The following is a 41111-nucleotide window of genomic DNA, read 5'->3' on the forward strand; positions in this document are numbered from 1 at the left end:
TTCTGCGTCCTTAGCTCAGCTGGTTAGAGCATCACCTTGACATGGTGGGGGTCGGTGGTTCGAATCCACTAGGACGCACCAGATTAAAAAAGCCCGCTCATCGAGCGGGCTTTTTGCATTCTGTCCAGCCACGCCCCTTCCCGCCAATCCGTTCAGCACCGACCGGGCAATGGCGCAGAGCCTTGTTCCAATAAAAAGCCCGTGTCATCCGATAAACGACACGGGCCGGATAGACGCCGCCAGATCTTCAGCTCTGCACGGCAATCTCGTACTTCTTTATCTTGCGATAGAGGGTGGCAATCCCAATCCCCAGCGCCTGTGCGGCCAATTTCTTGTTGCCAAGCCGCAGCAGGGTCTCTTCAATCATCTGTTTTTCCATGCTCTCAAGGCCGCTCTCACCCGGGACAGAGTCAGGCAGCTTCTCCTGCATGGCAGCGAGCGGTGCGGCGGCAGGGACATTGAATGCCGCATCCAGGTTGGTCACCGGGATCGACTGGGCCGTCACGCGATGGGGCTCCTGATTGCGGATGATGTTGGGGGGCAGCAGGCTGGCGTCGATCACTTCGCCCGCCTGGCTGACGTTGACCAGATATTCGATGAGGTTGCTGAGCTCACGGACGTTGCCCGGCCAGCGATACCCCTTGAGCAGCGCCATCACCTCGGGTGCCAGACCGGGATAGACGATGCCAATACGGCTGGTGTGCAGGTTGAGGAAGTAGTGGGTCAGCAGCTCCACATCCCCTTCCCGCTCCCGCAGTGGCGGCAGGTTGAGGGGGATGACGTTGATGCGGTAGTAGAGATCCTCACGAAACTTCCCCTCGGCGATGTATTGATCGAGATGCTGGTGAGTGGCGGCGATGATGCGAATATCCACCGGCACCGGTCGGCTGGCCCCGATAGGGGTCACCTCCCGCAGCTCCAGCACCCGCAGCAGCTTGGCCTGCATGGTGAGCGGCATGTCGCCAATCTCGTCAAGGAACAGGGTGCCCTGATGGGCCGCCTGAATCAGGCCCTGCTTGCCGCCGCTGGAGGCGCCGGTAAAGGATCCCTTCACATAGCCAAACAGCTCGCTCTCCAGCAGTTGTTCGGGAATGGCGGCACAGTTGATGGCAATAAAAGGCTTGTCCTGACGGGGACTCAGGCGATGGACGGCGCGGGCCACCACCTCTTTACCGGTGCCGCTCTCGCCGCAGATCAGCACGCTGGAGGGACTCTGGGCGATGCGGTGCAGCAGCCGCTTGAGAGTGCGCATCGGCTTGCTCTCGCCGATGAGCTGATCGATCCGCACATCCGGATCCGGCTCCTGAACCTGACCGGAGTGGGACTGATGAAACGCCATCAGAAACAGCTGTTGGCCCTGCACATGGTGCAACTGGCCGATGATCAGCTCCTGACGTCCTTCGAAGGTGATGATGTGCTGGATATGGCCACTCAGCCCCTGCCGGGAGAAGGTGAGCGGACGGATCCCCACTTCGCGCCCCTGCAGTTGTTCCTGCTGGCAACCCAGATGATGGAGCGCCGCTTCGTTGGCGTAGAGCAGTTGACTCTTGTCATCGAGCAGCAGGCAGCCCTGATCCATGTTGGTCATCAGATTGAGGAACACCTTGTTGACCCCGTCCGACAGCCCGCGCGAATCGAGCAATTTGGCCACAAAGATGGTGGAGATGTGGCGCACATAATCACACACATCCTGCAGATTGTTGTTGAGGCGCGCCTGCTGCTCGTCGCTGAAGGCCACCAGACTGATCACCCCGATACAGCGCTCATCCACCATGATGGGCACCCCAAGGAAGGCGCGCTCACGGCAGCTCTCCTTGCAGGTACAACCGTCACACACCGGATCATCGCTGGTGTGGGTAACGATCTTCTCCCGCTGGTTATCAATCACATAGCGCAGCAGGCGGGAATCCCCCTCCAGCTGACGTCCGAAGAACTTGCCATAGGGCCCGGTGCCAGCCACCCGAACCATATCGGCATCCACAATCTCGACCTCAAGCTGCAGCACACTCGCCAGCATCTTGGCAAAGCGCAAGATGGTAGGCTGGATCTGCATCAACAGACATTGGTTGCTCACGGATCTCATCCATCATTCCTTTTTGTTCTTGTTATCCTCCCCCTAAAGGGAGTCATGCTGGCCAGATACTAAGGGATATCAGGAGCAACTACTTCGGGGGGGATCACGAAAAGGGAAAATGGGCGGTATTCTCAGAACCTTCTGATGTGCGGATAAAAACCAATAAAAACAGAAATATAGAAGATGGCTTCCGGCTTAGCCCGGCAGATGGAGCGCGAGCCAGACCGCCAGCGGGATCACCAGCACAGAGAGGGCATTGCCGCCGAGCACGATGCTGGCCACCTTGTCCGGCTGACAGTGATACTGCTCGCAAAGCATGTAATTCAACACCGCTGGCGGCAGCGAAACTGACAACATCAACAGCGGGATCCACTCCGTCTTGAGGGGCAACAACCAGATCGCCAGCAGCAGCGATAATCCCCCCGCCAGCAGATAGAGCAGGTTGCACTTGAGCGCGAGCCCCAGGTGATCGAGCTCCCCTTCCATCAGGCGAATGCCCAATGCAAAGAGCATCAGAGGTACCGAGATCTGACCGAGCAGCGAGGCCGTAGTGACCACATATTCCGGCAGCGTGATATGCAGGTTGGCCACCAGCAAACCGGCCAGCGCGGCCCACAACACAGGGCTGCGCAGCCACAGCCAGCGGGAGGTATTGGCCGAGAGGATAAACATGCCGACCGAGAAGTGCAGCAGGTTGGAGAGCACAAAGAGGATCACGATGGCCCCCAGTTGCTGCTCGCCAAACGCCAGCACCATCAAGGGGATACCGAGATTACCGGTATTGCGGAACATGGCGGGCAAGATCAGCGCCGCCCGCTCAATCCCTTTGAGTTTGAGCAGGGCGAGCAGCAGACCGGGTAGCAGAATAACCAATGCCCCCGCCGCAATCAGCGGCAGATGCTCCGCCAGCGCCAGCGGATACTTGACCAGCGCGGAGAAGACCAGCGCCGGGGTAAACAGCTCGATATTGGCCCGATTGACGTAACCGAGGGCAGCCCCCGGTCGCAATCGCCCATAGAGTGCGCCGAGCCCGACGACCCCGAACACCGGAATGACGATATTGAGCAGGGCGCTGAGCATGGGCGGCGTCCGTTACAGTTCGCGGGCCGGTTTGCCCATCAGCACCACCGGATCCAGCGTCACTTCCAGTGCGCCGTTGCTGACCCAGAGCTGACCATCGGAAATGGTGCAGGTAAGGTGCATGGTGCGCTCGACCATGGCGGTAAGCGGCAGGGTCTGGCTGTCGGAGAGCTCGATGATGCTGAGGTTGTCGTGCTGGCTCAGCTTGCCCTGGTTCTGCTTCCACCAGACGCTGGTGCCACGGCCACCGTAGAGATAGAGCACTACCTGACGGGCGCGGTTGCAGGCTTTTTTCAGCCGTTTTTCATCGGGCTGGCCCAGCTCGATCCAGAGCTCTATTTCGTCCGAGTAGTTTTTGCACCAGAGTTCGGGCTCGTCATCGGCGCTCAATCCCTTGGTGAACTCCAGTCGCTCGGCGGCGTGCCAGGCAAAAGCCGCCAGCCGGATCATCATCCGCTCATCGGTTTCGGAGGGGTGGCGGGCCAGCGTGAGGGAGAAGTCCTGATACAGATTGCGATCCATATCAGACAAACTGATCTGGGCCTTGAATACGGTTGCCTTGAGAGCCATAGAAAACCTTGAACACCTGGATAAGAGAAAGATGATTGAAAAATACGGGCGCCAGTGTAATCAAAATCGGCGGCGGGTTCGACCATCCTGACCAAACATTTCCCCTTCCCTGCCGGGATAAGTGCTTTAAAAGACACAAAAAACAAATGCCAGTCCGAAGACTGGCATTTGGCGGCATGAGAAGCGACTCACTTCTCGGCGGACTGTACTCCGAACGCGTTCAGCAGCATGCAACAGGTCACTGCCACCGCCACGAATCCGCTCAGAAAGATAAAGGGCATGGCCCCGTATCCCAGTACTGTCCAGATGGTGTGTTCAAGAAGACTCATTGTTGTGTCCTTCATCCGGTGAAAGGTGTGTTCCTTCTGGCGGATATTGGCTCCGCTCTTGATGCCTCCATTTGACCTCAATCAGCGGTTGGGTCCTATGCCACCAAAGTGATAAATGCAGGGTTCATTTGCGCTGGATCAAACTTTTTGGCCAAATATCCATGCAGTTCAAGCAATTACCACCGCCAATCAAGCATAGACACAAAACCGGAAGGATAAAAAAACGCGCCGGATGGCGCGTTTCTTGGACAGCACAGGCAAGGGATCAGTTGTCGCACAGATCGCTTGGCATGTCCTGACGCAGACGGGTCCACAGCTTGCCGGACTCGATACCGTACTGACGCACCGTCATGAACACGGCTTCGTGGTTCTTGGTCTCGGCCAGATTGAGCAGGGTCTTGTAATAGGCATCAGCCGTCTCGCGAGCCTGCTTGTCGGAGAAGTAGTAGCTGCCGACCCGGCTATACAACCCTTTGAAACCGTTCAGGATCAGGGCGTAGATCGGATTGCCGGAAGCAAACGCCAGCTGGTGGTGCAGGCGATAATCGAACTCGGCATAAGCCTGTGCGTTGTTCTCGACTCCATCGGCGCCACGCAGGATCTCGGCAGCCTGCTCCGGATTGTGACGGATCGCCCCGCGAATAAAGATGGTGCAGATGTGGGTACGGGCGGAGAGCAGCTGGGCCACCAGATCCGGCACCTTGTCCTGATCCAGACGGGCCAGTGTCTCCAGAATATTGAGGCCGGAGGTTTCCCAGAAATTGTTCACCTTGGTCGGCTTGCCATGCTGGATGGTCAACCAGCCATCACGGGCCAGTCGCTGCAGCACTTCGCGCAAGGTGGTCCGCGTCACCCCGATCAACTCGGATAATTCACGCTCGGCGGGCAGAATAGATCCGGGAGGAAAGCGATTGTTCCAGATGGACTCGATGATGTATTCCTCGGCAAACCCTGCTGGGCTCTGCGCTTTTATAACCATGAATTGACTCTGTTGTAATGCGTAAAAAGGCTGACGAATGATATCAAAGCCCTGATGGCTGGCAAGCATAAGGTCAGTCCTCTGCTCACATATGGCAAATATAGTGTTAGTAATATGTATTTAATCACCACAGGGGAGCCAGCCAACCCCGACAAGGTGGTTATAAAACAGGCACATGGGCAGAGATCCATCGGCTATCATTTATAATCGTCACGCTTTTTGATTAAAATCACGAGGAATCAGACAGATAAAGGCCAACATCCGGAGGCACAGGTCGAATCATCCTTGACTGCATAGAAGCAGATCCTAACAACAAAGTTGAGACCCATTATCATGCCAATAAGCCTAGGGCAGGCATTCGCCAAGAACTTCTTGGGCAATGCACCACAGTGGTACAAAAGCGCCATTTTGCTATTTCTGGTGATCAACCCGATCGCCTTCCACCTCGATCCTTTCATTGCGGGCTGGTTACTGGTCGTTGAGTTTATCTTCACCCTGGCCATGGCCCTCAAGTGCTACCCCCTGCAACCGGGCGGTCTGCTCGCTATCGAAGCCGTGTTGATCGGCATGACCTCCGCCGATCAGGTCAAGCACGAGCTGGTCGCCAATATCGAAGTGCTGCTGCTGCTGGTATTCATGGTGGCAGGCATCTATTTCATGAAGCAGCTGCTGCTCTATGTCTTCACCAAGCTGCTGATCGGGGTGCGATCCAAGATCCTGCTCTCCCTCTCCTTCTGTCTGGTGTCCGCCTTCCTGTCGGCCTTTCTCGACGCCCTGACCGTGATTGCGGTGGTGATCAGCGTCGCCACCGGCTTTTATGCCATTTATCACAAGGTCTCCTCCGGCAAGGAGTTCGGCCATCCCCACGACCATAGCCATGACGAGGAAGTCGCCGAGCGCAATCGCCAGGATCTCGACGATTTTCGCGCCTTCCTGCGCAGCCTGATGATGCATGCCGCCATCGGTACCGCGTTGGGCGGTGTCTGCACCTTGGTGGGCGAGCCGCAAAACCTCATCATCGGCGAGCAGGCTGGCTGGAACTTCGGCGAATTTGCCATTCGCATGTCCCCCGTGACCATCCCGGTCTTTATCTGCGGTCTGCTGACCTGCGTGTTGGTGGAACAGTTCCGCTGGTTTGGCTATGGTGCCCGCCTGCCGGACACGGTGCGATCCATCATGGAGGAGTACAACCGCTACGAAGAGGCAAAACGCAGCCAGCAAGACAAGGCCAAGCTGATCGTTCAGGCATTGATTGCGGTCTGGCTGATCGTCGGTCTGGCCATGCACCTGGCAGCCGTTGGCCTGATCGGCCTCTCGGTCATCGTGCTGGCCACCTCCCTGACCGGGATCACCGAGGAGCACTCACTGGGCAAGGCCTTCCAGGAGGCGCTCCCCTTCACCGCCCTGCTGGCCGTCTTCTTCAGCGTGGTCGCCGTCATCATCGATCAGCAGCTGTTCAAACCGGTGATCCAGCTGGTACTGGCAGCCAAACCGGAGAATCAGCTGGCCCTCTTCTATCTGGCCAACGGGGTGCTCTCCATGGTCAGTGACAACGTCTTCGTTGGCACCGTCTATATCAACGAGGTGAAGACTGCGCTGATCAATGGCGCCATCGACCGCGCCCAGTTCGATCTGCTGGCGGTGGCCATCAACACCGGTACCAACCTGCCATCGGTCGCCACCCCCAATGGTCAGGCCGCCTTCCTGTTCATGCTCACCTCGGCATTGGCGCCGCTGCTGCGCCTCTCTTATGGCCGCATGGTCTGGATGGCGCTGCCCTATACCATAGTGCTGGGACTGGTCGGCTTCTTCGCCGTGGAGTTGCTGCTCGCCCCGACCACCGAGTGGTTCTATCAGCACGGATGGCTGGTGATGGAGAGTGCGCTGCCGGCAGTGCAGCCAGCGCTTCATTAATCCGTGACTACGGATCCCGGGGGCCCTTCAGGGCCCTTTTCTTTTCTGCCCCGCTCTGCTCTAATTCAGCCACTGTTTTTTCTGAGAGATCAATGAGATGATCGAGTTTCTCCGCCGTATCGCCGCCCATCGGCTGGCCTGGGGTCTGCTGGCAGCATCAGCCCTGTTCCTCGAGTTGTGCGCCCTCTTCTTCCAGCATGTGCTGGGCCTCTCCCCGTGCGTAATGTGCGTTTACGAACGGTTGGCGACCCTGGGTGTGCTGGCCGCCGGTCTGCTCGGCATGGTGGCGCCGGATAAGTGGTATGTTCGCTGGAGCGCCATGTTGCTGTGGGGCTACAGTGCCTTCCGCGGCTTCCAGCTGGCCCTCCAGCATGTGGACTATCAGGTTAACCCCTCCCCGTTCAACGTCTGCAGCCCGTTTGCCGACTTCCCGAGTTGGGCCCCGCTCGATCAGTGGCTCCCCTGGCTCTTTATGCCGGAAGGGGATTGTGCCCAGATCACCTGGCAGTTCTTCGGTTACTCCATGCCCCAGTGGCTGGTCGTCATCTTCGCCGCCTATCTGCTGGTCTTCACCGTGGTGGCCATCGGCAATCTGGTGAAAGGACGCTGCTGCAACTGATCTGCATCTCTGCGTGGAACTAAAAAGGGGGAGCCATTGTGGCTCCCCCTTCTCGTTCTGTCTGACCGTGTTTTGTCTGACCGTTGATTACGCCTTGGCAGCACCCATCTTGGCCTTGACCGCGCCAATCACCATGGGCAACAGCGAGATGCCGATGATGCCGAAGATCAGCAGGGTAAAGTTCTGACGCACCACTGGCAGATTGCCGAAGAAGTGGCCAGCATAGACGAAGGAGAGTACCCACAGCAGACCGCCGACCAGATTGAACGCCAGGAAACGGGGATAGGTCATGGCCCCCATCCCTGCCACGAACGGCGCAAAGGTCCGCACGATGGGCAAGAAGCGGGTGATGATGATGGTCTTGCCGCCATGCTTGGCATAGAAGGCGTGAGTCTTGTCCAGATAGTCGCGACGGAAGATTTTGGAATCGGGATTGCGGAACAGTTGCTCACCGAAGAAGTGGCCGATGGTGTAGTTGACTACATTGCCCAGCACGGCCGCGATGATCAGTACCCCGGCCAGGGTGTGGACGTCCAGCACGCTGCCCACGGTGAGGGCACCGGCGGCAAACAGCAGGGAGTCACCCGGCAGGAACGGCGTCACTACCAGCCCGGTTTCACAGAAGATGATCAGAAACAGGATGGCGTAAACCCAGACGCCATAGTTCTCGAACAGCTCTTTCAAATGCACATCAACGTGCAGGATAAAGTCGATAGCAAAGAGGATCAGATCCATTTTTTCCATATCCATAAAGTGAACGGCGTGGAGTCTACGCCAATGCGATCCGGGTCACAATCTTCGGAACTGCCTCTTTTTTATCCCGCTGCGGCAGAGGTCAAATAAAACCGTTTTACCGCAGCTTGCCACGCGATGCATCAGGAGCAACCCGAAGAAGCGGACCTCCCTATGTATGAGGCGCCGACTCCAGATCGCTGCGCACGGCGGGGGGCAGGCAACGCTCCCAGCCCCACAACAACACCAGCAGCAGGGTCACATCATCGAACCAACCCAGCAAGGGCACCACGTCGGGAACAAGATCCACCGGACTGATGCCATAGAGCAGGATAAGGATCACCAGTCCCTTCGCCCACCAGGGGGTGGCAGGGTGGCGAAAACCCTGATAGAGACGACGCAATCGCTGCCAGATAAGCCAGCGTTTGCGGCTCATGACTCGATCAACTCGCTGCGCAGCCGCTGGATCTGATCCCGCAGTGCCGCCGCCTGTTCGAACTCCAGATCCCGGGCATGCTGGAACATCTGTTCCTCCATCCGTTTGATCTCTTTGGCAATCTCGCTGGCTGAGCGGGCGTGGTACTCCCCTTGCGGCTCGGCGGCCTTGCGACTCCCCTTGCCTGCTTTGCCTGCACTGCGGCTGCCCCCCATGTCCATCACGTCCCCCACCGACTTGTTGAGCCCCTTGGGGGTGATGCCGTGCTTGAGGTTGTGGGCATGTTGCAGGGCGCGGCGCCGCTCGGTCTCCTCGATCGCCACCTTCATCGAGTTGGTGATGGTATCGCCGTAGAGAATGACCTTGCCGTTGAGGTTGCGCGCCGCGCGGCCGATGGTCTGGATCAGCGAGCGGGTCGAGCGCAGGAAGCCCTCTTTATCCGCATCAAGAATCGCCACCAGCGACACCTCCGGCATGTCGAGACCTTCCCGCAACAGGTTGATGCCCACCAGCACATCTAACTTGCCAAGGCGCAGGTCGCGGATGATCTCCACCCGCTCGACCGTATCGATATCGGAGTGCAGGTAGCGCACCTTGACGTCGTGCTCCGCCAGATACTCGGTCAAGTCTTCCGCCATCCGTTTGGTCAGGGTGGTCACCAGCACCCGCTCCTCCACCGCGACCCGCTTGCGGATCTCGGAGAGCAGATCGTCCACCTGGGTGGTCACCGGACGCACCTCGATCTCCGGATCGAGCAGACCGGTGGGGCGCACCACCTGCTGCACCACATCGCCGCCCGACTTCTCCAGCTCGTAAGGGCCGGGGGTCGCCGAGACAAACACCGTCTGCGGCATCAGCGCTTCAAATTCGTCAAACTTGAGCGGCCGGTTGTCCAGCGCCGAGGGGAGCCGGAAGCCGTACTCCACCAGGGTCTCCTTGCGGGAGCGGTCCCCTTTGAACATGGCGCCGATCTGCGGCACCGTGACGTGGGATTCATCGATGATGAGCAGACCATCCCCCGGCAGGTAGTCAAACAGGGTGGGCGGTGGCTCCCCCGGTGCCCGGCCGGAGAGGTAGCGGCTGTAGTTCTCGATGCCGGAGCAGTAGCCCAGCTCCTGCATCATCTCCATGTCGAACTGGGTGCGCTGGCTGATGCGCTGCTCTTCCACGAGCTTGTTGAGGGACAACAGCTGCTCGCGGCGGCTGCGCAGCTCCTCCTTGATATGCTCGATGGCCCCCAGAATAGTCTCGCGCGGGGTGGCGTAGTGGGTCTTGGGGTAGATGGTGTAGCGCACTACCGTCTGCTCGATGGCGCCAGTCAAGGGATCGAACTGGGAGAGCCGCTCCACCTCCTCATCAAACAGCTCCACCCGCAGCGCCAGCTTGTCCGATTCCGCAGGGTAGATGTCGATCACTTCGCCGCGCACCCGAAAGGTGCCGCGCTGGAAGGCCATGTCGTTGCGGGTGTACTGCAGCTCGGCGAGGCGGCGCAGGATATCCCGCTGGTTGATCACATCCCCCAGTTTCAGGTGCAGCATCATGCTGAGATAGGCTTGGGGATCCCCCAGACCATAGATGGCCGACACCGAGGCGACGATCACCACATCACGCCGCTCCAGCAGCGCCTTGGTGGCCGACAATCGCATCTGCTCGATGTGATCGTTGATGGAGGCATCCTTCTCTATATAGGTGTCGGTGGTCGGCACATAGGCTTCGGGCTGGTAGTAGTCGTAGTAGGAGACGAAATACTCCACCGCATTGTCGGGGAAGAACTCCTTCATCTCGCCATAGAGCTGGGCGGCCAGGGTCTTGTTGGGCGCCAGGATCATGGTCGGGCGGTTCAGGGTGGCGATGACATTGGCCATGGTGAAGGTCTTGCCCGAACCGGTCACCCCGAGCAGGGTCTGGTGGGCCAGCCCCGACTCGATGCCATCCAGCAGTTGGGCAATCGCCGTGGGCTGATCCCCGGCGGGTTGAAACTGGCTGGCTAACTTGAACAATTTGCTCATGAACACTCCCGACACAAAACAGCAGAGGAGCAGTGTAACCGAGGGTTTAGCAGTGGTACACCCGCGCCATCACCCACGCGAATGGCTTGACCACCTTTGGCACCTTCTGTATAGTGCTCCTCCTTGCTCGATGTTCCCCCGTAGTTCAGTCGGTAGAACGGCGGACTGTTAATCCGTATGTCACTGGTTCAAGTCCAGTCGGGGGAGCCAATTCCTCACCATCTCGGTGCAAGTTATCCACTTTAGTGCCCTCTCCTGCCAATTTTAATGCACAAGATCCCTCTTGCTGCTGACGCTCCCTTTTGTTACCCGTTCCGGCCCGACAGAGTTTTCTCCTGTCGTTTCTAACTATTTGATTTTTATACAAACATTTTTCTTACGGTATTTTTTGAACAGCACTTGCACCCCAGTAGTGGCGCGGCTTTGCGGGCGATGAACAGGATTCATAAACAGGGTTATCCACAGATTCTGTGGGTAAGTGCAGCAAGCCCTGTCAGGACGCGGGATTGCCCGTGATGGCGCCCGGCGAGGAGCCATTTTGCTGGCAAACCTGATTTTATGCTGTTTTGCCGCGGCCGCTGTAACAGGCCGGCAACAGGCTCTATTGGCACTTTCCTGAGACATCTTTTTGCCAGCCCTTTCCCCGTGAGCAAGCGGATAAAATCAAGCGATATTTGCATGGTTAGCACGGCGGCTCACCTGTGGTTGAATATGCCGAAACTGCGCTCCGACGATCGGCTGGACAGCAGAATCTATAATATTGCCCACGACCGGGCCGCGTCGGTAGCGGGCAGCATTTTTCACTAATTGACATCCGCTGTGGCAGCAAAAACCTCCTGATTTCATCCGCTTGTCTCCCTATCCCGCCACCTGCTCCGCAAATAGCGTCCGATAACGTCCGATTAATCGTCCCGTTGCGCTTCTTTATTGGGGATAGATCCGGCACAATATCGACCCCACATTTTTCCTCGGTTTTTCCGGGCATGACCATAGATTTCGTGACACTGCTACATCAAAGCGACTCCCTGCTGCTGTTCGTGGTATTGGCCTTCGGCCTGCTGCTGGGCAAAGTTCGTCTTGGCAACTTCCAGATTGGCAACACCATCGGCGTGTTGTTCACCGCCCTGCTGTTCGGCCAGATGGGCTTCGAATTTGCAGCCACCACTGAAAATGTCGGCTTTATGCTGTTCATCTTCTGTGTGGGGATCGAAGCGGGCCCGCACTTCTTCAGCGTCTTCCTGCGCGACGGCATCCACTACATCACCCTGACCCTGGTGATCTTGCTGACAGCCCTGCTGCTGACGGTGGGGCTCGCCAAGTTCTTCAATCTGGGGCCGGGCATGGCGGCGGGGATCCTGGCAGGATCCCTCACCTCGACACCGGCGCTGGTGGGTGCCCAGGATGCCCTGCGCAGCGGTCTGCTCAACCTGCCCCATCAAACCGATATGCAGGCGGTGCTCGACAACATGGGTATCGGCTACGCCCTGACCTATCTGGTGGGCCTGGTGGGGCTGATGCTGGTGGTGCGCTACCTCCCCTCGCTGGCTCGCCTCGACCTCAATACCGAGGCGCAAAAAATCGCCCGCGAGCGGGGTCTCTCCGACAGCGAGAGTCGCAAGACCTATCTGCCCATCATCCGCGCCTACCGGGTCGGCCCCGAGCTGGCGGCCTGGATCGGTGGCCGTACCCTGCGCGAAACCGGCATCTATCCCCATACCGGCTGCTATGTGGAGCGGATCCGCCGCAACGGCATTCTGGCAAGCCCGGATGGTGACGCCGTCATTCAGGAAGGGGACGAGATCGCTCTGGTGGGCTATCCCGAGAGCCACGAGAAGCTGGACGTCAACTACCGCAACGGTAAAGAGGTGTTTGACCGCAACCTGCTCGACCTGCAGATCGTCACGGAAGAGATCGTGGTAAAGAACGACTCCGTGGTGGGCCGCCATCTGGTAGAGCTCAACCTCACCGAGAAAGGGTGCTTCCTCAACCGGGTGGTGCGCTCCCAGATCGAGATGCCGTTCGATCGCAACATCATGTTGCAAAAAGGCGACGTGTTGCAGATCAGTGGCGAGAAGCAGCGGGTCAAACTGCTGGCCAACAAGATCGGCTTTATCAGCATCCACAGCCAGACCACGGATCTGGTGGCCTTCACCACCTTCTTCGTACTCGGTCTGCTGATCGGCTCCGTCTCGCTGGTGTTCGGCCAGATCGAATTTGGCCTCGGCAACGCCGTCGGCCTGCTGCTGGCGGGGATCCTGATGGGTTACCTGCGGGCCAACCACCCGACGGTCGGCTATGTGCCACCCGGCGCGCTCAGATTGGCCAAAGATCTTGGTCTGGCGGTCTTTATGGTGAGCACGGGTCTGAAAGCCGGTGGCGGCATCCTCGACCACCTCAGCGAAGTCGGTATGGTGGTGCTCTTCTCCGGCATGCTGGTGACCACCTTGCCGGTGCTGGTGGGCTATCTGTTCGGGGTCTGGGTGCTCAAGATGAACCCCGCCCTGCTGCTCGGTGCCATCACCGGTGCCCGTACCTGCGCTCCGGCGATGGATGTAGTCAACGAGGCCGCCAACAGCTCCATTCCGGCGCTCGGTTACGCCGGTACCTATGCGGTGGCCAACGTGATGCTGACCCTGGCGGGCTCCTTTATCATCGGCTTCTGGTTCTAGTCAGCGGCCATCAAATTACCGCTAACAAAGAAGGGAGCCTGAGGCTCCCTTCTTGCTCTCAGCCTTGCTAGCGGGATGCCGAACACACTCATTGGTGTGACGTCACCTGACAGCAGCCATCTGCGCTGACCTCTGCCACAAACGCACTCCCCCTATCCCACGATAACTGATGCTCTGCTCTGCTCTGCTCTGCTCTGCTCTGCTCTGCTCTGCTCTGCTCTGCTCTGCTCTGCTCTGCTCTGCTCTGCTCTGCTCTGCTCTGCTCTGCTCTGCTCTGCTCTGCTCTGCTCTGCTCTGCTCTGCTCTGCTCTGCTCTGCTCTGCTCTGCAGCATTGATGACAGAGCCCGAAGACAAAAAAAGCGCCCTGAGGCGCTTTTTTCATATCAACCGGATGATCAGGCTTTGAACTTGCTGAACACCAGAGAGGCGTTGGTACCGCCAAAGCCGAAGCTGTTGGACATGACGGTGTTGAGCTCGGCCGCTTCGTACTCGCGTACGATGGGCAGACCCACGGCCTTCTCGTCCAGATTCTCGATGTTGATGCTGGGGGCGATAAAGCCGTGTTCCATCATCAGCAGGGAGTAGACAGCCTCATGCACACCGGCAGCGCCCAGCGCATGGCCAGTCATCGCCTTGGTCGCTGAGATCTTGGGTCCGTTGGTGCCAAACAGAGTCTGGATTGCTTCCAGCTCCTTGGTGTCACCGACCGGAGTGGAGGTACCGTGGGTGTTGATGTAATCAACCTTGCCCACACCCTGCATCGCCATCTTCATGCAACGCACGGCGCCTTCACCGCTCGGCGCAACCATGTCGTAACCATCGGAGGTGGCACCGTAACCGGTCAGCTCGGCATAGATATGAGCACCACGAGCCAGCGCATGCTCCAGCTCTTCGATCACCAGAATGCCGCCACCACCGGAGATAACGAAACCGTCGCGGTCCGCATCATAGGTACGGGACGCTTTTTCCGGCGTGTCGTTGTACTTGGTGGAGAGGGCGCCCATGGCGTCAAACTGGATGGTAGAGGACCAGTCCAGCTCTTCACCGCCGCCAGCGAACACCACATCCTGTTTGCCAAGCTGGATCAGCTCCATGGCGTGACCGATGCAGTGAGCAGAGGTGGCGCAGGCAGAACTGATGGAGTAGTTGACACCCTTGATTTTGAACGGGGTGGCCAGACAGGCAGAAGTGGTGGAGGACATGGTGCGCGGCACCATGTAAGGGCCCACTCGCTTGACCCCTTTCTCGCGAGCGATGTCGCAAGACTCGGAGGTGTTTTTGCCGGAGGCACCGCCTGAACCGACCACCAGGCCGGTACGCTCGTTGGAGACCTGATCTTCCGGCAGCCCGGCATCTTCAATGGCCTGCTGCATGGAGAGATAGGCATACGCCGCCGCATCACCCATGAAACGCATGACTTTACGGTCGATCAGTTCAGACGGATCGAGTTTGATGTTACCCCAGACACGGCTACGCAGGTTGTGCTGTTCGAACTGCTCGGAATAGGTGATGCCGGATTTACCTGCTTTCAGGGAGGCCAGCACTTCTTCCTTGTTGTTGCCGATACTGGAGATGACGCCGATACCGGTGATCACTGCTCTTCTCATTAATTCATCTCGTCTGGAAAAACTGGCGCCAAGTCTACCCGCTTTCGGCTGCCAAACTGGTCTGCTTTCACGTAGAATGCCCGCGATTTTGTGACGCGAGCCGAGGAAAACGTGAGTCAAACATCCTTACATCATGCCCGATTGGATTGGAATGAAGCGGGAACTCCTGTCTCCAGTGACTTCGGGGATGTGTACTTTTCCAATAATAACGGTCTAAGTGAAACCCGCTACGTCTTTTTGCAGCAAAACCGGCTACCTGCGCGATTTTCGCACCACGATAGTGACAGTTTCGTGATAGGTGAAACAGGTTTCGGCACAGGTCTTAACTTTCTGGCGACAATGCAAGCGTTCCTGGAACAGGCGCCCCAATCCGGCAACGGCTCCCGTCTGCACTTCATCAGTTTCGAGAAATATCCCCTGACTCAAGGCGATCTGCGCAAGGCGCTGGCCGCCTGGCCCGAGCTTGGCCACTTGAGCCAGGATCTCATCGCCCAGTGGCCGCTGCCGGTATCCGGCTGTCATCGCCTGCTCTTTGCGGGCGGCCGCATTCGCCTCGACCTCTGGTTTGGCGACATCAAGGATATGCTGCCGCTGGTACCGCACCGGGCAGAGGGCCTGGTCGATGCCTGGTATCTGGATGGTTTTGCCCCGGCCAAGAACCCCGAGATGTGGACGCAAGCGCTGTTTGATGGGCTGGCCCGTCTCGCGCGCGCGAACGCGACCATCTCTACCTTTACCTGCGCCGGATTTGTGCGCCGTGGGCTGATCGCATCCGGTTTTGCGATGAAAAAGACCAAGGGCCACGGCACCAAGTGGGCCATGTTGATCGGTGAGCGCTGTGACAAGGCTCCCGCGCAGACGATCGCCAACCATTATGCGCGTCCGGTAGGCCGGAATGGCGAGATTGTGATCATCGGCGGTGGCGTCGCCTCGGCCATGACCGCACTCTCCCTGGTGGAACGGGGTCGCAAGGTAACCCTGCTGTGCGAAGATGGCGAATCGGCCACCGGCGCCTCAGGTAACCGCCAGGGCGCGCTCTATCCACTGCTTAACGGCGAGCACGATGCGCTGTCGCGCTTCTATTCGCTCGCCTTTGGCTATGCCCGCCAACGGCTGCTGGCACTGGCCGAGCACCATCCCATCGCTTTCGAATTATGCGGTGTGGTACAGCTGGGCTATGACGACAAATCCCGCGCCAAGCTGACCAAGATGAGTCAGGGCCCCTTCCCGCCCGAGCTGATGCAACCCCTTTCCGCCGCAGAGGCAGAAGCGATATCTGGCCTGCCCAGTGGGCATGAAGGGGCCAGCTACCCGCTGGGGGGCTGGCTCTGTCCGGCCGATCTCACTCGCGCAGCGCTGAAAGAGGCGCAAGCCAGCGGCCTGCTGCAGGTGGAGTACCACACCAAAGTGGTCGCCATTGCCGAGCAGACCGATGGCTGGCACATAGAGAGCCAGGATGGCCGCCACTGGCAGACCCCCAATCTGGTGGTCGCCGCCGGTCACCAGTTGCCCGCTCTGCTCCCCTTTGCCGAACTGCCGCTCTATCCGGTGCGCGGTCAGGTGAGCCATGTGCCGACCACGGCCAGCTTGCGTCAGCTCAAGACCGTGCTCTGTTACGATGGCTACCTCACCCCGATGCACAACGAGCAGCACTGCATCGGCGCCAGTTATGGCCGCAACCAGAGCAGTCTCGAGTTTCGTGCCGAGGAGCAAACCCAGAATCAGGCGCGGTTGCAAGCCTGTTTGCCGGAGCAAGCCTGGCCCGCCGAAGTGGATGTGAGCGGCAATGAGGCCCGCGTCGGAGTGCGCTGCGCCAGTCGGGATCACCTGCCGGTAGTGGGGCCAATCGTCAGATTGCAGGGGCTGGCGGATCACTATGCCAATCTGCAGCGTGATCAGCATAATGCCCAACCGCTGCCTCTTCACCCCGGCCTCTATGTGCTGGGGGCGCTCGGCTCACGGGGTCTCTGCTCGGCGCCGCTCTGTGGTGAGCTGCTCGCCAGCGAGATCTGCGGCGATCCCCTGCCGCTGGCCGCCGATCTGCTGGAGGCGCTCCACCCTGCCCGTTACTGGGTACGCAAGCTGCTCAAGGGCAAAGCACTGGCCTGAACCGGACTCTGCAAGCAATCTGCAAACAAATAGAATGGCCGCCCATCGGGCGGCCATTCTATTTATCAAATCGTGCGATATTGAGGAGGGTTGGCAGGATATCGGGCCCTATGCCCTATATAGAATAGCGCTCACTTGGGCCAATGCACCCCGAGCTGTTCGCCGTAGCCGGTCTGACGCTGAAAATCATCGAGTCGCCCCTTGACCTTGCTCAGCTCGCCGCTGCCCGCCGCCCACGCGGCATAGCGCAGCGCCTGACAATCTGCATGGTCGGGTAGCGCCGCAATCGCCCCGCCCACCTGATTGGCCCCTTGCAGCACCATCTCCTTGAAGCGGGACTCGTAGTCAAACATGCTGGAGAGCAGCCGTCCCCAGCGCTGACGGGCAGGATCGTTACTGCTCGCGCTCTCACGCCAGCGGGGCAGCAACACGGTGGCGTTGGTCGTGACCGTTACCCGGTTGAGCTGGCAGCGTCCCGGCAACTGCTCGGTATCCAGCTGCCACTCCATCTGATAACTCGCCTTGCCGAGCACAGGCTTGCCATTTACCTTGGGGGCACTCTGGGCAATCGCACGGGCAAGCTGGTCCGGGCTGGTTGCATGGACCTCATAAAAACGGACATTGATGCGGGACTCTGGCACCACTTGCGGCCGGCTCGGCTGAGCCTGACTCATCAGGGGCAACAGCAACAACCCGACCCCCACTACTCCATAAACCTTGCTGACCATGCCAGACTACCTTCCTTGATTGCACGGGCGGAGTACCAACCTTGGTGAACCCCACCGCCACACAGATGACGGGTATAGCCTATGTGTGACGACGAAGCGGCGCAATACAATGATGGGCCCAGAAATCAGAGCACGCTCACAGGTTGCGTGAGCAGAGTATGGCACAAGGCCAAAACTGTATTTTTATTGAGCATGGCGGCTGATCCGCTGCCAGTCGAGGTGGTAATTTTTCACATTGATGTCATGACCATCTATCTGAATAAAATGATCATTTTTAAGACGGTTGGCAAAAAAGTTCTGATCTGCCCCCTCGTTGAGCCACAGCTCGCAAAGACCCCGTTTTCCCTCTTTGCCATAAAATCGCGGGGTGGCCAGCAGCGCGACCCCATCCACCCGGATGGCGTGACGAGCCAGGCAGTTTGCTTCGGTGGTTTTGGATGCCAGCGCGGCAAAACGGGGTCTGTTCCCCTCGGCGACCACCAGTACGCCGTAAGAGTGGGGTGCCATGAGACGCCGCATGGCGACCGCCTGATGGGGGCCGGTTTGATGAAAACCGTCATTGGTCACCGCAAACACGCAAGTAGGTGAAAATAGCAGCGAAAGCAGGAAAAGACAGCGTTTAACGCCTATAAAATCACCCATCACCATATAAAAGCCTCAAAAGATACCCAAAGCTGGCAAGGGTAGGTAGCCAAACCCGCTGGGTAAAGTGCCTTTACCTTTCTTTAATTCTGTTCACGGGGTTAAACGTTGATTTAGCTCACACAACATCCGGTTTCCGGTCGCCAGTCTACCCCTATCGGAATAGACTCCCTCCACTCTCATCCAATCAGAAGGCAACATATGCTGGAACTCATTATTGGCACCCTGGTCACCCTGGTGGTGGGCCGTGCCATTTTCAAAGGATACTCCGCGACCGGGGTGCTGCTGAGCGGCGGCTTGCTGCTGCTGGTCGTCACCGCCATGATGGGCAAGCCGGTACTGCCGAGCAAAGTCGTCAGCACCGGTTACATTGCGACCGATATCTTCGAATACATCCGCTTCCTGCTCAACGATCGTGGCGGTGGACTGGGGATGCTGATCATGGTGCTGTGTGGCTTCGCCGGCTACATGAGCCATATCGGCGCCAATACCATTCTGGTCAAGCTGGCCAGCAAACCGCTCGGCATCATCAAGTCCCCCTACATCCTGCTGGTGGCCGCCTATCTGGTTGCCTGTGCCATGTCGCTGGCGGTGAGCTCCGCCACTGGCCTCGGCGTGCTGTTGATGGCGACCCTGTTCCCGCTGATGGTCAACATGGGGATCTCCCGTGGTGCGGCAGCCGCCGTGTGCGCCTCGCCTGCCGCCATCATTCTGGCACCGACCTCCGGTGACGTGGTGATGGCCGCCCAGGCCGCCAACATGCCGCTGCTGGATTTTGCCTTCAAGCTGACCCTGCCCATCTCGCTGGTGGCGATCGCCTGTATGGCGGTGACCCACTTCTTCTGGCAGCGCTACCTTGACCAGAAATCCGGCGAGCACAACGAGCCGGTTGCACCGGGCGATCTGGTGACGACGGCGCCTGCCTTTTACGCCATCCTGCCGTTCACCCCCATCATCGGGGTGCTGATATTTGACGGCAAATGGGGCCCGCAGCTGGATATCGTCACCATCATCGTCATGTGCATGGTGCTGGCCAGCCTGCTGGAACTCGTGCGTATCCGCAATGGCAAGGAGCTGCTGGACGGTCTGCAGGTCTGCTGGCGCAATATGGCTGACGCCTTTGCCGGTGTGGTCATGCTGCTGGTCGGTGCCGGTGTCTTTGCTCAGGGTCTGATGACCATCGGCTTTATCGACACCCTGCTGACCCACGCCCAGGATCTCGGCTCGGGCGGCATGATCATGATGCTGTCACTGGTGGTGATCACCACCCTGGCCGCCTTCACCACTGGCTCGGGCAACGCCCCCTTCTACGCCTTCGTGGAGCTGATCCCCAACCTGGCCAGCAGCCTGGGCATCAACCCGGCCTATCTGGTGATCCCGATGCTGCAAGCCTCCAACCTGGGTCGTACCATTTCGCCGGTCTCCGGTGTGGTGGTCGCCTGTGCGGGGATGGGCAAACTCTCGCCGTTCGAGGTAGTCAAGCGTACCTCCCTGCCGGTGGGCGTCGGCCTGCTGGTGGTGATCATCGCCACCCAGATCATGGTGCCCGCCTGATCGCTGACCAGCCCGGCACCCTGCCGGGCTGGTATCCTCCCCCCCCTTTGCAGTAGACTCGGTGCTCATTTTCCCCTAAGGAGGACCGAGATGAGTATTACGGTTCAACTTGCCCATTTCAGTGATTGCCACTCCCACTTCGATGGCGCGCCCATGAGCTTCTCCCCTGTCGGTGAAGGCCAGTGGCGCACCCAGTGCGGCGGTTATGCCCGGATCCTGACCCGATTGACCCAACTGCGTGCCAAAGCCGCAGCAGCCGGCCAGCGTTTTCTGTTTCTGCACGGTGGCGACTCCTTTCAGGGCTCGCTCTATTTCAACCGCTTCAAAGGGCGCGCCAACGCCGACCTGCTCGCCATGCTGGCCCCCGATGCCATGGTGCTCGGCAACCACGAGTTCGATCTGGGCAACGGCCCGCTGGTGGAGTTTTTGCGCCAGCTCGATTTTCCGGTGCTGGCCGCCAATCTGGACAACAGCCAGGAGCCTGCCGACACAACCCTCGGGTTGTGGGATATCCCCCACCTCTACGACGCCCATCAGCCCTGGCATCGCCGGGTGATCGACGGGGTTCCCTTTGCGCTGCTGGGGATCACTCTCGCCCAGATGGCCGCCATCGCCAACCCGGATCCCCACACCCGTTTCCACGCAGTGGCTGACACCCTCACCAAGGTGCTGCGGGAGATCAAGGGTGAAGGGATCCACCATATCATCCTGCTAAGCCACCTCGGGCTGGATCAGGACAAGCTGCTGGCCGAGCGCTTCCCCGAGCTCAGCCTGATCATCGGCGGCCACACCCACAGCCTGCTCGGCGATCTCGCGCCGCTGGGTCTGCCAAGTGAAGGCAGCTATCCGCTGATGAACAACGGGGTCGCCATTCTGCACGCTGGCCACAGCGCCCTCTGCCTCGGCGTGTGCGAGCTCACCTTCGATAAGGCGGGTCGTGTCTTGCAAAGTGAGGGACAGCTGGAGTGGCTCCCCTGGCAGCCCTGGCCATTCGCCTCCACCCCACCCGCCGGGCTCACCTTCTGCGAGCCGGATCCACAGCTTGAACAACAACTGGCCAAACGCTACCGGCCGGAGATTGAAACCATGAGCCAGCGCATCGTCACCCGGCTGGCGGCGCCACTGCCCCATCAACGGCTGCCGGATACCACCCTGCCCCACGGCAGCCAGCTCGCCCCGCTGGTGGCCCGTGCCATGCTGACGGCCGCCCGTGAACAGGTGGGTGAAGTGGACTTTGCCCTGCACAACGCCGGTGGCGTGCGCTGCTCGCTGGAGCCTGGCCCCTTGAGCGAAGCGGATATCGCCGGTCGCCTGCTGCCGTTTGCCATTCCCCTCACCCTCTATCGGGTGCACGGTCACGAGTTGGCGGAAGCGCTGGAAAATGCCATCGACAACGCCACCAACAACGGTGTGGTCGGCAATGGCAACGGCAGCTTCCCCTACACCGCGGGAATACGATTCACCTATCAGGCCAATCTGCCCAAGGGCCAGCGCATCACCCGACTGGAGTGGGAAGCCGCCCCCGGCCAGTGGCAAGCAGTGGAAAACGAGCAGATCTATCGCGGGGTATCGAGTGCTTATACCGCCTCCGGCAAAGAGGGCTACACCGCGCTGACTCGTACCCTGACCCAACACAATCAGGAGCTCGGCATCACCCTGGCCGACGCCTTTATCCGCTGGGCTCGCCACCTGCCAGCGCTGGCAGCGCAGCCGCCTCTGGTTGAGTACATCAGATGATGCAGAGGGGAAATGGCTTTGCCACATCCCCCTGACGGCCAATATTGCCGCAGCCAGCGCCCGGTTCCCTCCAGGAACCGGGCTTTTTCGAGAATATTTGTCCCACACGGGCCCGCCCCATTGCATCGTACTCACTAGCTCGGCAAGATAGGCCCGCTTTCAAGACCAGCTGCAGGAACAGGCGACTTCATGAATCACTCCATCCGTTTCACCCCTCCTCGCGTCAACCCGGGCATCAAGCCAGCCATCGTGCTGCTGACCGCCCTGCTGGCGTTGCTCTTCTGTCTGCGCAACCCGCTTGTTCACGCCATGGCGCCGGGCTTTGATGCCTCGCTGTTCGCTGTGATGGGCAAGATGTGGAGCGAAGGGGGTGTGCTCTATCGCGACATGATCGACATCAAGGGGCCGATGATCTTCGCCCTCGATGCGCTGGGCTATGGGCTGGGGGGATTTGTCGGGATCTGGGCGCTGGAGTGGGTGCTCTGCTGGCTCGGACTGCTGGCCAGCTGGCAGGCCTTTGCCCAGCTTGGTCTCTCGTTCAAGGCGCGTCTCGGTGCCATGCTGGCGGTGTTGGCCCTCTACGGTACCCGTTACTACTACGGCAACATGACCGAAGACTGGACCTTCCACCTCGCCCTCATCGCCCAGTGGGCCTTTATCACCCTGCTGCTGGACAAGGGATTTCGCTGGTGGCCCGCGCTGGTGGCCGCCCTCACCTTCGCCATCGTCGCCTGGATGCGCACCAACAACGGCGCCTTCTGGGGCGCCTGGTATCTGGTGCTGTTCTGCCACTGGTGCCTGCACGAGAAGTGGCGCGATGCCATCCTGCTGCTGATCTCCAGCCTGCTCGGTCTGGCGCTGATTGGCGGCCCGCTTTACGCCTACTTCCAGCAGCATGATCTGTTGGCAGCCTTCAAATACTACGCCTTCGACATCTTCTTCGAGGGGAGCTACGGCAACGGCTTCTCCCCCATGGTCGGCGCCGTCGGCCTGCTGCGCACCGGCCTGGTCATGCTGCTGCCCGCCTTCATCATTCTGATGCTGAGCCGCCGTCAGGAGTGGTATCTGCCCGCCCTGCTGGCGACCCTGTTTGGCGTGCTGTTTACCCTGATCGCCAACTCGGTCTCTGGCCATGTATTCGATCACTACGACGTGCTCTATCTGCAACTGGCGGTACTGCCGCTGGCGGTATTGCTGGATCGCAGCGAACAGCAGGCCGATGCCATCGGCCTGCTCTGCATCTCGCTGGTGGTGCTCACCGCCAGCTGGCTGCTGGCCCAGCAGCTGGTCTTCGGCTGGAGTACCAAGGAGTGGTCCCTCGAACGAGTCAACGAGGTGCTCGGCACCAGCCTGCTGTGGGCACTGCCGGTGCTGATCCTCATCCCCCTCTGGCGTGCCTGGGATGTGCGCCGTGCCACCCCTTGGCTGGCCACACTGGCCATGCTGCTGCTGATGCTCAACAACGCCTGGGAAGGGACCCTCAAGGGCCGCCCCTTCAATCCTGCCGCCCAGGTGCGGGTCGATCGCATCAAGGCCGAGACAGTCCCGAGCGACAAGATCTGGGTCGATGGCATCCAGCCGCAATATTATCTCTGGACCGATCGCCAGCCGGCTTCCGCCTATCTCTTCTTTGCCAACGTCAATCCGCCCTATGACGTGCGCGAGCGGGTGCTGGCCGATATCCAGCGCCAGAGCCCGAAGTTCATCATCGCCAAGCCGGATCGGGTGAGCGGGGAGCTGAAAAAACCCAGCTCGCCTTCCCATCTCGCCTTCTATCAATACCTGACCAGCCACTACGAAGAGGTGGATCCGGGTCTCTATCGCCGACGCTGATCACCCATCACGCCCCGCAGGGCGGCCATTGTTGCAATGGCCGCCCTTTTTATTGCGCCAGAGCGCCTGGCAGCCGCGGTCCGCAGTAGGCAAGCCCGCCCGAGATAACTACAATGACGCTCTTTTTGATGTGACGAGTGACACCATGGCGGAACTGACTTATCTGGGCGGCTATCCCGACCCTCTCAAGGCACAGGTACAGCAGCTGATTGCGGCAGGCAAGCTGGGAGAGATGCTGGCCAAACGCTATCCGGAAAGCCACCCGATCCAGAGCGACAAGGCGCTGCTTGCCTACACCATGGAGCTGAAGAACCGCTACCTCAAGAGCTCGGCGCCCCTGTCAAAGGTGGTGTTCGATGGCAAGATCAACGTGATCAAGGATGCCCTCGGCCTGCACACCTACGTCAGCCGGGTACAGGGCAGCAAGCTCAAGGCCAAGAACGAGATCCGCATCGCCGCCCTGTTCAAGGAGGCGCCGCCCCCGTTCCTGAAAATGATCGTGGTGCACGAGCTGGCCCATATCAAAGAGAAGGATCACAACAAGAGCTTCTACCAGCTCTGCCAGCATATGGAGCCGGACTATCATCAACTGGAGTTTGATCTCAGGCTCTGGCTCACCTGGCGCGATATCGACAAGGCCAGCCGCTAGGCTGACAACCGTTTCAGGGAGGAAACATGCCATTTACCGCCATCTCCTTTTGTGCCACCCGCTTTATTGCCACTTTGGTAATGACCAGCTTGGGCCGCGCTGACTATCCCCGCCGCGCGTCACGTGGGCTGCTGGCCCTGCTGCTTCTGCTCGCGGGCCAGAGCGCCCGTGCCGATGCGCGCTGGCAGAGCGACAGCTATCTCACCGAGAGCTTTATGGCCATCGCCATGGAGCGGGAGTATGGCGAAGCCAGGCAGACCCGTTTTGCCCGCTGGCAGCAGCCGATCCGGCTGCAACTTATCAACGAATCGGGTGACAAGCCGCTGCAGGCCGACGTGGTGAAGGTACAGGCGGCCCATCTGGCTCGCATCACCGGCCACTCCATCAGCATGGTGGCCGCAAAGCCCAACCTCACTCTGATCATGACCGACTACAGCAAGATGAAGAGCTGGGCCAACCGCACCATGGGGGGCGATCCGTCGGTCGGGATGGCACTCAAGGAGGGGCTCTGCCTGGCCAACTTCGCAACCAATGCGAAACACGAGATCAGCCGTGCCACCATCATCATTCCGGTGGACTACAGCCGGGCCAAAGGGCGTTTTCTTGACTGCGTGGTGGAGGAGTTCACCCAGGTGATGGGGCTGCCCAACGACTCGGACAAGGTGTTTCCCTCCATCTTCAATGACAACAGCATCGACAGTTTCCTGACCGGGCTGGACTATGTACTGCTCAAGCTCGCCTATCACCCGGCCCTCACAGCCGGGATGAGCAGTGACGAGATCCGCGCCGCCCTGCCGCTCGCAATCAAGGAGCTGCGCGCCAAAGGGGAGATCAGCGAGGCCAACCGCCGGGTGCAGCAGCAGAGCTTGAAAAGCTGGGCGGGGCTATAACGGACCTGGCTCAATCCAGAGCCAGAAACCACCGCTCGCCACTGGCCACCAACAAAAAACGCAGCCACCTGGCTGCGTTTTTTGTTGTCCGGGGATCAACGGTGCGTTAGCGGGCATGCCCGTTTATCCGCCGCCCATGTATCCAACGCCCGAGTTATCCACTGACAGTGCGGGATCAGGAGGCGACGTTCTCTTCCGGCATCCAGCTCTCGGCGTTCTCCCACACCTCCTGCACCATGGCTTCGGCCAGCTCTTTGTCTTCCTTGCTGGCACGGCTGACAGTCAGAGCCATGGCACTGCCCGGCGCGACCCGCACATGGATGTCGGGGAATTTTTCGCCAAGCTGCTTGAGCAGCTCCTGACGCAGCGCCTCCATGGTCGAGGTCGGGATCTGATGTTTTCTGTCGATGATGATTTCAAGACGCATAGGAAACTTCTCCATGATTTATAACTGTATTTTTATCCAGTATTCATGGGAAGTAAAGTGCCAACTTGCACCAATCAGAAAAGATCCAGCTGCTGACCGCAGATCCGGTCGAACGACTCGCCTATAAAGGGCAGGATGGCGTCGGCAATGGGCCGCAACTGCTTGTCGATATAGTGCTCGTAATCAATGGCGCTGCGCCGGTACTCCAGCGGCTCGGGGCCATTGAGGGTCATCAGATAGGCGATGGTGCCCCGATGCTGATAGCGCTGGGGCAGCCCGCGGCGCAAGTTCTCCTCATCGGCCAGCCGCGCCGCCCGCACATGGGGCGGCACATTCTTCTGATACTCTTCAAGCTTCTGGCGCAGCCGTTTGCGGTAGATCAGCAGATCGTCGTGGCGACCGGCCCGGGTCTCATCCACCATGGTGCGCACATAACCGCTGGGATCTTGGTCGTGAAACACCAGCTCATAGAGGCGGGTCTGGAACTGCTTGGCCAGCATGGTCCAGTCGGTACGCACCGATTCGAGCCCCTTGAACACCAGCTGTTCACTCCCCTCGCTGGCCTTGCCAACCAGCCCCGCATAGCGCTTCTTGCTCCCCTTCTCCAGCCCGCGAATGGTGGGCATCAGAAAACGGCGGTAGTGGGTCTCGTACTGGATCTCGAGATAACTCGGCAGATCGAATTCGCGCCTGATCAGTGCAGCCCAGTTATCGTTAATCATTTGCGCCAGTCGCTGGCCGATCTCGTCCGCCTCATCGGGGCTGGTCTCGCGCCCCAGATGGACAAAGGTGGAATCGGTGTCGCCATAGATCACCTCGAACCCCTTCGCCTCAATCCACTCGCGGGTCTGCTGCATGATGCTGTGGCCACGCAGGGTGATTGATGAGGCTAGGCGCGGATCATAGAAACGGCAGCCCCCCGACCCCAACACGCCGTAGAAAGAGTTCATGATGATCTTGATGGCCTGGGAGAGCGCCTTGTTGCTGGCAGCCTTGGCTCTGTCCCTCGCCGCCCAGAGGGTGGCGATGAGATCCGGCAAGAAGTGGCGGGTTCGGGAGAACATGGCGCCGCGAAAGCCCGGAATGGCGAGCTCGGGATGCTGCAGCCCCTCGATGAGCCCCATGGGATCGATGCAAAAAGTGCGGATGATGCTGGGATAGAGGCTCTTGAAATCGAGCACCAGCACATGGCGATAGAGACCGGGCTTGGAGTCCATCACATAGCCGCCGGGACTCGCCAGCCCGCCGTCGGCAGGCAGATTGGGCGCCACGTAGCCGCCACGATGGAGCCGCGGCAGATAGAGGTTGGTAAAAGCCGCCACCGAGCCCCCCACCCTGTCCAGCTCAAGGCCGGTGAGGGAAGCACGCTCGATGGCAAAGGGGATGAGGTGGCAGTAGTCGAAGATCTCCCACACCAGCTTGCAATCTTCCAGGTTGTAGCGGGCGAGCGCCTCCTTGTCGGAGTGGAACAGCTCGGTGATCTTCTCCCCCCGATTGGCCACATCCTCGATATCCTTGCCGCGGCCGAGCAGTTCGCTCGCCACCGCATCTAGGCTGTAGCTGGCAAACTGCCAGGTGGCGCTTTTGAGGGTGTCGATGCCATCGAGCACCATGCGCCCGGGGATGATGACGTTGCCGGTCTGGGGATCATTGCGGGATGAGCGCCAGAAGCAGAGCTCGCGCCCCCGTCCGAGCCGCAGACGCCGCTTGTTAAGCTCGGCGCGGCGTAGCAGCAGGCGAAAATCAAAATTAACCACGTTCCAGCCGATGACCAGATCGGGGTCATGCAGGCTGAACCAGCTCTCCAGCGCACTCAGCAGGGCGCTCTCGTCCTCTACCCACTGGACCTGAGTGCCCCAGCTCTCGGCATCCGATTCCGGGGTGCCGATCATGATGACCCGCGCATCCTGTTCGCTGTAAAGACCGACCGAGAAGAGGGCCCCGTCCATGGCGCACTCCACGTCGAGGGACACCCAGGAGAGGGTTGGCGTTACCGCCTGCGGTGCGCAGCGTGCCTCGTTCACCTCCCAGTATCCCTGCTTGCCGCCCTTCTTCACCGCCCGGCCATCGAAGCGCACGCCAGCGGTGATGAAACGTTCCATCAGGAAGCGCTCCGGCAGCCGGATATCCGCCTCGAAGTGCTCCAGCCCGCGAATGAGCAACAGCTCGATGGCGCGGTGAAAGGCGCTCAGGGTGGCGAAATAGCAACCCACCACGGGGCGACCGTCGAAGGTGTGCATCGGCAGGCGGCGAAACCGCCCCCTCACCCCGGCGCCTTTGAACAGCTCGGCGGCTTCCGCCATGTGGCTCTGCGGCAGGAAAAAAACCGGCTCCTGTCCCGGCACCACCACCCGCACCGGCCCCTGCGCGCTCCAGAGCCACATCACGATTTCGGTGCTAGCTGCGTGCCCGTTGCGGCCGCGCACGTCCCGACCGTGGCGGGTCAGGATAAAACCGTCGAGCGGCGGGGTGGCGGGTACGGTGGGCTGGGTTGCAGTCATGAAGGTAAAGGGGCTGTCCGAGAATGGGACTATTGTACGTTCATACAGTGCCAGCTCGCAATCGTCACGCAGGCTGCGAGGCGGGAGTCAAACTGGTAAGCTCGATCCGGTCGTTATTCCCGCCCATCCGGTTCTGACCACTCTTCGCCGACGAAAGGAGTCTCTGTGGCAATCTATTCCCTGCTGGATCAGCTGGCCATCCGCTACCAGCGTTTTGATCATCCCCCCGTGTTTACCTGTGAGGAGGCGAGCAGGCTGCTGCCCGACCTGCCCGCCGCCAAGACCAAAAACCTCTTTTTGCGCGATCCGAAAAGCGAGCGGCTGTTTCTGGTGGTGAGTCCGGAGGAGCGCCGGGTCGATCTCAAGGCGCTGGCAGTCATGCTCGGGGTCAAGCGGCTGAGCTTTGGCTCCCCCGAGCGGCTCGATGCGGTGCTCGGTCTCACCCCGGGCTCGGTGACCCTGCTCGCCATGGTGCGCGATAGCGAACAGGCCGTAGAGCTGGTGGTGGACGAAGCCATCTGGCAAGCCGAACAGGTGCAGTGCCATCCGCTGGTCAACACCGCTACCCTGATCATCCGCCTCGACGACGTGCGCCGTCTGCTGACCCATCTGGGCCGGAAGGCCACCGTGATGCGCTTGCCAGCTGCAATCTGCGATTAACACGAGGGCTGGCGGTGGGGGCAACATTGTCGCCAACACGGCCATATTTCTCGCAGCACAATTGACTGACAAGACAATAAAATGGCGCCATACCACCCGATAAATCGAGTCAGCAGTCGCTATCGTGCATGAAGTCGGGAGCAAGCACATCAGGCCATTTAACCAATTGATAATAGGTTGAATTCATGTTGTGATCGGCCACTGCCAGCAGGCGATACCCCATCGCCCGTTCGTTCACAGGTGACCGTTCCAGAGAGCCCTCGATGCCAAGTCTGTTTTCCTCGGCCCAGTTGTTGAGTCTGGTGCTGTTCGTCACGCTGTCACATATGGGGGTCGCTACCATTTTCGCCGCCATGTGGTACAGCCATCGCCAGATCAGGGCGCTGCTCTACTGGGCGGGGAGCGAGCTGGCCATCGCCGGTGCCTTCAGCTGTCTGCTGCTGCGCCCCCTTGAGGGCGAAGCCTCGCTCGCCAATATTCTGCTGACCAACCTGCTGCTGATGGCGACCCCTCTGCTCTATGAACGGGGGATGCGCCACTTCTTTCGGCGTGAAGCCGACCCGTTCGGCTGGCTGCTGCCCGCCGTCACCGTCGGCGGTTTCGCCATGTTTGCCCTGACGACCTTGCAGCAGCCCCTCACTGATGTACACAGCCGGATCATCGTGCTCTCCGGCGTACTCTCGCTGCAGATTGCGCTGCTTATCTGGCAGCTCTGGCGCTACCAGCGGCTGGCCCCTGTCTATCGGGTCCTGCGCTTTGCCATCCTGCTGCTCGCCCTGCAACTGCTGTTGCAACTGCTGCGGATCGCCAAACACCTCTGGCAGCCGGAGCTGGCGGCCAACTCCTTCACCGATCCGCTGCTCGGGCCGGTGATCCTGCTCAGCCTGCTCTTTACCATCGCCCGCAGTTATCTCTTGCTGAGTCTGGTTCACACCCGCCAGCAGCAGGCCATGCTGGCTACCCAACGCAAGCTGGAGCGGCGTGCCAATCAGGATGAGCTGACCGGCCTGTTCAGCCGCCACTATTTTGAACGCCAGGTGACCCTGCGCGCCCGCGAGATGGCGAACCCCGGCCAGCTGCTGCTGATCGATCTGGACAACTTCAAGCAGATCAACGACCGCCACGGCCACCCCGCCGGTGATGCCATGTTGCGGGCCGTGGGCCATGTAATCGCCAATACCCTGCCCGCCGAGGGGATGGCCGGTCGGCTCGGTGGCGATGAGCTGGCCCTGCTGCGGATGGCAGACCCGCAGACCCTGCCCACCTACTGCCACGCCCTGCAGCAGCAGATCGCCGAGGCAACCGGAGCGCTGGCGGGAGGGCCTATCAGCCTCAGCATCGGCCTCACCTCGCTGCATCCTGGCGAGGGGTTTGCAGCGGCCTACCTGCGGGCGGATCGGGCACTCTATGCCGCCAAGCAGGCTGGAAGGCAACGGGCCTGCGTGCTGGAGCACCACCACAGCGAACCGCAACCGCTGCAGCCCAGCGTGCTCCTGTCATGAGATCGGTTCCCGCTCTGCAGTGCCGCCCGGCCAGGCTGGCAGATGCGCCGGCCTACCGCCGCTATGTCACCGAATGTGCCGAAGCGGGACTGCCGCTCTATCAGGTGGCGCAATTTGATCCGGACGGCTGGCTACAGAGCCTGCTGGACCACGCCGAAGGGCGCAACCTGCCCGACGGATATCTGCCTGCCACCACCTATTTTGCCCTCGATGGCGGGGAGATCATCGCCACCCTGCGCCTGCGTCACGGCGACAATGAGGCAACCCGCCAGTGGCTGGGTCATATCGGTTACGAGACCCGCCCCTCTCGCCGTGGTGAAGGGGCCGCAACCGTGCTGCTGCGCTGGGTACAACAGCAGGTGCTGGCGGTACCGGTGCTGATCAGCTGCGGCGAAGATAATCTGGCCTCCCGCAAGGTCATTACGGCCGCCGGTGGCGTGTTGCTGGGGCGGCGCTTCCATCCGGGGGATCGCCGCTGGCTGGAGATGTACCAGCTAGCCCCCCGGCCGCAGTCGATGCAGCAATAAAAAGAGCGCCCCGAAGGCGCTCTTGTGGCGAGAGTGGCAAGCCGTTAGTAACTGTCTTCCTGCTCGGCCTTCATCCGGGCCTGGCGGGCATAGGCCTCCTCGGCGCTCTCGATCTCGTGCAGCACGGAATCGAGATCGATGGCGGCACGGCTCTCTTCAAAGTGGCCGGTCAGCTCGCTCTCGGGGGTGAGCTTGCCATCTTCAAACAGCGCCCACATCTCCTGGGCATAACGGGTCTTGAGCAGCTCGGGCGCATACATGCCGTAGTAGTTGCGCATGTTGTTGACGTCCCGCTCCAGCATCGCCTTGGCCTGGTTGTTGGCGGCGGCATCCACCACCTGGGGCAGGTCGATGATGACGGGGCCCTGACTATCCACCAGCACGTTGAACTCCGAGAGATCGCCGTGAATAAGGCCAGCACAGAGCATGCGCACCACATAGCGGATCACCTTGTGGTGATCGATGACCGCCTGCTCGGGAGTGAGTGCCACATCGTTGAGGCGCGGCGCGACATTGCCATCCTCGTCGGTGATAAGTTCCATCAGCAGGACGCCGTCGAGGCAGACATAGGGCTGCGGCACCCGCACACCGGCAGCAGCCAGCTTGAACAGGGCATCGACCTCGGTGTTCTGCCACACCTCTTCATGCTGCTTGCGGCCGTACTTGGAGCCCTTCTCCATGGCGCGGGCGCTGCGGCTGTTACGCACCTTGCGCCCCTCCTGATAGACCACGGCCTGCTTGAAGCTGCGCTTGGAGGCCTCTTTATAGACTTTGGCGCAGCGGATCTCGTCGCCGCAGCGCACTACATAGACGTCGGCCTCTTTGCCGCTCATCAACCGGCTGACGACCTCATCGACCAGGCCGTCATCAACCAGAGGTTGGATTCGATTTGGAATTTTCATGGCCGCCCTTTTACCCTATTTCCGCTCTCGAAGATAGCTCCGCGCACGCTCACCTGCCTCTCCCTTTCATAAGACACCCTTTTATCCCCTGTTTGCGCTGTTTTTGTCCAGATGAGCGCCTGAAAAAACGGCACGGCCGCTTACCTTAACCCGCCGCTGAAGCAACAAAAATGGCCCGCAAGCGGGCCAACTTTCAAGGCTCTGGCGGCAAGCCCTGACGAATGCGCCGGATCCCCGCTTCATAGAGGCCGTCATCCCCCACCGGATGCTCCAGGGTTTCGAAGATCTTGAGAAACCACATGTACTGCTCGGGATGGCGGGCCACCTGCATCTCCACCACCCGGTTCATGGCATTGACATCCGCCAGCAGATCGGCGGTGGGATAAGGGTCAAACGGCGGCTCGATCTCCAGCAGATAGCGCCCCTCATCCTCGTCATAGCTGGCGAAGATAGGCACCGCTCTGGCCCCGGTCAGCTTCACCAGCTTGGGCAGCGCCGGCAGGGTCGCCTTGGGGTGGCCGAAAAAGGGAACAAACACACTCGCCTCGCGGCCATGATCCTGATCCGGCAGATAGAAGAAGCTGGCACCGGCGCGGATCGTCTTGACCGCCGGCTTGATGCCGACACTGCGCTCATACACCTTGCCCGCCTTGGCCCGCTCGCGGTTGATGTACCAGTCAAATACCTGATCTTTCGGGCTTTTCATCATGGTACACATGTTGATGCCCATCATGGAGAAGTAGCGACCGATCATATCGACCGCCCAGGTGTGCGGCACCACCAGGATCAGTGGTCGACCCGCGTCTTGCTCCACCTGCACATGCTCCCAGCCGGTGACCTTGATACGGCGGGTCAACCGCGCCTTGCTGCGCCAGCTGAGCTCGCCAAAGCCCATAAAGGTCTTGAGTCCGACCCGGATCGATTTGAGCAGCAGCGCCTGGCGCCCGGCGGCATCCAGTTCGGGAAAGCAGATCTTGAGGTTGGTATCGGCAATATAGGCCTGCTTTTTCGAGAATCGCAGCAGGGTCGGTGAGACCAGATCGGCAAAACGGTCCCGCAGCCTCGCCGGGGTAAATGCCAGCAGGGAGAGCAGCCCCAGTGCGCACCAGCTCCCCCACCATTTGGGATGGAGCAGGCGAGTATGAAATGAGGTATCAAATACCGGATCTAACGGGGACATGGCGGCCATCAAGTCATCAAAAACAAACAGTTATTGTAGTTATCCTGACATTTTTTTCTACCCTCAAGAGGCTGGCCACCAGCCTGCAAGGCACTGATCAGACTAGTTATCACAAAAAAATGGCCCACATGGGGCCATTTCAATGCATACAAATTCAGGATCAGCCGTGGGGCGACAATCCCTTGCGGATCCGCTGGATGCCCTCCTCATAAAGGCCATCCGGTCCCTCCTGATCTTCACGGGTATCAAAAATCTTGAGGAACCACATGTACTGGCCGGGATGACGGGTCAGCTGCTGCTGCACCATGTCGTTCATCCGGCAGGTGTCGGCCATCACATCCTCGGTGGGATAGTTGTCGAACGGTGCGTCAATCTCCAGTCGGTAGCAGTGGTTCGCTTCATCGTAACAAGCGAGCAACGGCACCGCCTTGACGCCACTGACCTGCACCAGACGGGGCAAGGCAGGCAGGGTCGCCTTGGGGTGGCCAAAGAAGGGGGCGAAGATGCTCTTCTCGCGGCCGTGATCCTGATCCGGCAGGTAGAAGAAGCTGCGACCGCTCTTGATAGTTCTGATCACCGCCTTAATCCCGGCGCTGCGCTCATAGACGCGGCAACCGTTCTTGGCCCGTGCCCGGTTGAGGTGCCAATCAAACACCGGATTGCGCGCCCGTTTCATCATGGTGCACATGGGCACCCCGCGCTGGGTGAAGCAGTAACCGGCGGCATCCACCGGCCAGGTGTGGGGCACCACCAGGATCACCGGCCGACCGGCTGCCCGCTCCGCCTCGATATGTTCCCAGCCACTTACCTGCATCCGGCTCATCAGATAACGCTGGCTGCGCATGGTGAACTCGCCAAATCCCAGCAGACTCTTGAGGCCGACCCGGATCGAGGTCAGCGCAATGGCATCGCGCTCTTCCGGGCTCTTGTCCGGGAAGCAGATCTCCAGATTGGTTCTGGCGATATAGAGCTGCTTTTTGGACACACGCAACACCAGCGGCGCCAAAGCATCGGCCAAACGATCGCGCAATCGCACCGGCACAAAAGCCAGCAGCATCAGCAGGCCGAGGGCCAGCCAGCTGAACCAGTAACGGGGATGCAGAAAACGGGTTTCAAAGGAGGAGTTAAATACGGGATCTTGGGGAGACATGATTCGGGGTCAAGCAAAAAAGTTGTGGTGCATTGTAGTCATCCTGACAGGTAATACCAGTTAATTTCATGGCCAGCAACCCGACACGAGCGCGAGGTCAAAAAACCACAAAAAAATGCCCCGCACTGCGGGGCATCTTGCTTATTACACAACCAGAGTGGTGGTTCTTTGTCCATCCATCGTATGACTGGTCGCTTATCCCGTCGCTCTCTGAGCACACTGCTTGACCATGTTCCGATGTCACCTCGTCAAGCGTTAGCGGTGAGCCCCCTGGCGAGCCATGCCGTTGTTCATTGCGGTATCACGCTGCGGCAGAAAGAACATCAGGTAACGCAGTGCCACATAGCCGACGATCACGGTAGCCACCCCCAGCTCGAAGTGGGCCAGCAGTCTGATCTGCTCCACATAGTGGGCCGCTTGCGCAAACCCTTCAACCAGATGGGCCACTTTGAACAGGGCGGTGGCACCGATCACCAGCGGGAAGGTGAAGGCGGCATAACCCGGCGAGAAGGGCAGACGCAACAGCTTGATGAAGGCCAGATAGATGATGCCGGTCATCAGGATGGCGATCCCCAGCAGCACAGCCACCAGCAGCAAGGAAGGATCCTGGCTGACGGTCAGGTAACCTGCAAGAGAGAGGCTGGCAGGGGCCGCCAGGATCGCGATGGTCGGTTTGGCTGCATCCGGCACTTCATGGCTGAAGATCAGGCGATAGAGCATCAGCGGCAGCATCAGGCCGTAGCAGATGATCCCGAACCAGAGCAGACCGTTGGCCAGCGGGGCAAACTGACCGCCCGGGAAGGCCACATCCGCCACGATGATCCCCACCGGCGGCACGAACCAGCTCGGCACCATGTGGTGGATTTCAAACTCTTTGGCGCGATGCCAGATAAAGGTGGCCAGGAACAGCAGGTGAACCGCCACGGCAAACAGCCAGAGGGCCTCGCCCGCTTGCGGCGCAATCATCCCCAGCGCTTTGGAGACCACCATGGTACCCATGGCATAGGTCGGTACCACGCTGCCCACCACGGGGTGAGCCAGATCTTGCAGCAACAAACGGGGGTGAAGCAGAAACTTGAAGGTCAGGATCACCAGCAACACGGCGGCAACGGCGGCGCCCAGCAGCTGCATCCGGCCATCGAAGTGACCGGCATTCTCCCAACACCAACCAAGGCTGGCGATGCCGAGCGCCAGACCCGCCATGGGGGTTGGGGCGGCAGCCAGTGATTTACGGGTTCTTGCGATCATGATGACACCTTTCTATTGATGACTATGGCGATAGGATAATGGCCCCTTATCGTTTACGATATCTAAATGAATTAAATCAATCGTTCAGGAAAACCAAACAGCATGAAACTGACCCTGCAGCAGCTGAAAGTGTTCGCCACCATTGCCCGCTACGGAAACCTTGGCCTTGCCGCCAACGAGCTCTGCCTGAGCAAGGGGGCAGTATCCCAGTCGCTGCAGGAACTGGAGCGCCAGCTCTCCACCCCGCTGTTTGATCGCATTCACCCCAGATTGCAGCTCAACAACGAGGGGCGCCTGCTGCAACCGGCCGCCGAAGAGCTGCTGACCCGGATGCAGGATATCGAGAACCTGTTCAGCCCCGATGCCGAGCCAAGCGGCCAGCTTCGCTTGGGCGCCAGCCAGACCATCGGCAACTACCTGCTGCCGACCCTGCTCGCCAGCAGCAAACAGGAGCTGGGGCTGCCCCCCAAGGTGACCATCAACAACACTCACCTGCTCTGCCATGCGCTGGCCAACTTCGAGCTGGATATGGCGCTGATCGAGGGGGAGAACCACCACCCCGACCTGCTCGCCGAACCCTGGCTGCAGGACGAGATGCTGGTGGTGGCCCCCCCCGGCCACCCGCTTGCCGACAAGGCGGAGCTCTCTCTCTCCCGACTGGGCGGCGAGACCTGGGTGCTGCGTGAAGCGCAATCGGGCAGCCGCGAGCAGTTTATCCAGCAGATCCAGCCCGAGCTGCCCCACTGGCAGGCAGGGCTTGAGCTCAACACCCTGGAGGCGGTAATGCTGGCGGTGGAAAAGGGGCTGGGGATCTCCTTTATCTCACGTCTTGCTGTCTCTGATCGTCTAAAAGATGGCCGCCTGATCGCCCTTCCCCTCACCCGCCGCTTCCCGCGCCAGCTCTCCCTCATCTGGCACAAGCAGAAGTACCACTCCGCCTCCCTGCGCCACTTTCTCCACTTCTGCCGGGCTCAGGTGAACGATGCCGAGGTGATCAGCCCGGAGTAACGCCCACTCAGAGCGCCGCTGAGTTATGGTCTTTTCTGATGTGAATCGCCCCCAGTTCCCTAGACACCTCACAGCCTTAAAATGAGGCAACTATTGGAGGTGTTATGACCCGTCAGCGTTATCCAGAAACATTCAAAATCGAAGCCGTTAAACAAATCACCGAGCGCGGACGGCCGGTGGCTGACGTTGCACGAGCCCTTGGGGTATCCAGCCACAGTCTGTATGCCTGGCTCAAGCAGTACGGCAAGCCTGCTGACCAGCAGCTCGAAGAGTCTGCCTTGCAAGCCGAGATACGCCGCCTGAAAGCCGAACTGCGCCAGGTCACCGAGGAGCGCAATATCCTAAAGGAGGCCGCCGCGTACTTTGCCAGCGAGTCAAGGAAAGGTACGCGTTCATAACCTCCCGACTCGGCCGGTACAGTGTCGTTACCCTGTGCCAGACCCTGGGGGTTCACCGAAGTGGCTTCTACGCGTGGCTGAAACAGCCCGCGTCGCCACGCCAGCAGGAGGACGAACGACTGATAGGATTGGTCAAGCAATCCTGGCTGGAAAGTGGTGCTGTCTACGGTTATCGCAAGATCCATCGCGACCTTCGTGACGCAGGGGAAGCCTGCGGCAAGCACCGTGTGGCCAAATTAATGAAGCGGGAAGGGCTGCGTTCGCAAACAGGCTATCAACGCCGCAAGGGGCATTATGGAGGCAAGAGCCCGCAGGCTGTCCCAAACACGCTGGCACGTCAGTTTAAGGTGCCAGCCCCCAACCTCTCCTGGGTGACTGACATTACCTACATCCGCACTCAAGAAGGGTGGCTGTACCTGGCGGTGGTGCTCGACCTGTTCTCTCGCCAGATCGTCGGCTGGGCGATGAAGTCACGCATGACGGCAGACTTGGCGGTTGATGCGTTATTGATGGCCGTCTGGCGGCGCAAGCCCAAGCAGCCGGTACTGGTGCACTCGGATCAGGGCAGCCAATTTACCGGTGGTGAATGGCAGGACGTTCTGAAGGCCCACAATCTGAGTTGCAGCATGAGCCGACGTGGCAACTGTCACGACAATGCTGTCGCCGAGAGCTTCTTCCAGTTGCTCAAACGGGAGCGGATCAAGCGCAGGATTTACGCGACAAGAGACGAAGCCCGCAGCGACGTGTTTGATTATATCGAGATGTTTTACAACCCAATCAGGCGTCATGGTTCCAATGATGGGCTGTCGCCGGTAGAGTTTGAAAGGCAGTTTATTTTTCAGCAACAAAGTGTCTAGAAAACCAGGGGCGATTCAAGCGCCGGAGCAAACCGTTGTAGAAGTTTTTGAAATCCCGGTGGTGTGACATGTGGAAAGCAATGATGATGCACATTATCTCACTCGCGCTCATGCGCCCGGTACGCTGGCGTTGACGCTGACCGCTAACCAACAATTGCTGGTGCCATTGAGGCATAAATACGGCACAAAAATCATCAACATCACAGAAGAGTTCCAATAACTTGTCCATGCCCGTTCCTTTGTGGTCAGTGTCTTTGTCACTGCAGGATCAGATCTTGGAACGGGCATTGAGTTCATTTTTTACGCCGTTTTTTATCCCGAGTTCAGGTTAACTACAACGGTCAAGTGGGAGAGATCATGGCCTACGTGTGTGCGATGAACAAACTGAATGCCCTTGGTCTGCCTGTCAGAAAGCCCCGAGTGTAGCTGTCACCTGGGGCTGGGGCAGTTGTGGCTTGATGGTTGATTTGGGAAACAACGCCCATTGTCATCCCTCTTTTTTGCCGTTAACCCCAATTACCCGCCACCGCATCCCCAACCCTTCTCCCGCAAAGGGGAGAAGGGAGAAAATCACGGCGAGCATATGGCTGCAAACGGTGCAATTCACTTCGTTCATTGCCCCCCTACACGAGGCATGCTGCCGATATGTTCCCGTTCTCGTGCATCCGATTACGCTTCGCCAATCGAATTAACGATTTAAAACAGGTGGTATCTACACCCACATGCACAATGCTTAGGAAAGATTCAGCAGCGCATAGAGTGTGATATCTGAGCTAAACCCAGTCTCGAGCAATCCGGTGGCCAGCTCCTGTTCGAAACTGAGATTATGTTGGCGGCGAGCGTGATAGCTATAGACAAGCTTGATCACATTCTCTTCGGTTAACTCTCCTTGATGCGCCAGCAGACAAAAGTAGCTGCGTAGCAAAAACAGATCTGCGACCAGCAGGCGATAGGCCGACTCCATCGAGTGCTCGTTGCGATAGGGAAAGTTGAAGTTGTAGATCTGGTAGAGCAAATAGTTATCCAACAAGTGGGGACGTGCGGCCAGAAAGGGGGCGACCTGTTCGCGCCAAAGGCGCGGGAAGAAAGCCATCTTCTCTTGGTCATATTCACCATCGAGTAGCTTGTAGAGGGTGTCCAGGCACTCTTCAATCATGGCCCTTCCCCTGTGGTTGGTATCGTTGGATTGCAGCAGTAAATTGGTCAGGGTTCTCAGTGCCCACCATTGCACGTTAGGCAGCGAGGGAATGGTGTCATACATTGCCTGCAGTTGCCCTTTCTCCAGCAGAGCAACCAGCTCATCGAGAAACTGCTCGTAAGAAGAGTTGCCCTCGTCGTGGTGGATCAACATCCCTATCATCCACAGCCGCATCTCTAGGGAAAGCTCCTGTGTCAGTGCAATCTGATAACTGAGTTGGTTGAGCCGTAAAGCAGCATCCGGCACAGCCAAGAAGAGGGAGGCGGCAGCTTGCTCTTGGGATTCAATCAACATGGCATCAGGATCGAGGAGCAATTGACGGCAGGCTTCGGGGCAAGAGAGGGTGAGACTATCTTTTTGCTGATTTAGAAAGGAGACTGTGCTCCGTGGGTAAGTACTGCAGGTGTTGCTTAGGGCCTGTTCACCAAGGCGGCGGTGAATGGTGCACAACTTGTCGCTGTCGAGAAAAGGGCATACTCCTTGTTCATCGAGCTTCATCCGACCCCAGTCATCATCACTGCTTTTGGTTTTTTGAAGGCATCCACGGGCCATGGCGCGGATCCGCTCATCATCGCTAAACCAGTAGAGTCGAAAGGTGGGCTTGTCTATCTGTATCGACCATCCCTGGCAGCAATGCTCTTCGCACGCAGGACCGATACAGTGGAAGGTGCTGCGAAAACGAGGGACCAAGCGAGTCAACATTGGCATGGAGTTTCCTTATTATTTTCGAGGGTTACCCTCTAGTGTATTGTTGTGAAACGGAGAGCAACTTTTGATAAAGATAAATATAGGAATGCGGGAGAGTGTGCAAACGTTTGTTTTTGTGACCTAGCTCTGTCTAAGTAAATCCGGTTGTCTACCCACTCGTTGTGGACGACTTCCCGGAACAGAGTCGCAATCAATTGCTGATCGGCGGAACCGGGACGGGTAAATCCCACATGGCCATCTGAATCCCCCCTAGAACGCTATGCAGTTCGCCGAGGCAAGCGAGTGCGTTGCTACGCCGTAGTCCTGATCAATTTTGGACGCTGATCCCTGGTCATACTACGTTTCCTGGAGTGACGAACCCTCTTGGCAGCTTCGTCACAAGTGACGAACGTCACACTTCGACACCGTTCTACCTGTTTAGCTCGGTGCGGTGACAAATTTAAATCCCTTTAAATACAACGCATTGAAACCAATTCTTCGCTAAAAACCATTCTGGCCCGTATTTTGCCAACCAGCCCCTATTCTCTCCGTTCGCGACACGACAAGGTAGGCTATGAACCGCTTCGTTATCGCTGACCCCAAGCTTTGTATTGGCTGTGGCACCTGTATGGCGGCCTGCAGTGAAGTACACAAGGCGCAAGGTTTGCAGCAAGCCCCCCGTTTAACCGTTATGCGACACGAGCAGGCGACCATGCCGGTTCAGTGCCGTCACTGTGACGATGCCCCCTGCATCAAGGTGTGCCCGGTCGAGGCAATTCGCCAGACCGGCGATTGCGTGCAACTCAACGAGTCACTCTGCATCGGCTGCAATCTCTGCGCCGTGGCCTGCCCCTTTGGCGCCATCCAGAGCGGCGGCAGCCGTCCGGTGGCCGTGGCCACCAGTTACGACACCTATATCCCCTGCTCCATCCGATCCAGCAACCCCTCCACCTCCGCTGGCCTGCGCTGCTTTGGCGAGGATCTGCTGAGCTGGGAGCCGGGGGTGCGCAGCATCGCCGTCAAGTGCGACCTGTGCGAGTTTCGCGCCGATGGCCCGGCCTGTGTCGGTGCCTGTCCCTCCCAGGCGCTGAAGCTGGTCAATGACGGCGACACCGAACGCGCCGCCCGAATCCGTCGCCAGCAAGCGGCCGACACCAACCCGCAAGGGGCCTCCGCCTTTTCGGCACCCGCCACAGCGCTCCCTGCATCCGATTTATCCACCACAGAGGGAGTTCGCTGATGTTGTCCCCCCTTGTAATGGCTACGCTCCTACTCTTTTTGCTGGGCGCTGCCGCCGGTTTGCTCCTGCAAAAGCTGCCCGCACTGGCCAACCGCCTCAATAGCGGCTTTGCCCTGCTGGGCTCGCTCGCGGGTCTGGTCGTCGCCATCCAGATCTTTGCCCAAGGCGCCCCCGTCGACGGCCAGCTCTGGCTGCTGGGCTCGGTTCATCTGGATATGCTCTCCGCGCTGATGCTGCTGGTGATTAGCACCGTCGGCGTCGCCGTCGCCCTCTACTCCTTTGCCTATATCCGCGAATATCAGGGCAAGGGGGATGTGGCCATCGGCGCACTGATGAACCTCTTCCTCTTTGCCATGGTGGGCATGGTACTGGCCGACAACGCACTGGGCCTGTCTCTTGATCAGATCTTGATCCCCTGCGCCATCAGATCCTTGGCGGCAAGAAAGCCATCCAGTTTACTTTGCA

At 59.4% G+C, this 41111-nt stretch carries 33 protein-coding genes, 2 tRNA genes and 2 pseudogenes; 18 read left to right on the top strand and 19 right to left on the bottom strand.

Annotated elements, in window-relative coordinates; translation table 11 throughout:
• The first annotated feature begins 4 nt into the window (after positions 1 to 4).
• Positions 5 to 81: transfer RNA gene (locus tag OKC27_RS14960), tRNA-Val, on the top strand.
• A gap of 166 nt (positions 82 to 247) precedes the next feature.
• Here the strand turns inward: OKC27_RS14960 and OKC27_RS14965 are convergent.
• The 5 genes from OKC27_RS14965 to fadR all read right to left on the bottom strand — a co-directional run bounded on the left by OKC27_RS14965 (position 248) and on the right by fadR (position 5032).
• Positions 248 to 2083: a sigma 54-interacting transcriptional regulator gene (locus OKC27_RS14965; RefSeq protein ID WP_182939606.1), complete on the bottom strand. Its 1836-nt coding sequence runs from the start codon at positions 2081 to 2083 to the stop codon at positions 248 to 250.
• Between the two features lie 186 nt (positions 2084 to 2269).
• Positions 2270 to 3154, bottom strand: coding sequence for an AEC family transporter (locus OKC27_RS14970; RefSeq protein ID WP_058051547.1), 885 nt, complete (start codon positions 3152 to 3154; stop codon positions 2270 to 2272).
• Positions 3155 to 3166: 12 nt separating this feature from the next.
• Positions 3167 to 3724, bottom strand: coding sequence for a YaeQ family protein (locus tag OKC27_RS14975; protein ID WP_058051548.1), 558 nt, complete (start codon positions 3722 to 3724; stop codon positions 3167 to 3169).
• A gap of 188 nt (positions 3725 to 3912) precedes the next feature.
• Positions 3913 to 4053 (bottom strand): TIGR02808 family protein, encoded by a 141-nt coding sequence (locus OKC27_RS14980; protein ID WP_005345965.1) that lies wholly within the window; start codon positions 4051 to 4053, stop codon positions 3913 to 3915.
• A 265-nt stretch (positions 4054 to 4318) separates the two neighbouring features.
• On the bottom strand, positions 4319 to 5032 hold the full coding sequence (gene fadR, locus OKC27_RS14985) for a fatty acid metabolism transcriptional regulator FadR (RefSeq protein ID WP_042059071.1): 714 nt from the start codon (positions 5030 to 5032) through the stop codon (positions 4319 to 4321).
• Positions 5033 to 5365: 333 nt separating this feature from the next.
• Here fadR and nhaB point away from each other — a divergent pair, with 333 nt between their 5' ends.
• Both nhaB and dsbB read left to right on the top strand, forming a co-directional pair.
• Positions 5366 to 6946 carry a Na(+)/H(+) antiporter NhaB gene (gene nhaB / locus OKC27_RS14990; RefSeq protein WP_182939605.1) on the top strand — a complete coding sequence of 527 codons (1581 nt, stop codon included), beginning with the start codon at positions 5366 to 5368 and terminating at the stop codon, positions 6944 to 6946.
• Between the two features lie 97 nt (positions 6947 to 7043).
• Positions 7044 to 7565, top strand: a complete 522-nt coding sequence (gene dsbB, locus OKC27_RS14995) for a disulfide bond formation protein DsbB (protein WP_058051550.1) — start codon at positions 7044 to 7046, stop codon at positions 7563 to 7565.
• 87 nt (positions 7566 to 7652) lie between these two features.
• On the opposite strand, the gene OKC27_RS15000 is transcribed toward dsbB, so the two are convergent.
• The 3 genes from OKC27_RS15000 to uvrB form a co-directional block, all read right to left on the bottom strand.
• Positions 7653 to 8300 (bottom strand): DedA family protein, encoded by a 648-nt coding sequence (locus OKC27_RS15000; RefSeq protein ID WP_042657456.1) that lies wholly within the window; start codon positions 8298 to 8300, stop codon positions 7653 to 7655.
• A gap of 169 nt (positions 8301 to 8469) precedes the next feature.
• Positions 8470 to 8733 (bottom strand): YkvA family protein, encoded by a 264-nt coding sequence (locus tag OKC27_RS15005; protein WP_182939604.1) that lies wholly within the window; start codon positions 8731 to 8733, stop codon positions 8470 to 8472.
• A complete protein-coding gene (gene uvrB, locus OKC27_RS15010) occupies positions 8730 to 10742 on the bottom strand; it encodes an excinuclease ABC subunit UvrB (protein ID WP_182939603.1) in 2013 nt (670 codons plus the stop codon). The genes OKC27_RS15005 and uvrB overlap by 4 nt, the downstream gene beginning before the upstream one ends.
• A gap of 134 nt (positions 10743 to 10876) precedes the next feature.
• Between uvrB and OKC27_RS15015 the strand changes: the two genes are divergently transcribed.
• A tRNA-Asn gene (locus tag OKC27_RS15015) sits at positions 10877 to 10952 on the top strand.
• A gap of 773 nt (positions 10953 to 11725) precedes the next feature.
• A complete protein-coding gene (locus OKC27_RS15020) occupies positions 11726 to 13411 on the top strand; it encodes an aspartate:alanine antiporter (protein WP_042059020.1) in 1686 nt (561 codons plus the stop codon).
• A 396-nt stretch (positions 13412 to 13807) separates the two neighbouring features.
• Here the strand turns inward: OKC27_RS15020 and fabB are convergent, their stop codons facing one another.
• Positions 13808 to 15019 carry a beta-ketoacyl-ACP synthase I gene (gene fabB, locus OKC27_RS15025; RefSeq protein ID WP_075112161.1) on the bottom strand — a complete coding sequence of 404 codons (1212 nt, stop codon included), beginning with the start codon at positions 15017 to 15019 and terminating at the stop codon, positions 13808 to 13810.
• 90 nt (positions 15020 to 15109) lie between these two features.
• On the opposite strand from fabB, the gene mnmC reads away from it, so the two are divergent.
• Positions 15110 to 17128 (top strand): bifunctional tRNA (5-methylaminomethyl-2-thiouridine)(34)-methyltransferase MnmD/FAD-dependent 5-carboxymethylaminomethyl-2-thiouridine(34) oxidoreductase MnmC, encoded by a 2019-nt coding sequence (gene mnmC, locus OKC27_RS15030; protein ID WP_182939602.1) that lies wholly within the window; start codon positions 15110 to 15112, stop codon positions 17126 to 17128.
• 131 nt (positions 17129 to 17259) lie between these two features.
• Here mnmC and OKC27_RS15035 read toward each other — a convergent pair whose 3' ends face one another.
• Positions 17260 to 17856 carry a DUF922 domain-containing protein gene (locus tag OKC27_RS15035; RefSeq protein WP_182939601.1) on the bottom strand — a complete coding sequence of 199 codons (597 nt, stop codon included), beginning with the start codon at positions 17854 to 17856 and terminating at the stop codon, positions 17260 to 17262.
• Between the two features lie 183 nt (positions 17857 to 18039).
• Positions 18040 to 18504, bottom strand: coding sequence for a hypothetical protein (locus OKC27_RS15040; protein WP_182939600.1), 465 nt, complete (start codon positions 18502 to 18504; stop codon positions 18040 to 18042).
• Positions 18505 to 18699: 195 nt separating this feature from the next.
• Here OKC27_RS15040 and dcuC point away from each other — a divergent pair, with 195 nt between their 5' ends.
• The 5 genes from dcuC (at position 18700) to OKC27_RS15065 (ending at position 25161) form a co-directional block, all read left to right on the top strand.
• Positions 18700 to 20052 (top strand): anaerobic C4-dicarboxylate transporter DcuC, encoded by a 1353-nt coding sequence (dcuC, locus tag OKC27_RS15045; protein ID WP_058051558.1) that lies wholly within the window; start codon positions 18700 to 18702, stop codon positions 20050 to 20052.
• Positions 20053 to 20142: 90 nt separating this feature from the next.
• Positions 20143 to 21789 (top strand): bifunctional metallophosphatase/5'-nucleotidase, encoded by a 1647-nt coding sequence (locus OKC27_RS15050; RefSeq protein WP_182939599.1) that lies wholly within the window; start codon positions 20143 to 20145, stop codon positions 21787 to 21789.
• 189 nt (positions 21790 to 21978) lie between these two features.
• Positions 21979 to 23622: a hypothetical protein gene (locus OKC27_RS15055; RefSeq protein WP_182939598.1), complete on the top strand. Its 1644-nt coding sequence runs from the start codon at positions 21979 to 21981 to the stop codon at positions 23620 to 23622.
• A gap of 145 nt (positions 23623 to 23767) precedes the next feature.
• On the top strand, positions 23768 to 24271 hold the full coding sequence (locus OKC27_RS15060; RefSeq protein ID WP_075112155.1) for a M48 family metallopeptidase: 504 nt from the start codon (positions 23768 to 23770) through the stop codon (positions 24269 to 24271).
• Positions 24272 to 24297: 26 nt separating this feature from the next.
• Complete coding sequence (locus OKC27_RS15065) at positions 24298 to 25161, top strand: DUF2927 domain-containing protein (protein WP_270806428.1); 864 nt, start codon at positions 24298 to 24300, stop codon at positions 25159 to 25161.
• A gap of 175 nt (positions 25162 to 25336) precedes the next feature.
• On the opposite strand, the gene OKC27_RS15070 is transcribed toward OKC27_RS15065, so the two are convergent.
• Positions 25337 to 25588, bottom strand: coding sequence for a DinI family protein (locus tag OKC27_RS15070; RefSeq protein WP_005333426.1), 252 nt, complete (start codon positions 25586 to 25588; stop codon positions 25337 to 25339).
• 74 nt (positions 25589 to 25662) lie between these two features.
• Positions 25663 to 28089: a DNA polymerase II gene (locus OKC27_RS15075; RefSeq protein ID WP_075112154.1), complete on the bottom strand. Its 2427-nt coding sequence runs from the start codon at positions 28087 to 28089 to the stop codon at positions 25663 to 25665.
• 165 nt (positions 28090 to 28254) lie between these two features.
• On the opposite strand from OKC27_RS15075, the gene OKC27_RS15080 reads away from it, so the two are divergent.
• The 3 genes from OKC27_RS15080 (at position 28255) to OKC27_RS15090 (ending at position 30778) form a co-directional block, all read left to right on the top strand.
• The gene (locus OKC27_RS15080) at positions 28255 to 28749 is read left to right on the top strand and encodes a prolyl-tRNA synthetase associated domain-containing protein (protein ID WP_075112153.1); all 495 of its coding nucleotides are present in this window, start codon (positions 28255 to 28257) and stop codon (positions 28747 to 28749) included.
• A gap of 263 nt (positions 28750 to 29012) precedes the next feature.
• Positions 29013 to 30251, top strand: coding sequence for a GGDEF domain-containing protein (locus OKC27_RS15085; protein ID WP_075112152.1), 1239 nt, complete (start codon positions 29013 to 29015; stop codon positions 30249 to 30251).
• Positions 30248 to 30778 carry a GNAT family N-acetyltransferase gene (locus OKC27_RS15090; RefSeq protein ID WP_075112151.1) on the top strand — a complete coding sequence of 177 codons (531 nt, stop codon included), beginning with the start codon at positions 30248 to 30250 and terminating at the stop codon, positions 30776 to 30778. The genes OKC27_RS15085 and OKC27_RS15090 overlap by 4 nt, the downstream gene beginning before the upstream one ends.
• 44 nt (positions 30779 to 30822) lie before the next feature.
• Here the strand turns inward: OKC27_RS15090 and OKC27_RS15095 are convergent, their stop codons facing one another.
• The 4 genes from OKC27_RS15095 to OKC27_RS15110 form a co-directional block, all read right to left on the bottom strand.
• Positions 30823 to 31680, bottom strand: coding sequence for a PA4780 family RIO1-like protein kinase (locus OKC27_RS15095; RefSeq protein ID WP_075112150.1), 858 nt, complete (start codon positions 31678 to 31680; stop codon positions 30823 to 30825).
• A 193-nt stretch (positions 31681 to 31873) separates the two neighbouring features.
• Positions 31874 to 32869, bottom strand: a complete 996-nt coding sequence (locus OKC27_RS15100) for an LpxL/LpxP family acyltransferase (RefSeq protein WP_075112149.1) — start codon at positions 32867 to 32869, stop codon at positions 31874 to 31876.
• 151 nt (positions 32870 to 33020) lie between these two features.
• Positions 33021 to 34010 carry a lauroyl-Kdo(2)-lipid IV(A) myristoyltransferase gene (lpxM, locus tag OKC27_RS15105; RefSeq protein WP_075112148.1) on the bottom strand — a complete coding sequence of 330 codons (990 nt, stop codon included), beginning with the start codon at positions 34008 to 34010 and terminating at the stop codon, positions 33021 to 33023.
• Positions 34011 to 34265: 255 nt separating this feature from the next.
• Entirely contained in the window at positions 34266 to 35258 is a 993-nt protein-coding gene (locus OKC27_RS15110; protein WP_058051570.1) for a TDT family transporter, read from the bottom strand.
• Positions 35259 to 35360: 102 nt separating this feature from the next.
• Between OKC27_RS15110 and OKC27_RS15115 the strand changes: the two genes are divergently transcribed.
• The gene (locus OKC27_RS15115) at positions 35361 to 36266 is read left to right on the top strand and encodes a LysR substrate-binding domain-containing protein (protein WP_182939596.1); all 906 of its coding nucleotides are present in this window, start codon (positions 35361 to 35363) and stop codon (positions 36264 to 36266) included.
• Positions 36267 to 36370: 104 nt separating this feature from the next.
• Positions 36371 to 37521, top strand: a protein-coding gene (locus OKC27_RS15120; protein WP_270806429.1) for an IS3 family transposase whose coding sequence is annotated in 2 segments (ribosomal slippage) — positions 36371 to 36608 and positions 36608 to 37521 — 1152 coding nt in all. Because the reading frame shifts where the segments join, the coding sequence is not laid out codon by codon here.
• 19 nt (positions 37522 to 37540) lie between these two features.
• Here the strand turns inward: OKC27_RS15120 and OKC27_RS15125 are convergent.
• Positions 37541 to 37750, bottom strand: a pseudogene (locus OKC27_RS15125) (IS982 family transposase); the annotation flags it as partial.
• A 101-nt stretch (positions 37751 to 37851) separates the two neighbouring features.
• On the opposite strand from OKC27_RS15125, the pseudogene OKC27_RS22920 reads away from it, so the two are divergent.
• A pseudogene (locus OKC27_RS22920) lies at positions 37852 to 37947 on the top strand (IS5/IS1182 family transposase); the annotation flags it as partial.
• A gap of 307 nt (positions 37948 to 38254) precedes the next feature.
• On the opposite strand, the gene fliB reads toward OKC27_RS22920, so the two are convergent.
• The gene (fliB, locus tag OKC27_RS15130; protein WP_182939594.1) at positions 38255 to 39427 is read right to left on the bottom strand and encodes a flagellin lysine-N-methylase; all 1173 of its coding nucleotides are present in this window, start codon (positions 39425 to 39427) and stop codon (positions 38255 to 38257) included.
• A gap of 553 nt (positions 39428 to 39980) precedes the next feature.
• On the opposite strand from fliB, the gene OKC27_RS15135 reads away from it, so the two are divergent.
• Complete coding sequence (locus OKC27_RS15135; RefSeq protein ID WP_005351526.1) at positions 39981 to 40646, top strand: 4Fe-4S dicluster domain-containing protein; 666 nt, start codon at positions 39981 to 39983, stop codon at positions 40644 to 40646.
• Positions 40647 to 41111: the final 465 nt, after the last annotated feature.

The organism is Aeromonas sp. QDB62 (assembly GCF_027705695.1).
Lineage (GTDB): Bacteria > Pseudomonadota > Gammaproteobacteria > Enterobacterales > Aeromonadaceae > Aeromonas > Aeromonas allosaccharophila.

Bases quoted from the DNA above. Each gene is read 5' to 3' on its own strand.
- OKC27_RS14980 (WP_005345965.1), bottom strand. From the start codon at position 4,053: ATGAGTCTTCTTGAACACACCATCTGGACAGTACTGGGATACGGGGCC.
- OKC27_RS15100 (WP_075112149.1), bottom strand. From the start codon at position 32,869: ATGGCCGCCATGTCCCCGTTAGATCCGGTATTTGATACCTCATTTCAT.
- OKC27_RS14965 (WP_182939606.1), bottom strand. From the start codon at position 2,083: ATGAGATCCGTGAGCAACCAATGTCTGTTGATGCAGATCCAGCCTACC.
- OKC27_RS15005 (WP_182939604.1), bottom strand. From the start codon at position 8,733: ATGAGCCGCAAACGCTGGCTTATCTGGCAGCGATTGCGTCGTCTCTAT.
- OKC27_RS15060 (WP_075112155.1), top strand. From the start codon at position 23,768: ATGGCGGAACTGACTTATCTGGGCGGCTATCCCGACCCTCTCAAGGCA.
- fabB (WP_075112161.1), bottom strand. From the start codon at position 15,019: ATGAGAAGAGCAGTGATCACCGGTATCGGCGTCATCTCCAGTATCGGC.
- OKC27_RS15085 (WP_075112152.1), top strand. From the start codon at position 29,013: ATGCCAAGTCTGTTTTCCTCGGCCCAGTTGTTGAGTCTGGTGCTGTTC.
- OKC27_RS15090 (WP_075112151.1), top strand. From the start codon at position 30,248: ATGAGATCGGTTCCCGCTCTGCAGTGCCGCCCGGCCAGGCTGGCAGAT.
- dcuC (WP_058051558.1), top strand. From the start codon at position 18,700: ATGCTGGAACTCATTATTGGCACCCTGGTCACCCTGGTGGTGGGCCGT.
- OKC27_RS15055 (WP_182939598.1), top strand. From the start codon at position 21,979: ATGAATCACTCCATCCGTTTCACCCCTCCTCGCGTCAACCCGGGCATC.
- nhaB (WP_182939605.1), top strand. From the start codon at position 5,366: ATGCCAATAAGCCTAGGGCAGGCATTCGCCAAGAACTTCTTGGGCAAT.
- OKC27_RS15095 (WP_075112150.1), bottom strand. From the start codon at position 31,680: ATGAAAATTCCAAATCGAATCCAACCTCTGGTTGATGACGGCCTGGTC.
- OKC27_RS15040 (WP_182939600.1), bottom strand. From the start codon at position 18,504: ATGGTGATGGGTGATTTTATAGGCGTTAAACGCTGTCTTTTCCTGCTT.
- uvrB (WP_182939603.1), bottom strand. From the start codon at position 10,742: ATGAGCAAATTGTTCAAGTTAGCCAGCCAGTTTCAACCCGCCGGGGAT.
- OKC27_RS15115 (WP_182939596.1), top strand. From the start codon at position 35,361: ATGAAACTGACCCTGCAGCAGCTGAAAGTGTTCGCCACCATTGCCCGC.
- OKC27_RS15135 (WP_005351526.1), top strand. From the start codon at position 39,981: ATGAACCGCTTCGTTATCGCTGACCCCAAGCTTTGTATTGGCTGTGGC.
- fliB (WP_182939594.1), bottom strand. From the start codon at position 39,427: ATGCCAATGTTGACTCGCTTGGTCCCTCGTTTTCGCAGCACCTTCCAC.
- OKC27_RS15020 (WP_042059020.1), top strand. From the start codon at position 11,726: ATGACCATAGATTTCGTGACACTGCTACATCAAAGCGACTCCCTGCTG.
- OKC27_RS15050 (WP_182939599.1), top strand. From the start codon at position 20,143: ATGAGTATTACGGTTCAACTTGCCCATTTCAGTGATTGCCACTCCCAC.
- OKC27_RS15065 (WP_270806428.1), top strand. From the start codon at position 24,298: ATGCCATTTACCGCCATCTCCTTTTGTGCCACCCGCTTTATTGCCACT.
- OKC27_RS15000 (WP_042657456.1), bottom strand. From the start codon at position 8,300: ATGGATCTGATCCTCTTTGCTATCGACTTTATCCTGCACGTTGATGTG.
- fadR (WP_042059071.1), bottom strand. From the start codon at position 5,032: ATGGTTATAAAAGCGCAGAGCCCAGCAGGGTTTGCCGAGGAATACATC.
- OKC27_RS15075 (WP_075112154.1), bottom strand. From the start codon at position 28,089: ATGACTGCAACCCAGCCCACCGTACCCGCCACCCCGCCGCTCGACGGT.
- OKC27_RS15035 (WP_182939601.1), bottom strand. From the start codon at position 17,856: ATGGTCAGCAAGGTTTATGGAGTAGTGGGGGTCGGGTTGTTGCTGTTG.
- dsbB (WP_058051550.1), top strand. From the start codon at position 7,044: ATGATCGAGTTTCTCCGCCGTATCGCCGCCCATCGGCTGGCCTGGGGT.
- lpxM (WP_075112148.1), bottom strand. From the start codon at position 34,010: ATGTCTCCCCAAGATCCCGTATTTAACTCCTCCTTTGAAACCCGTTTT.
- OKC27_RS14970 (WP_058051547.1), bottom strand. From the start codon at position 3,154: ATGCTCAGCGCCCTGCTCAATATCGTCATTCCGGTGTTCGGGGTCGTC.
- OKC27_RS15070 (WP_005333426.1), bottom strand. From the start codon at position 25,588: ATGCGTCTTGAAATCATCATCGACAGAAAACATCAGATCCCGACCTCG.
- OKC27_RS15110 (WP_058051570.1), bottom strand. From the start codon at position 35,258: ATGATCGCAAGAACCCGTAAATCACTGGCTGCCGCCCCAACCCCCATG.
- OKC27_RS14975 (WP_058051548.1), bottom strand. From the start codon at position 3,724: ATGGCTCTCAAGGCAACCGTATTCAAGGCCCAGATCAGTTTGTCTGAT.